This is a genomic window from Sphingomonas sp., from assembly GCF_965200135.1.
GTDB lineage: Bacteria > Pseudomonadota > Alphaproteobacteria > Sphingomonadales > Sphingomonadaceae > Sphingomonas.
This window is the reverse complement of the sequence record NZ_CBDATK010000007.1, coordinates 530,001-574,734: the sequence shown is the minus strand read 5'-3', so window position 1 is coordinate 574,734 and position 44,734 is coordinate 530,001. Positions and strand designations below refer to the sequence as shown.

The following is a 44,734-nucleotide window of genomic DNA, read 5'->3' as shown; positions in this document are numbered from 1 at the left end:
CGCGCGCACCGCGGCACCCGAGCCGACCGCGAGCGCGCGCTCGGCCAGCGTCGCCGCACCCGCCAGCGTCGTCGCGCGCACCGCCGCCTTGACCGCCGGCACCGCGGCGGGGACGGCGGAGAGTTCGGTGACGCCGAGCCCGATCAGCAGCGCCGTCGCGCGCGGGTCGGACGCGAGACCGCCGCACACCCCCAGCCACCGCCTATGCCGCGCCGCGCCCTCGGCGGCGAGGCGGATCAGGCGCAGCACGGCGGGGTGGAACGCATCGAGCATCGCCGAGACGCCCGCGTTGCCGCGATCGGCGGCGAGCGTGTATTGCGTCAGGTCGTTGGTGCCGACCGACAGGAAGTCGACGTGTTCGGCCAGTCGCTCGGCGATCAGCGCCGCCGCCGGCGTCTCGATCATCACGCCGAGCGCCACCGGCTCGGTCCGCCCGACCGCCGCCATCGCCGCATCGAGGGCGGTGCGTGCCGCGAGCAGCTCGGCCACGTCGGCGACCATCGGCAGCATGATCCGGCACTGCGCCCCCGGCACCGCCGCGACGATCGCACGTAGCTGCGTCGAAAGCAGATCCGGCCGCGCCAGCGACAGGCGGATGCCGCGCCGTCCCAGCGCCGGATTCGCCTCCGCCGGTTGCGGCAGATAGGGCACCGGCTTGTCGCCGCCGATGTCGAGCGTGCGGAAGATCAGCGGCCGATCGCCCAGCGTCGCGGCGATGCGGCCATAGAGCGCGCGCTGCTCCGCCTCGTCGGGCGCGGTGTCGCGATCGAGGAACAGGAACTCGGTGCGGAGCAGCCCGCACCCTTCCGCCCCGGCGCGCACGGCGGCGGCGGCGTCCTCGACCGAGCCGAGATTGGCGAACACCTCGATCCGCCGCCCGTCGGCGGTGGCCGCGGGCGTCGCCGCATCGCGCAGCGCCGCCGCCCGCGCGGTACGCCGCCCGGCGATGCGCGCGCTCGCCTCCGCCAGCGCCGCCGCGTCGGGATCGGCATGGAGCAGCACCGCGTCGGCGTCGAGGATCGCGGTGGTGCCGTCGACGAGGTCGAGCACCCCCCGCCCGGCCGCGACGATCATCGGCACCCCCGCCGCCGCCGCCAGAATCGCGACATGCGCGGTCGGCCCGCCGGCGGCGGTGCAAATGCCCGCCAGCCGCTCTGGGTCGAGCAGGAGGAACTGCGACGGCAGCAGGTCGTCGGCGATCAGGATCGTGTCGGGCGGCAGCACCGGCATCGTCGGGGCCGCACCGGTCAGCGCCAGCAGCACCTGCCCCTCCAGATCGCGCAAGTCGGCGACCCGCTCCGCCAGCCGCGCGTCGCCGGTCGCCTCCAGCGCGGCACTAGCCTCGCGCAACGCCGCCCGCCAGCCCGCACCGGCGCTGCGGCCGTCGACGATCGCCGCTTGCGCGCTTGCCCGGAGCGCCGGATCGTCGAGCATCGCGCGGTGGGCGTCGGCAAGATCGCCTCTCCCCAGCGCCGCTCCGACCGCCCGCAACGCGGCGTCGAGCGCCGCCGTCTCGTGCGCCACGCCCGCGCCGTCCGCTGCCACCGCGACCTCGCCCGGCCGTAACTGCATGACGCGCCCGATCGCCAGCCCCGGCGAGGCGCACACGCCGCCCGGACCACGCGTCACCGCCACGATTTCGGTCCGGACCGAGTCACCGAACCGCTCGCCGGCGAATCGCTCCAGCGCATCCAGCGCGGCCTCGGCGTCCGGTCCCTGCGCCCGCGCCTCCAGCGCATCGCCCAGCGCCGCGCCGAGCGCCAGCAGCGCCACGGTACTGCGCGCATCGGCGCTCCGCTCACCCCGGTGGACCGTCACCGTCGCGGCGAACGGCCTGAGCAACGCCACCACCCGCGCCGCCGGTCGCGCGTGCAGCCCATCGGGCGCCGCGACGACGATCCGCCGCGTCGCCGCCGGCCCGGACGCGCTCGCCCGCGTCGATGAGGACCCGCTTACCCACGCCACCGGCTCGCCCACCGCGACCAGCCGCCCCGGCCGGTCGATCCGTACCGTCACGCCGTCGCCCGGCGCCACCACCGGCGTCACCAGATCCTTCGCCGCCCGCCCGACCGCGTCGAGATCGACCGACAACAGCAGCTCGCCCGCGCGCACCGCCTGGCCTTCGCGCACGGCCGCGTCGAACCCGGCCCCGCCGAGCGCGACCGTGTCGAGCCCGACATGGAGCAACAGCTCGGTCCCGTCGCCCAGCCGCAGCGTCACCGCGTGGGCGGTCGCCGCGACGTGCGCGACGATCGCGTCGACGGGCGCGCGCAGCTCGCCCGCAATCGGGTCGATCGCGAACCCGTCGCCCATCATCCGCTCGCCGAACACCGGGTCGGCGACCTCGTCGAGCGTGCTGAGCCAGCCGGCGATCGGTGCCAAGAGCCGCGTCTCGTTCACGGCAGCAGCTCGACACGGTCGATCGCCCACAACGGATCGACGCCGCGCGCGGTGTAGGTGATGCACAGGTCGCGTGACGGCAGGGAGGGGGGCAGCGCCGCCTCCAGCCGCGTCACGCCGGGATTGCCGGCGGCGGGCGCGAGCGGCAGCGTCGCCACGACCGGCCCTTCACACCCGGCGCGCACCTCGAACTCGCCCGCCGCCGTCGCAGGGGGGCGGAAGCGGACCTTGTCGCGGTCGGGGCCGACCTGAAAGTTGAACGGCACCTGCCCGACCCGGATCGCGATGCGCCGCGCCTCGGGGGCCGCGTCCCAGCGCCAGCATGGCCCGAAGATGTCGATCAGGAAATGCGCGCGCTCGCCGGTCGCCGGCCAGTCGTCCTCCAGGTCGAGCAGCACGGCGCTGGTGCACGGCGTCAGCTCGCGGCTGGTTCGCGTCAGCGCCGCCGCGCGGTCGAGCACCCGGTCGTAACTCCCCACCAGCGCTTGGCCGTCGAGGAACGTCGCGGCGCGCAGCCGCTGCCCCGCCGTGACGGTCAGCGGCAGGGTGTAACGCGCGCTCGCCGACGTCGGCGCGCTGCCGTCGATCGTGTAGCGGATCGGCAGCCCCGACTGGCCGCTCAGCGTCGCGACGACGCCGGTCGCGGCCGGCACCAGCCGCGCCGTCACCGCCCAGGCGCTGTCCGCCGCGGTCAGCCCGAGCGGCCGCAGCCGGTCGAGCTGCGGCACCAGCGCGCGGGCGAAAACGGACAGATCGCGCGTCGCGGCCGGTGCCCAGCCGATCTCCGCCACCGCCGCCGCGCGTGGAAAGGTCATCCACGCCGCGCGCGCCTCCGTGCGGACATGCTCGGTCCACAGATTGCCCTGCAACCCCAGGATGTGGCGCTGCTCGGTCGGCGACAGCCCCGCCGGCACCGGCTCGAACGCCAGCACGTCGGCCAGCGTCACGAGATTGCCGCGCCCCGGCGGCTCCTCCGGCCCGGTGCCCTGCCGGTTGTCGAGATACAGCACCGGCGCCGGGCTCAGGATCGCGTCGTGCCCGCGCCGCGCCGCCGTCTGCGCGCCCTCGACGCCGCGCCACGAGGTGATCGTCGCGTCGGGCGGCACGTCGGCGTCGAGGATCTCGTCCCAGCCGATCATCCGTCGCCCGTGCGCCGCCACATAGCGTCCCAGCCGCGCCATGAACCAACCCTGCAGCGCGTTCTCGTCCTTCAGCCCGAGACGCTTGATCTGCGCCTGAATCGCCGGGCTGGCGCGCCATTGTTCCTTGGTGGCCTCGTCGCCGCCGAGATGGACCCAGCGTGACGGGAACAGCCGCATCGTTTCCGCCAGCACGTTTTCCAGAAAGCGGAACGTCGCCTCGTCGGTGTTGTAGAGCCATGGGAACACGCCCCAGTCGCTCTCCGTACCGGGTGGCAGCGCCACACCCATACCCAGCGCCGGATAGGCGCGGATCGCCGCCAGCGCGTGGCCGGGCATCTCGATCTCCGGCACCACGGTGATGCCACGCGCGCCGGCATAGGAGACGATCTCGCGGATCTGCGCCGCCGTGTAGAAGCCGGCGACCGGCGGCAGCGGCGGCGCGCCGGGCGCGGTGGCGGGACGACGCGACGCCGACACGTCGGTCAGCTTCGGCCAGCCCGGGATCGGCAGTCGCCAGCCCTGGTCGTCGACGAGATGCCAGTGCAGCCGGTTGAGCTTGTTGGCATACATCCAGTCGAGCAGGTGCCGGACATAGGCAGGCGACTGGAAGTGGCGCGCGCTGTCCAGCGATAGGCCCCGCCACGCGAACCGTGGCCGATCCTCTATCGTCACGCCGGGCACGACGTTGCCCCCGCCCGCGAGCTGCCACAGCGTCACCGCGCCGTACAACAGGCCCGCATCGTCGCTCGCCGTGATCGTCGCTCCCTGCGCCGAGGTAACGAGCCGATAGCTCTCCGCCGCCATTCCCCGCGCACGCACGAAGCGCACGGCGGCTCCGCGCGGCACGGCGTGCGCGACCGACACCGCCACGCCCCGGCTCCGCATCAGTTCGGCCAGCCGCGCGGCGGCGTTGCGCTCGCCCGCATCGCTCGCCACCACCGGCGTGCCCGCCGCCAGCACGAACCCCGCACCCGTCTCGCTGATCGACGCCGGCGTCGGCAGCAGCGCCGGCACCGCCGCCATCGTCGGCGTGCCGATCAGCAGGGAGGCGACGAGGAGCGGCAACCGGCGCATCGCGCCTGTCTGCCGCCCCGACGCCGCTCGCGCCAGCCCCGTCAGAACCTCACCCGCACGCCCGCGTAGAAGATGCGGCCATTGTCGTAGAGCGCCCGGAAGCGCGTCTCGGTGCCCGCATATTGGTGGATCTTGTTGTTGGTCAGGTTCACCGCGTCCGCGGTCAGCGAGATGTTCGGCGTCACCGCCAGGCTGCCCGAGAAGTCGAGCGACTCGGTCTCGTCCTGGTTCAGCGGCGATGCGCGGTCGATGTTGATGAAGAACGCGGAGCGATAATTGTACGACGTCCGCAGCGACAGCCAGTCGTTCTCGAAATAGGCGGTCGCGTTGAGCGAGTGCTTCGAATTACCCGGGATCGGATCGCCCGCATCCGACGCGGCGTCGGAATAGGTGTAGTTCAGGATCGCCCCGAACGGCCCGAACAGCTTGCGCGACAGCTGCAGCTCGACGCCGAAATTATGACCGCCGGAGCCGTTCGACCGGCGGTTGATGTCGAACAGGCAGTTGTAGAGCGGGTTGGCCGTGGTGAAGCCCGCCGCCTGCGTGCAGCGCGACAGGTTGGGGGTGGAGGTCTGGACCGGATAGACCTGCTGCACCGTCCGGTTGACGATATAGCTGGCGATGTTCTTGTAATAGACCGCGCCCGCGATGATCGTCTGGCGGTCGGGATACCATTCCAGGCTGGTGTTGATGTCGTCGGATTCATAGCGGTTGACGCTGGGATCGCCGCCGTCACCGGTCAGCGAGCCGGGGTTCAGGCTGACGCGCGGCACGATGTCGGTATAGTCGGGCCGCGCGATCGTCCGCCCCGCACCGAAGCGCAGCACGACCTGCTGCGTCAGGTCGAACCACACGTTGATGGCGGGCAGGATGTCGGTGTAGGTGCGCTTGCTGGTCAGCGGCGCATAGACGCCGAACGGATTGTCCGTGACCGCGCCCGGTGTCGACGCCGGGACACCGATCTGGTTGCCCGTCGACCGCTGTTCCGTGCGAACCACGCGCAGGCCGATATTGGCATGGTAAGGCGTGACGTTCGCCTCGCCGACCGTGGCCATGATGTAGCCGCCATAGGTCTTCTCGTTGATCGAGTAGTTCTCCGGCGGGTTGAGCACGCGCGCCCGCGCGCTCGCCGGCTGGCTGAACAGGATCTGCTCCAGCTTGGCGCGATCGACGTTGAAATAATTGGTGAGCGTCCCCGGCTCGGCGATGTTGTTCAGGTAATCGCTCGGGAGCGATCCGCCTGCAAAATCGGCCGAGGTGCAGGCACGGTTGCCGCATCCGGTCGGCCCCACCAGATTGAGGTAGAACGCGCCATAGGTGGTCGCCTGGAAATACGCGTTGCGATCGTGATCGGTGTATTTGGCACCGACCTTGATCGACGCCAGCGGCCCGCCCAGCGGCTGCTCAAAATCGATATAGCCATAACGCTCCTCGTCGGTATTGCCGACCTTGTGGAGCGACGCGAAGTCGAAGACGAGGCTGTTCGGGTTGGTCGGATTGATGCCGGTGAAGCTCACCTGCGGCACGCGGCCGGTCAGGTCGAAGGTGAAGCCGCCCGGCGCGCCGCCCTCGTAGAAGGGCTGGTTGTCGGTGACGCCGCGGGCGCGGGTATAGCCGCCCTTGAGGTGCAGCACGCCGCCGCCGTCGAAGCGGTAGCTGACGTCGAGGTCGCCCGAATAGGTCTCCGCGAACGCCTGCCGGTCGATGGCGTCATAGACTACCGCGCGACCCGTGGTGCCGCCGCCCGACGACGTGACGGTGCCGCGCACGAACGTGCCGTCCTGCACCGTCGCATTCGACAGCGTGCCGCCGCCGCCCAGCGCGTTCGACGTCCAGGCGAGGTAGTTCTGATTGATGTTGTCGGCGTTGAACCGCGCGTACAGCCCGGTCGCGACGACCTCCAGATTGTCCGTCTTGAACTGTAGCTCCAGATTGCCGCCGTAGCGCTCGCGCTCCTGCTGGAACAGCGCGGACCCGATCAGCGACGGCACCTGCGCCGTCTGCCCGGTGGTCGACGTCGCGGTCTGATACCCCAGCACCTCGACGCCGTCGCGGCGGATGTTGCGACGCTGATAGACGCCGCCGATCAGCACGCCGAACGTGCCGGCGTCGTTCTTCCAGCTCAGCAGCCCCGACCCCTGCGGGTCGAAGCGGTCGGAACGCTCCGAATAGACGCCCTGCGCCGACGCGTTCAGCGACCAGCGCGGCAGATCGAGCGGGTGACGGGTGTGCACGTTGATCGTGCCGCCGATGCCGCCCTCCTCGACGTCCGCCTGGCTCGACTTGTAGACCTCCAGCTGCCCGACGATCTCGGCCGGCAGCGTCAGATAGTTGAACGAGCGCGTCGCCGACAGCTGCTCCAGGATGAACCAGTCGGCGGTGGCGATGTTGTGGCCGTTGACCAGCGTGCGGGTCAGGTTGGGCGCGGTGCCGCGGAGGCTGACGCGCTCGCCCTCGCCGAACTCGCGGTTGATGACGATGCCGGGCACGCGCTGCAGCGCCTCGGCGACGTTCTTGTCGGGGAACTTGCCGATATCCTCCGCCGAGATGATGTCGGCGATCACGCTCGACTGCCGCTTGGCGTCGATCGAGGCGCGCTGTGCGGCGCGGATGCCGGTGACCACGACGTCGTCGGTGGCGGCAGGGTCCTGCGACCCGGCATTGTCGCTCGGCGCGGGCTGGACTGCGCCGGAGGGAGAGGAGTTGGTCGGCGACGAATCCTGCGCCTGCGCCGCCGTGGCGGCGAGGAGCGCGGCAAGGCTGACGGAGCTCGCCAGAACGAAACGCTTGATCATGTCCCTTCCCCCTGTTCAATTCCGCCGGCCGACTTGATGTGCGTACCAGTAGCGGACCAATAGGCATACCATCCGCCAGCAAACCGGCTGCGTCAAGCGGGTTTGTTGCGGCTGGGTGACGGTTCGGGATGGTTAGTTGTTGCAAGTGGTATTTGACTGGTTATGTTGATGCGGAAGGGGGATGGATGACCGAACTCGCAGCCCAGATCGGCCCGCTCGACGGCCAGGCGCGCGGCTCGTTGTACGAGCGGCTCGCCCGTGGCTTGCGCGATGCGATCGAGCGCGGTGTCGTCAAGCCGGCGGAGGCGCTGCCCGCCGAACGCGACCTCGCCACCGACTTCGCCGTATCGCGCATCACCGTTCGCAAGGCACTGGACACGCTGGTCGCCGAGGGGCTGCTCATTCGTCGCCACGGTGCCGGGACCTTCGTCGCGGGGCGCGTCGAGAAGCAGTTCGCCAAACTGTCCTCGTTCACCGAAGACATGGCCGCGCGGGGACGGACGGTGCGTACCGAGTGGCTGTTGCGCGGGGAGGGCACCGTGACGCCCGACGAGTCGCTGATGCTGGGACTCAGCCCCGGCGCGGCGGTCTATCGCTTCCGCCGTATCCGTTTCGCCGACGACCTGCCGATGGCGATCGAGCACAGCGCCATTCCCGGTTTCGCGCTGGCCGGTGCCGGGTCGGTCGGCGAGTCGCTCTATGCGGCGCTCGAGGCGACCGACAACCGCCCCGTTCGTGCGTTGCAGCGGCTCCGCGCGGTGTTGTTCACGACCGATCAGGCCAAGCTGCTCGGGATCGAAAAGGGCGCGCCGGGCTTGTATATCGAACGTCGCGGCTTTCTGGAGGACGGCCGCGCGATCGAGGCGACGCAGAGCTGGTATCGCGGCGACGCCTATGACTTCGTCGCCGAGCTGAGCACGCGATGACGAGCCGGATGTTCCTCGAGGCGGCGGCGGCGGCGAGTGTCGTCGCGCGCCAGCTTGCCGCGAACCGCGCGGCGACCGATGCGTTCGCCGCTAAGCTGCGCGCCGATCCGCCACATGTTGTCGCGACCTGCGCGCGGGGCAGTTCGGATCACGCCGCGACCTATCTCAAGCATCTGGTCGAGACGCGCGCGGGCGTGCTGGTCACCTCCGCTTCGCCATCGGTGTCCTCGGTTTACCACGCCGCCCCGGCGATGGTGGGCGCGCTCGCGATCGGCCTGTCGCAATCGGGCAAGAGCCCCGACCTGCTCGCGACGATGACGTCGGCGAAGGCGGCCGGCGCGCGCACGCTGGCGCTGGTCAACGTCGCCGACTCGCCGCTCGCCGCCCTCGCCGACACGACGCTGCCGCTCCACGCCGGAGCGGAGACCAGCGTCGCCGCGACCAAGTCGTTCATCGCGCTGCTCGCTGCCGCCGCCGCGTTGGTCGCGGCCTGGACGCAGGATTCGCGCCTTTCCGCCGATCTCGACGGTCTGCCGGACCTGCTCGGCCGCGCCTGGACGAGCGACTGGACACCGTTGGTCGACGCGCTCGCCGACGCGCGCGGGCTGTACGTGATCGGGCGCGGCCCCGGCTTCGGTATCGCGCAGGAGGCGGCGCTCAAGCTTAAGGAGACCTGCGGGTTGCACGCGGAGGCGTTCAGCGCCGCCGAGGTCCGCCATGGACCGATGGCGCTGGTCGGCCCCGAGCTGCCGCTGCTGGTGTTTCGTCAGGACGACGCATCGGCCGCCGGCATCGACGCGCTGGTCGCCGACGCGCTGGCGAACGGCGCGCGCGTGCTGGTTGCGGGCGACCGGCCGCTGCCCGGTGCCGACCATCTTTTCGTGCCGTCGGCGGAACCGATACTGGCGCCGATCGCTGCGATCCAGGCATTCTATCGCGCGGCGGACGCACTCGCGCACCGGCGTGGGCTCGATCCGGATCGGCCGCCGCATCTCAACAAGGTGACCGAGACCGTCTGATGCTGGCCCTCGTCAATGCCCGCGTCCTGATCGACGGCTCATTCGCGCCGGACGCCGCCGTGCTCGTCGAGGGCGCTCGAATCGCCGCCGTCGTGCCGTGCGCCGGCGTCCCTGCCGACGCCGAGCGCATCGATCTGGACGATGCGATGCTCGTACCCGGCTTCGTCGACACACAGGTCAACGGCGGCGGCGACGCGCTGTTCAACGATGCGCCGACGGTCGCGACGATCCGCCGCATCGGCGCGGCGCACGCGCGGTTCGGCACGACCGGCTTCCTGCCGACGCTGATCTCCGACGACCTCGACGTGATCCGCGAGGGCATCGCCGCGGTCGACGCCGCGATCGAGGCGGGGGTGCCGGGCGTGCTCGGGATCCATGTCGAGGGACCGTTCATCAACGTCGCGCGCAAGGGCATCCACGCCGCCGACAAGATCCGCCCGATCGACGACGCCGACATCGCCGTCCTCACGTCGCTCCGGCATGGCCGGACGCTGGTGACGCTGGCGCCCGAAATGGTCGGTCCCGACGCGATCCGCCGGCTGGCGGGGAGCGGCGTGATCGTGTCCGCCGGCCACACCGCCGGCACGTATGCGGAGATCGCCGAAGCGATGGCGGCGGGCGTCACCGGCGCGACCCACCTGTTCAACGCGATGTCGCCGCTCGGCAACCGCGAACCGGGCGCGGTCGGCGCGGCGCTGGCGCACGACGACGTCTGGTGTGCGCTGATCGTCGACGGCATCCACGTCAGCCCGGTCACGCTGGGGCTCGCGCTGCGGTGCAAGCCCTCGGCCAAGTTCATGCTCGTCAGCGATGCGATGCCGACCACCGGCGGCGCGGCGCGGAGCTTCATGTTGAACGGGCGCGAGATCAGCGCGGAAGGCGGGCGCCTCGTCGACGGGGAGGGCACGCTGGCGGGCGCGGACCTCGACATGCTCGCCGCCGTGGTCAACGCGCAGCGACTGCTCGGCGTGTCGGCCGAGACGGCGCTCGCGATGGCGTCGGCCAACCCGGCCGACTTCCTGCGGCTGAGCGGGCAGGTCGGCCGCATCGCCGCCGGCCGCGTCGCCTCGATGCTGGCGATTGACCGTGATTGGTCGATCCGGCAGCGATGGATCGCCGGTGTCGCGAGTTGATCGTCGGCTGACTTGCCTTGGCGCTCGCTTGCCTAATTGTCCCGGAAGGCGCGGGCGAACTGGTCGCGTAGCGGCTTGGTGAGGTAGCTCAGCATCGAGCGGCTGCCGGTCTGGATGAAGATTTCCGCCGGCATTCCCGGCCGCAGCTTCAGCTCGGGCCAGCGCGCGAGGTCGCGCTGGTCGACCTCGACCCGGACCGAGTAGAAGCTCTGGCGCGTATCGGGATCGTTGGTCCGCTCGGCGGCCACTACCGTCACGCGGCCGGCGATCTCGGGCGTCGCGGTCGAGTTGAACGCGGTGAAGCGGATGCGCGCCTGCTGACCGGTCGTCACCTGATCGATGTCGCCCGGTGAGATCATCGCCTCGACGAGTAGCCGGTCGCGGTCCGGCACGATCTCCATGATCGGTTCCGCCGGCTTTACGACGTCGCCGTTCGACGCGAAGGCGAGCTTGTCGACGACGCCCGAATAGGGCGCGCGGATGACGTTGCGCTCGTGCTGGTCGGTGGCGCCGACGCTGCGGATCTGTTCCTGGTTCAAGGTGCCGTTGAGCGTCGCCAGCTGGCTGCCGGCATCGGCGCGGCGGGTCTCGCCCAGCTGCAGCAGCTGTTCGTTGGTCTCGGTGATCCGCGCCTGGGTCTGCGCGATCTGCGCCTGGAGCGAGGCGATCGAGCCGTCCAGGTCGGCGCTGGTGCGCTCGATCTGGTTGACCCGGCTCAGCGTGACGAGCTTGCGCTCCCACAACTCCTTCATGCTCTGCCGTTCCGGCTCGATGAGCGCGGTCTGGCGCTTGAGCGCGACGATCTGCGCCTCGAAGCCGCCGATCTGGCGACGGTACTGGACGACGCGGGCGGCGAGCTGCGCGCGCATGTTGCCCTGCTCGCCGCGACGGACGCCGAACAGCCGCCGCTCGTCCTCCATCGCCTTGACCGCGGCGGCATCGGTGCGCGACCGCAGCGCGGCGGGGAAGGTGACGTCGGGCGCACCGACGCGCTCGGCCTCCAGTCGTGCCTGCTGCGCGGTCAGCTGATCGACCGTTAATGAGGAGAGCGCCGACTGCGCGCCGGAGACGTCGTCGTCCAATTCGATCAGGACGTCGCCCTTGTTGACGTGGTCGCCGTTCTGGACGCGGATGCGGCGGATGATGCCGCCGGTCGGATGCGCGATGCGCTTGACGCGCGAGGCGACGCCGATCTGGCCCCCGCCGACCACCGCGCCGCCGATCGGCACGAGCACGGCGAACAGGATGAAGCCGACGATCAGCCCTGCCAGCGCCATCGCCGCGACGCGCGCGGTGCGGCGCATCCGCGCTTCGGGATCGTCGACCTCGGTGTGCCACTCGGGCGAGGCGAACCGGGCGGGAAGGGCGCTGGCCATCAATTCTGTCCTCCGGCGGAGCGGCGCCGGGCCGCATCGATCGTGACGGGCTTGTTGACGATCTTGGCCAGCACCTCGTCGCGCGGGCCGAACGCCTCCTGCCGACCGTCGCGCATGAAGAGGACGTGGCTGACGCGTGCCAGGGCGGAGGGCCGGTGCGCGATCACCACGGCGATGCCGCCGCGCTCGCGGACGCCGCCGATCGCGCCTTCCAGCGCCTCTTCGCCGGCCGCGTCGAGGTTGGAATTGGGCTCGTCGAGCAGCACCAGGAAGGGGTCGCCATAAAGCGCGCGGGCGAGGCCGACCCGCTGACGCTGCCCGGCGGACAGCTGCTGCCCGTCGGCGCCAACGGGCGTGTCGTAGCCTTGCGGCAGCGCCACGATCATCTCATGCACCCCGGCCGCGCGGGCGGCGGCGATCACCGTGTCGGACGGCGCGTCGGGAACGAAGCGGGCGATGTTCTCCGCCACCGATCCGTCGAGCAGCTCGACGGTCTGGGGCAGGTAACCCAGCGCCGCGCCCAGCCGTTCGCGATCCCACTGGTCGGGGGTGGCGCCGTCGAACCGGACGGTGCCGCGCACCGCCGGCCAGGAGCCGATCAGCGCGCGCGCCAGGCTGGTCTTGCCGGCCGCGGACGGCCCGATGATGGCGAGCGCCTCACCCGCGGCCAAGCGGAACTCGGCGCCCTGGACGGTGACGCGCTGCGTGCTCGGCGGGGCCACGACCAGGCCTTGTACCGCGACCTCTGCCTTGGGGAGCGGCAGCTCGACCATCACGTCGGTGGCGGCCGGCACCCGGTCGAACAGGTCGTTGAGGCGCCGCCAGCCCGCGCGGGCGCCGGCGAACCCGCGCCAGTTGGCGATGGCGGTATCGATCGGTGCCAGCGCCCGGCCCGCGAGGATCGAGGAGGCGAAGATCACGCCGCCGCTCGCCTTGCCGGAAATGACCAGCAGCGCGCCGACGGTCAGGATGCCCGACTGCAGAAACATGCGGAATATACGACTGCTGCCGCCCAGCGTCCCGACGCTGCGCGCGAGCTGATTCTGGGCGGCGAGGTAGACGTCGTTGACGCGCAGCCAGCGGTCGCGCATCCGACCCTGCATCCCCAGCGCGGTCAGCACCTCGGTATGGCGCAGGTTGCTCTCCGCCAGCCCCGAGCGATAGCCGGTGATCTGCGCCAGCCGCTGCGTCGGCTCGCGGGTCGCCCGATCGGTGAGAATCGTCAGCCCGACCATCACCAGCGCGCCGACCAGCGTCGCGACGCCCAGCCAGATATGGAGCAGCGACAGGATGACCAGGAAAAAGACGATCCAGGGCAGGTCGATCAGCGTCCCAGGCCCCGTGCTCGCCAAGAAGCCGCGCACCTGATCGAGATCGCGCATCGGGCTCAGCCCGTCGCCGCCGCTTGCGGCGCCGCTCCTCGACAGATCGGAGATCGCCTGCTGAACTCGGGGTGCCATCTCGCGATCCAGCGCGCTGCCGACGTCGTTCAGGATGCGGCCGCGCATGATGTCGAACGCGGCCTGAAAGACATAGACGCCCGCCAGCATCGCCAGCAGGCTGAACAAGGTCGGCAGGCTGTGACTCGGCAGCACCGAGTCGTAGACCATCATCATGTAGAGCGAGCCGGCGAGCAGCAGCACGTTGAGCACCGCGCTGAGCGCCGCGACGGTCCAGAACGCGGCGCGATAACGCTCCAGCGCCTGACGCAGCGCATTGCGCCGTTCCATGCCGTTTGCCACGATGAACCCCGTTCCTTGCCGGCCGATCGCTCCCGCCACTGATCGGGAGAGTATTCGGAGAGCGCTCATTAACCTTACTCGGCAGGGATGATGCAAGCGGCTTAACAATGGGTTAGGATAGCGGCGCTTGTGCCGCGGCGGTCGCATCTGTAGCGGCCCCGCGATGACGGGGGTAGATCAGGTCGATACGGGCGCGGCGCCGGAGCTGACGGTGATCGTCGTCAGCTACAACACGCGCGCGCTGACGCTCGCCTGCCTCGACACGCTGTTCGCCAATACGCACCGGACGCAGATGCGGGTCGTGGTGCTGGACAACGCCTCGGCGGACGGCTCGGCCGAGGCGGTGCGCGCGCGTTTCCCGCAGGTCGAGTGCATCGCCAGCGCCGAGAATCTGGGCTTCGCCCGCGCCAACAATCAGGTCGCCGCCGCCGCGCAGACGCCCTGGCTGCTGCTGCTCAATCCCGACACCGAGACGCATCCGGACGCGATCGACAACCTCCTCGCCTTTGCCAAGGCGCATCCGCGCGCCGGAATCGTCGGCGGGCGCACCGTCTTTCCCGACGGATCGCTCAATCCGGCATCGTGCTGGCGGCGGATCGGGGTGTGGAGCCTGCTGACGCAGATCACCGGCCTGTCGCGACGCTTTCCGAACTCCGGCCTGTTCAACTACGAAGGCATCGGCGGCTGGCGGCGCGATTCGGTGCGCGAGGTCGACATCGTCGTCGGCTGCTTCCTGATGATCTCGACCGCGCTGTGGCGGCGGCTGGGCGGGTTCGACCTGCGCTATTTCATGTACGGCGAGGACGCAGATTTATGCCTGCGCGCGCGGGCATTGGGTTGAGCGAGGGGGTGAAATTGGCGAAGTTGTCGGCAGGCATGGGGGATCGTCCTTTCGGTGGAGGCGAGTCGCCGTGGGAAAGGACGCCCGCCTATGCGCGGTTACGGTTTGTAGGACAGTGGTATTTTAGCCGAATGGGTAAAAATTGGGCCGGAGCGCGGTGATTGCCTAAAGCCTCTCCGATCCGGTAAGCGCCGCTGGTCCGGTCGACGGACGGAAAAGAAAGCACCGATGCCGACCGTCCAGCTCATCAGGCCCAAGCGTCACGGCGACTCGCGCGGCTGGTTTACCGAGACCTACAATCGCGCGACCTTCGCCGCGGCCGGGATCGACACCACCTTTATCCAGGACAACCACTCGTGGTCCGCCGCGCCGTTCACGCTGCGCGGCCTGCATTTCCAGACGCCGCCGGACGCGCAGGCCAAGCTGGTGCGCTGCGTGCGCGGCCGCATCTGGGACGTCGCGGTCGATGTTCGGCGCGGATCCCCGACCTGGGGCAAGTCGGTCGGCGCGGAGCTGTCGGCGGAGAACGGCGACCAGATGTTCGTCCCTGCCGGCTTCGCGCACGGGTTCCTGACGCTCGAACCCGATTGCGAAGTGATCTATAAATGTTCGGCGTTGTATGCGCCCGCCAGCGACGGCGGCATCCAGTGGGACGATCCGGACATCGGCGTCGCTTGGCCGCTGCCGTCCGGCACGATGCCCGAACTCAGTGCGAAGGACATGGTACTGCCCCCGCTCGCCACGTTCGACAGCCCGTTCGCCTATGACGGCGATCCGCTCGCGCCGTTGACCTGAAGGACCGATCGATGCGTATTCTCGTCACCGGCGGTGCCGGCTTCATCGGCTCGGCGCTGGTCCGCCATCTGATCGAGCAAACCGATCACGAGGTGCTCAATTTCGACAAGCTGACCTATGCCGGCACGCTCAGCGCCGTCGCGCCCGTCGCCGGGAGCGACCGCTATCGCTTCGTTCAGGGCGATATCTGCGACGCCGGGGCGGTCCGCGCCGCGCTTGCGGACTTCCGGCCGCAGGTCGTCACGCATCTCGCCGCCGAGAGCCATGTCGATCGGTCGATCGACGGCCCGGGCGCCTTCGTCCAGACCAACGTCGTCGGCACCTTCGTGATGCTGTCGGAGGTGCGCGGTTACTGGCAGGGCCTCGCCGACGATGCGAAGGCGGCGTTCCGTTTCCATCACATCTCGACCGACGAGGTTTACGGATCGCTCGGCGACACCGGGCTGTTCACCGAGGATACGCCGTACGACCCGCGCTCGCCCTATTCGGCGTCGAAGGCGGGCTCCGACCATCTCGTCTCGGCCTGGGGGCACACCTATGGCCTGCCCGTGCTCATCACCAACTGCTCGAACAATTACGGGCCGTATCACTTCCCCGAAAAGCTGATCCCGCTGATGATCGTCAAGGCGCTCGCGGGCGAGCCGCTGCCCGTCTACGGCGCGGGCGATCAGGTGCGCGACTGGCTGTTCGTCGAGGATCATGTCCGCGCGTTGCAGGCGGTGTTCGAGCGTGGCGCGGTCGGCCGGACCTACAATGTCGGTGGCCACAACGAAAAACGAAACATCGAGGTGGTCCGCACCGTCTGCGCCATCCTCGACCGGCTGCGGCCGCGTGCCGACGGTCAGCCCTATGCCGAGCAGATCACCTCGGTCGCCGACCGGCCCGGCCACGACAAGCGCTATGCGATCGACGCAACGCGGATCGGAGACGAGCTCGGCTGGACCCCGGCGGAGACGTTCGAGACCGGGATGGAAAAGACCGTTCGCTGGTATCTGGACAACGAGGCGTGGTGGCGTCCGCTGGTCGCGGCCAAGGCGGCGGAGCGGCGCGGGATCGCATGAGGCAGGTGCTCGTCACCGGCGCGGGCGGGCAGCTCGGGACGGCGCTCGGCGCGCATACCTGGCCGGAGGGGTGGGAACTGGTCGGCTTCGACCGCGCCGCGCTCGACCTGTGTGAGCCCGCCGCGATCGCCGCCATCGTTGCCGAGCGCCCCTGGGCCGCCGTCATCAACGCCGCCGCCTACACTGCCGTCGACAAGGCGGAGGACGATCAGGTCGCCGCCTGGACCGTCAACGCACTCGCCCCCGCCGCGTTGGGGCAGGCGTGCGCCGCCGCGGGCATCCCGCTGGTCCACGTCTCGACCGATTATGTCTTCGCCGGCGACAAGCAGGGGGCGTGGCAGGTCGACGACCCGGTCGGCCCGCTGGGCGTCTATGGTGCGTCCAAACTAGGCGGCGAACTGGCGGTCCGCACCAGCGGCGCCCGCCACGCGATCGTCCGCACGGCGTGGGTGGTGAGTGCGGGCGGTGCGAACTTCGTCCGGACGATGCTGCGCCTCGCCGCCGATCGCCCGGCGTTGCGCGTCGTCGCCGATCAGCGCGGCAGCCCGACCGCCGCCGCCGATCTCGCCGCCGCGCTCGCCACGATCGCGGTGCGGCTGGCCGAAGACGCGGCCGCGCCAACCGGCACCTTTCACTTGGCCAATGCGGGCGCGACCGATTGGGCGGCGTTCGCGACCGAGCTATTCCGCCAGTCGGCCGCACGGGGCGGCCCGACCGCGCGCGTGGAGGGTATCGCCACTGCCGATTACCCGACCCGCGCGCGGCGCCCCGCCAATTCGCTGCTCGATCTTGCCGCCATCGGCCAAGCTTACGGCATCGCGCCGCGCCCGTGGCAGGACGCACTGGGCGACATCCTCGACGAACTGATCGGACCGATAAAATGAAGGGCATCATCCTCGCCGGCGGCTCTGGTAGCCGGCTCCATCCGGCGACGCTGGCGGTGAACAAGCAGCTGCTGCCCGTCTACGACAAGCCGATGATCTATTATCCGCTGTCGGTGCTGATGCTCGCCGACATCCGCGAGATCCTCATCATTTCCTCACCCGAGTATATCGGCAACTACCGCCGCCTGTTCGGCGACGGCTCAGCGCTGGGTCTGTCGATAGAGTATGCGGAACAGCCCCGGCCTGAGGGGCTGGCGCAGGCGTTCACGATCGGCGCGCCGTTCCTCAACGGTGAGCGTGGGGCGCTGGTGTTGGGGGACAACATCTATTTCGGCGCGCACCTGACCGACCTGCTCCGCTCGGCGGTCGCGCGCACGCACGGGGCGACGGTGTTCGCCTACCGCGTCGAGGACCCCGAGCGGTACGGCGTCGTCGAGCTGGGCGCCGACGGCCGGGCGCTGTCGCTCGAAGAGAAGCCCGCCGTGCCGAAGTCCAACTACGCGGTCACCGGCCTGTACTTCTACGACGAGCGCGTCGTCGAGTTCGCGCGGGCGCTCAAGCCCTCGCCACGCGGCGAGCTGGAGATCACCGACCTCAACCGCATCTACATGGAGTTGGGTGAACTTCACGTCGAACAGATGGGTCGCGGCTACGCCTGGCTCGACACCGGCACCCACGATTCGCTGCTGGAGGCGTCCGAGTTCGTCCGCAGCATCCAGCACCGCCAAGGCATCCAGATCGCCTGTCTGGAGGAGATCGCGTTCCAGCAGGGCTGGATCACCGCCGATCAGGCGCTCGAGCAGGGACGGGCACTCGCCAAGACCGCCTATGGCCGGGCGATCATCGAGGCGGTGGAGACCGGTCCGCGAATCACGCGCCGATCGGGCGATCGGCGAAGCGGGCCGCTCGACAGGCGCGAAAGTGACGCGCTAAGCTGATCTTCGGCCCGCAAAGGGCGAACGGGGTACGCTGAAGGTGCAAGGTCATGGGTGAGCCGGTTGCTATAGTGCGCGACAGATGGACGCGTCCCCGTCGGCTGGCGACGGCCTGGGTGCTCGCGGCGGCGTGCCTGTTCCTGTGGTGGGCAGCGCATTACAGCTCGTTGATCGAGGATCTCGGCGAGTGGCAGTTCGACCGGTTCGGCCTGTACCGCCCGACGCTGACGCTGGCGCTACTGGTCGGGCTCATCACCATCCCGGTGGCGATCATCCTGTGGCGCCGTGCGCGTCGGGCCGCGCATGCTCAACGCGAGCGGCTGGTCGATGCGGGGCTGGATCCGGCGGCGGCCATGGTGACCCGCGCCCGCGCCGGCACCGTCCGGGCCCGGCTGTTCGCCGGCGCGATCGCGATCGCCGCGGCGGTGCTGGCGGTCGCTGTCGCGATCTCGACCGTCTACCTGCCCACGGGCGACGGCATTCCCACCGCGATCAAGGCCGGGGCGACGCTGACCGAAGGGCCGGCGCATCTGGAGGGCCGCTACCGGGTCGGCCGCGTCGCGCGGCTGACCGAAAACGTCGTCTTCGCTTGGCGTTCTACCTACGTCGCACCCGTGCAGCTCATAGGCGATCGGGCAGGTGCGACGCAGCTCGTCACGACCGTGCTGCTCCGTCCCGAGGGCGGCTTCGCTCCGATCACTTCGGGCGTGCTGGTGCACAAGGGCACGCCGCGCGAGCTTCGCAACCTGTATGCCCAGGTCGGCACGCCGGTGGCCGAAGATGGCTATATGTTGATGCGGGACGAGGATCAGGTCAGCTGGCGCAGTTGGGTGCTCGCGGTGCAGATCGCGATCGTCGCGCTGATGGCGGCGATCGCCTGGCTGCTGTCGCGGCGCCGCGATCGACGCCTGCTCGCGATGACGGCCGATCCCGTCACGTCGTAGTGCCCTCCGGGTAACGCGGTGAGCGCCGCGTTAACCAGGCATGGCAGACCGGCCTTTACGGCAACTCCGGCAAGAACTTGCCGATGCCGCGATATGTCGTCCCTCTGATTGCCGCTGCGCTGATCGCCACGCCCGTGGTCCCCGCCCCGATGCGAGCACCGGTCCCGGCGGAACCGGTTGCCTCGTCGGCCTATTTGGCGGTCAAGGCGACGGATGGGCTGTTTCGGCTCGGCGCGACGCGGGCCGGACAGTCGATCGAGCTGGTGGTCGACACCGGTGCGACCGGCACGATCCTGACCGCCGCCGACGCTCAGGCACTCGGCGTCGGCACGCGGGGCGGCGAGGAGATCGAGCTGCTCACCGCCAACGGCATCGCGACGATGCGGCGGGTGGAGCTGAGCGGCTTGGTCGTGGCCGGTCGGCATTTGCCCACACTCCGCGTCGCGATCGCGCCGGCAGGGCTGGCGCATTCGCTGCTCGGTCAGGACGCGCTTTCTCGGCTCGGGCGGATCACGATCGACCATGACCGCCTGGAGATCGGCAGCCTAAAGCACTGACAATGCCGGATCGCCGCCCGGTGCTCGTGCCAAGCCTATAGCGATGCGAGCCCTCAAGGTCGCTCGACGCAAGTGAAACCCGCCAAGCGATGGTATCACGGCCGGAGCGGCTGCTCACAGCCAGGTCGGGTCGTTGCCGCCATGCAGCGCCGGACGTCTCGTCCCGAGCCGCAATCTCGCCGCTTCAGCAGTGCGTGAACCGCTCCCTTACGAGTGAGAGCCGGCCGTTCGCCCATAGCTGCTATCATGTGGGCCGTCGCCGCCTAGTCCCCGGTGCAGCGTGTCGCGAGGGTAAAGCGGGACGGGAGTTCAGGCTGTCGCATCGCGAGCCCGGCTGAACGAAAGGGTAAGGCGAGCAGGCCGCCCTAAAGATCCGTTGCGATCGACCCCGATGGACGGCGCCGACGCAGGCCGGCACCGATTGCGCCGAAGCCGAGCAGCATCAAGGCCCATGTTGCGGGCTCCGGGACACCCGGCACCGGGTTGTCGACCGGGGGCGGGTTGACCGGCGGTGGCACGACCGTCGGGCTGGGCTCGGGTGTCGGGGTCGCCGTCGGCACCGCAGTCGGCGTCGGGCTCGGCTCCACGATCGGCACCGTGGGTGTCGGCGTCGCGCTGGGCTGCGGAATCGGGGTCGCGCTCGGCACCGGAGTCGGCGTGGAGCTTGCCGTCGGCGTCGGCGTCGGCGTACCGGTCGGAGCGGGCGTGGGGACCGGGGTAGGCGTCACGACCGGCGCCTCGCCGATCGGTGTACCGCCACCGCCACCGCCGCCGCCTCCACCACCGGGGATGCCGCCCAACCCGCCGCCGCCCACCAAGGGTCCGGGCGTGTTGAAGCCGCCACCACCGCCAGCGCCGTTGCCGCCGCCGCCAAACGCGAAGGGCGCGGCAGGGACACCGGGCGCTACCCCCCCGACGAACGGCACCGGACCCGCGACGGCGACAGGCGCACCCGGCAGGAGACCGGCGGGCCCGGCCGGCTGCTGCCCCGCATAATTGACTGTGGGGATACGCCGAACGCCGCCGCCAAGGGGAAGGTATCGTCCACCGCCCGCTCCGGTCCCGGCCGAAACGACCCCGACCGACGCCGGCGGGACCGGCGCCTGTGCCAAGGCGACGAAGCCTGTACCCGGTTGACCGGCGGGAAACAGCACCCGCTCGTTATGAGTGAGCAGGCTGGCCACGCCCGCTATCGTCGCCAGCAGCGTCATCTGCAGCCGCTGATTCCGCATCTCTCGGGCGGCAATATTTTCGGCGTCGCTCATTCAGCACGGCCTATCGCATGTCGCGACGAATAGCTATGGCTTCCGACAAGCCTGACAGCGCCGGTGCCACGGTGGGACAGGTCGCGGCGACGTTCAGGAATGCGGCCAGCTCAATATGCTTTGGGATGGACGATCACCCGCAACGTATTGAAGATGATGATGATGTCCCGCCACAGCTGCCAGCCCTCGATATATTCGAGATCGGCCTGCAGGCGATGTTCCAGGTCCGACTGCTCGTGGGTGGCACCGCGAAAGCCGCGCACCTGCGCCAAGCCGGTGATGCCGGGTTTGAGCTTGTGCCGGAGCCAGTATTTCTGACTGACCTCCCAGAACAGTTTGTCCCCGGCCAGCGATCCCAGGGCGTGCGGGCGCGGACCTACGATGCTCATGTCGCCCTTCAGCACGTTGAACAGCTGCGGCAGCTCATCAAGGCTCGTGGCCCGGATGAAGCGGCCCACGCGGGTGATACGGTCGTCGTCGCGAGACGTCGAGCGCGCGCCGGTCGGGTCGGTCGCCTGCACCTTCATCGACCGGAATTTCAGGATCTTGAACTGTTTGTTGCCGCGCCCGAGACGCACCTGAGCGAAGAATATCGGCCCCGTGCTGTCGAGCTTGATCGCGGCGGCGGTCAGCAACAGGACCGGCGCCGCCAATATCAGCGCGACCGTCGCGACCGCGAGATCCATCGTCCGCTTCTTGATCTGGTCGACGAGCGAGAGCTGGCCGCCCGACACCACCACGGTATCGCTGCCGTGGTAGCGTGAGACGTCGATCGCGCCGAGCGGACTGCCCTGATCGAGGACGATCTCGCCCGTGACGTTGTATGCCTTCAGCAGCATGGCCCAGCTGTGCCGCCGCGACTCGACGCTGGTCACGACGACCCGATCATAGGGTTCGACCAGCACCGCCAGGTTCGACAGCATCTGCGGATCGTTGAGATCGGGGACGAAATGCGCCTTTTCCGCATCGAAGACGTGAAAGGCGCCGGCGCGCGGCGGCACGCCGTCGACGATCAGCAATTCGCTCATCAGGCCGCCGCGGATCGGGGCGATGAAGCAGATGGAGAAGATCAGTCGGAACAGGATGATGAATCCGATCGCGCTCACGATCGACACGCCGAAAGCGACGCGTGAGACCAGCTCGCCGGCATATTGGAAGAATACCAGCGTCATGGTCGCGCCGGTCGCGACGATGAATGCGGATACCGAGCGGCGGATGGATTCGGAACGACGGCGCAGGGCTTCGCTGGAGATGGCACCGTTTCTTAGCGTCAGCAGGATGTACAGCGGGAGGATCAGCCATCCCAGCTCGACCCCGTTGGGGGCAAGCCAGTGCCAGCCGCGCACCTTGAGCCCGACCGAGAAGCCGGCGCGGATCGCGGCCACGTCGCACATGATAAGACCGAAGAAGAGCAGGACGCGGACGTCACGCTTGTTCATCGCCAGCCGGGGACGCGCGACCGCACCACGCCGACCATGTTCGATGCCGATCTCGCTCAAGCCTCCACCCGCCCTAAAAGGTTGCTGCGCCATATCGCCGATCGTCGAGGCGTCCGTGACGCGGTAATGTCAGACCCGGCCATAGGTCCGATCCCTTACGATCGAGTTGCGCGGGTGCATGCGGCAGCCCGATGTCGGCTCCCTAGTGTCGGCGTAGCAGCCGGGCAAGGCTTGCCGGTCCCGCCGCATCTGTTTGCGATAGGCCGAGCAAACGACAGGATAGACCCCGCCGCAGGCCACGCTTACCCCCAAATGCGGTCAGGAGGGGAGGTCGGGTGAGTTCGTTGCGGTGGAGTCGGGTGCGCTGGAGTGCCGTCCTGCTGACGGCTCTTGCCGGCCTGACGTTGGCAGGCTGGCGCAACAGCCGGGCCGAGCCGGTCGTGCGGACGGCCACGATCGCGCTGGCGGACTGGCCCACTGGCGCGTCGCCGCTGCGGGTACTGCTGCTTGCCGACCTGCATCTTGGCAACGGCAGCACCGACGCGGCCCGGCTGGCGCGCGTCGTCGATCAGGTCGACGGTCTGCGTCCCGACCTGATCCTGCTCGCGGGCGACCTGGTCGCCGGCTACGGCGCGCAGGCGGCGGCAAGCCAGGCGGGCATCCTGCGCGCGCAACTCGGGCGGTTGCACCCACCGCTCGGGATCGTGGCGGTGATGGGCAATCACGACAACGAGACCGACCCGGCGCTGCTGGCGCGGACGCTGCGCGACGCGGGCGCGACGGTGGTGGAGAACGGCGCGGTGCGGCGCGGGCCGTTGTTGATCGGCGGGTCGGGCGATACGGTGTCGGGCCACGCCAAGCTGGGGGGCACGCTCAACGCGCTGCGCCGCCTGACCAGCGCCGCGCCGGGCGCGCGGATATATCTGTCGCATTCGCCCGACATCGTTCGGTGGCTAACGCCGGGACCGTCGCTGTTGCTGGCGGGACATACCCATTGCGGGCAGGTGGTGGTGCCGTTGCTGGAGCGGCTGATGCCGGTGTCCACCGTCAACGGCAATCGCTATCGGTGCGGACTGATCCGCGACGGTGCGAGGACCGTGATCGTCACGGCGGGAATCGGCACCAGCAACGTGCCGCTGCGCTTCGGCGCGCCGCCGGACATGTGGCTGCTGACGCTCGGACCCGTCAGAGCGCCAGATACACCGCGCCGGCCGCAATCCACGGCAGCAGCACCGCGCCGCTGACGATCGCCAGCCGGGTCCGCGCCGACAGTTCTCGTGCGGCCGAGGGCGCGGGCTCGAAGCTCTCGATCAGCCGCTGATGCAGCAGGCGGGCGGGCGAATCGACCGGACCGGCGCCGTCACCCCATCGGGCGATCACCGCGCCTGTCATGGGCAGCTCGACGAACTCGCCGTCGAACGTCTCTTCGTGTTTGCGGGCAAGCTGAGCCATGAAGACCTCCGATCGGCAGGCATGGCGGCTCCGCCTTAGCAAAAGGTAAAGAGCGCGAGGGGTGACGGGGGACACTAATGGGCTTAGGGCGGTGATCCCGTGCCTGCGCTCCATGCCCTCGCCAATCCCGCCCGCTTCCTGAAGATCGCCCGGCCGCTGACGCCGGTGCTGGTCTGGACGGGGCTGGCGCTGATCGCGATCGGCTGCTGGGCGGGGCTGACGCAGACGCCGCCCGACTATCTGCAGGGTGAGACGGTCCGCATCCTCTATCTGCACGTCCCCTGCGCGTGGCTAGGCATGGCGGGGTGGAGCGGGGTCGCCGCGTCGAGCATCGCGCTGTTCGTCTGGCGCCATCCGCTGGCGGCGATCGCGGCGCGGGCGTGCGCGGTGCCGGGCATGGTGTTCGCGGGGCTGTGCCTTTTGACCGGGTCGATCTGGGGCCGGCCGACCTGGGGTACGTGGTGGCAGTGGGACGGGCGGCTGACGTCGATGCTGCTGCTGTTCTTCGTCTATGCCGGTTACCTCGCGCTGGCGCGGGCCGACTCCGAACGGGGCGGCGATGGCCGTGTTCCGGCGGTGTTCGGCGTCGCGGGCACGGTGCTGTTGCCGATCATCCGCTATTCGGTGGTGTGGTGGAACACGCTGCATCAGGGGCAGAGCATCGGCCTGACCGGCTCGACAATCGACCGGGCGTTGCTGTGGCCGCTACCGCTGACGTTGATCGGGTTTACGTTGTTGTTCGCGGGCGTGGTGCTGATGCGGATGCGGGCGTTGCTGGCGCGAGCGAAGGTCGACGCGCGGCTGCGGCGGATGGCGCGGCCATGAGGATGGCGCTGTGACGCAGTGGTGGTTCGTGACGGCGGCCTATGTGGTGACGCTGGGCGGGACGGCGGCGCTGGTCGGGATCAGCTTCGTCGCGATGCGCCGCGCCGAGCGCAAGTGATGGCCCGATGACGGCGAAGAACCAGCGGCTGACGCTGGCGGCGCTGGCGGTGGTGGCGGTAATCGCCGCCGGGCTGCTGGCGCTGTCGGCGTTGAAGGATCAGGCGGCGTATTTCTACTCGCCGTCGGACCTGGCCAAGGCGGGTGACATGGCCGGACGGCCGATCCGGCTGGGCGGCATGGTCGCGCGTGGGTCGGTAGCGCGTGCCGCCGACGGAGTGACGACGCGCTTCGTCGTGACCGACAACGTCCGCACGGTCGGCGTGTCGTTTCGCGGCGTGCTGCCCGACCTGTTCCGCGAGGGCAGCGGCGTGGTCGCGGAAGGCGAGCTGTCGCGGACCGGGCTGTTCGTCGCCAGCAACATCCTCGCCAAGCATGACGAGCGCTATATGCCGCCGCAGGTCGCGGGTGCGATGCACGAAACCAAGACGCTGAAGTGATGGCGGAGGCGGGTCTCGCCGCGCTGTGGCTGGCGGCTGCGCTGGCGGCGTTGCAGCTGTTGGTGGCGGTGCTCTCGCTTCGTCATCCCCGCGATAGCGGCGAGCCGTCGCCGGTGGATGGGTTGACCGAGGAGAGCAGCCTTGCCGGCCAACTCTTCGCCGCCATCCGTCCCGTCGCCATCGTTCAGGGCGTGTGCGCCGCCATCGCCATGGCGCTGTTGATCGGGGTGTTCACGAACAGCGACATGAGCGTCAAGCTGGTGGCGGAGAACAGCCATTCGGCCAAGCCGCTGCTCTACAAGGTGGCCGGCGCGTGGGGGAACCACGAGGGCTCGATGCTGCTGTGGGTCACGATCCTGGGGCTGGCGGGCGGCGCGGTGGCGCTGATCGAGCGGCGGCTGCACGAGGCGACGCTGGTCGCGACGCTGGGCGCGCAGGCGGCGATCGCGCTGGGTTTCTATGCGTTCCTGCTGTTCTCCTCCAATCCGTTCGCGCGGCTGAGCCCGGCACCGGCGGACGGGCAGGGGCTGAATCCGCTGCTTCAGGACCCCGGCCTCGCCTTCCACCCGCCGACGCTCTACGCCGGCTATGTCGGGCTGTCGGTCGCGTTCTCCTTCGCGGTCGGCGCGCTGGTGACGCGCGACGTCGGCCCGGCCTTTGCCCGCGCGATGCGGCCGTGGGTGCTGGGTGCCTGGGTGTTCCTGACGCTGGGGATCACGGCGGGGAGTTACTGGGCCTATTACGAGCTGGGCTGGGGCGGCTGGTGGTTCTGGGACCCGGTCGAGAACGCCAGCCTGATGCCGTGGCTGGCGGCGACGGCGCTGCTCCATTCGGTGACGGTGCTGGCGACGCGCGACGGGTTGCGGGCGTGGACGGTGATGCTGGCCGTCGTCGCCTTTTCGATGTCGATGGTCGGCACCTTCCTGGTGCGGTCGGGCATCCTGACCAGCGTCCATTCATTCGCGGTCGACCCACGGCGCGGCGCATTCATCCTGGTGCTGCTGGCGATCTATATCGGGGGCGCGCTGGTGCTGTTCGCCGCACGGGCCGGGACGGTACGGGCGGGATCGACGTTCGAGCCGGTGAGCCGCGAGGGGGCGCTGGTGGTCAACAACCTGCTGCTCTCCGTCATCCTGGGCGTCGTGCTGATCGGCACGCTGTATCCGATCGTGGCGAGCGGGTTCGGGGTGCAGCTGTCGGTCGGGCCGCCCTTCTTTAACAAGGCGATCGGGCCGGTGGCGTTGCTGCTCGTCTCGGCGATGGCGGTCGGGCCGCTGCTGCGCTGGCGCAAGGACAGCGCGCGGGCGGCGCTGGCGCGGGTGACGTGGCCGCTGGCGGCGGCGTGCCTCGCGGCGGCGCTGCTGGTCGCGGGCACCCGGATGGGCTGGCTGCCGCTCGCCGGGCTGGCGCTGGCGATCGGCGTGGCGGGGGCGAGCGTGGCGCCGTTGTGGGGCCGCAGCCTGCGGCGGACGCCGCTGTTCACCTGGGGCATGGTGGTCGCGCATCTGGGGATCGCGGTCAGCCTGGCGGGAATGGCGTGCGACAGCGCCTTTACCGTCGAGCGGCTGGTCGCGGTCGGGGTGGACGAGCCGGTGAGGGTGGGGCCGTACACCGTGACGCTGCGCGGCATCTCGCCGGTGATCGGCGAGAACTGGTCGGCGTTGCAGGCGCGGCTGGACGTGGTGCGCGGTGGTGACACGACGGCGCTGTTTCCGCAGCAGCGCTTCTTTTCCGAGCCGCCGACCGCGACCAGCGAGAGCGCGATCCTGACGGTGGCGGACGGGCAGCTCTATACCGTGCTCGGCGCGGCGGGAGAGGACGGGCGCTGGCAGCTGCGGCTGTGGTGGAAGCCGCTGGTGACGCTGATCTGGTTCGGCGGCGTGCTGGTGGCGCTGGGCGGGGCGATGTCGCTGGTCGGGCGGTGGCGGCGCGAGCGACGGCCGAAAGCGGAGGTCTGGGCATGAGCCGGCCGCTGCTGTGGGTTCCGCTGATCGCGTTCGTGACGGTGCTCGGCGTCGTGGCGTGGGCGCTCTACACACCCGCCGATCGGACGGTCCGCTCGGCGCTGGTGGGCAAGCCGATGCCGGCGGTGGCGCTGCCGGCGATGGTCGCGGGCAAGCCGGGGGTGCAGGGCGGGTTCGGCGGCGGGCGGCGGCGGCTGGTCAACGTCTTCGCCAGCTGGTGCGTGCCGTGCGTCGCGGAGGTACCGCAGCTGATGCGGTTGAAGGCATTGGGCGTGCCGATCGACGGCGTCGCGATCCGCGACACGCCCGGCGCGATCGGCGACTTCCTCGCCCGCAACGGCGACCCCTACAGCCGGATCGGCGACGACCGGCGGGGGCAGGTGCAGCTGTCGCTCGGCTCGTCGGGGGTGCCGGAGACCTTCGTCGTCGACGGCGACGGGCGCATCCTGGAGCAACACATCGGCGACATCCGGGCGGAGGAGGTCGACGACCTCGCGACGCGGGTGCTGGCGCGGTGAGACGCGCGGCGCCGCTGCTGCTGCTGATCGCGACCGCCAGCAGCGCGCCACCGTCGCCGCTCGCCTATACCCAGTTGCGCGACGCCGGGCAGGAAGAGCAGGCGCGGGCGCTGATGGCGACGCTGCGCTGTCTGGTGTGTCAGGGCCAGTCGATCGCCGACTCCGACGCCGATATGGCGGGCGACATGCGCGCGCTGGTCCGCGAGCGGATCGCGCGGGGCGAACGGCCGGCGGCGATCCGGCACTGGCTGATCGCGCGCTATGGCGACTACGTCACCTATGACCCGCCGCTGTCGGCGGCGACCTGGCCGCTATGGGCGGCACCGCTGGTGCTGCTCGCGATCGGTGGCTTTGTGGCGCGATCGAGCTTCAGGCGACGCCAAAGGTAACCAAAGGTTACACCAAAACGCGTTCCCGATTCGCGCTAAGGTATTGTTTTGATTGGTGTTGTCCGATCAGGGTTTAGCCACCTTCCAGCGTGTAGGACAGCGCCGTTTCAGCGTGTCGCGACTTGCAGCGCGGCGCGGTTGGCGGCGGCGGTTTCCCCTGCCTCGGGGTCAAAGGGGGCGGCGTCGGGGATCGCGTCGATCTGACCGTCGGCGCCGATTACCGTCACCTCCGTGCCCATCGACGTGACGCCGTAGAGCTTTTTGGCGAAGGCGAGCGGCACGCGAATGCAGCCGTGGCTGGCGGGAAAGCCGGGATTGCGACCGGCATGGATCGCGATGCCGTCCCATGTCAGCCGCTGCATGAACGGCATGGCGGCGCTGTTGTACAGGTTGGAGTGGTGGTCGATGTTCTTCTGAAGGATGGTGAAGACACCCGACGGCGTGTCCTTGCCATCCTTCCCGGTCGACACGGCGGTCGCCGCGATCAGCGCCTCGCCGCGATAGACATAGGCGCGCTGCTCGCCGATGTTGATGACCACCCGTACCGGATCGGCGGTCTCGACGTCGCGCCAGACGAACTGGTTGGGCGCCAGCGTCGCGGCGGCCGCGCTCGACCTCGACGCCCGCCGCGTTGGCGGCGAGTGCGGGCGTGGCGACCGCCATCGCCAGCGCCGACATGATCGCGAATCCCAACTGACGGCCCGACATCGACGATACTCCCTTACGGCAACCCAAACGCGCGATGACGGTCGGGGTTCATCGCCGGGTTGCGCCGAATCGTTCGCCGTGAGCGCCGAACGGAAGCCCGGCGCGCGCAACCCATCGGAATCGCTACAGAAAAGCCGTATTCGGTCCGCTATATCGCGGGCCAGCGAGACGGGGATGCGACGAACGATGCGGGACATGCTGGACGCGGCGCACAGCCGCCGCGCGGTGGTCAAGAACGGGCTGCTCCTGGCGGGCGTGCTGGCGGTGCCGGGCGCGGTGTCGGCGGCGGTGCAGCGGCTGTCGCAATCGGCGCTGACGCCGGTCGCGCAGCCGCCGGTCCCCGGCTTTCCGGTGCCCGTGGCGCGTCCGGTGACGTCGGCAAACGTTGTTCGTCCGGCCTTGCTGCGGCGCGCGCTGGCCGCGCTCGACGCGCAGGGCGGGCGGGTCAAGCGGGACAGGATCGCGATCGCCGACTTCGCCGCGCCGTCCGCGCAGGCCCGCTTTCACCTGCTCGACCTGGCGAACGGCACCAGCAAGTCCTTTCTGGTCGCGCACGGCAGCGGATCGGACCCGTCGCACACCGGCTGGCTACAGCGCTTTTCCAACGACCCCGGCTCCAACGCCTCGTCGCAGGGCGCGTTCGTGACCGCCGATTACTATGTCGGCAAGCATGGCCGATCGCAGCGGCTGATCGGGCTGGACCCGACCAACAACCGCGCGCTGGAGCGGGCGATCGTGGTGCATGCGGCATGGTATGCCAATTCCGACATGCTGCGGACGCACGGGATGCTGGGGCGCAGCCAGGGCTGTTTCGCGGTCGGCGACGGCGACCTGGATCAGGTGTTCGCGCGGCTGGGTGAAGGCCGGATGATCTACGCCGCCAAGGTCTGAAGGGCGACATCCCGGTCTCGTGCGTTAGTGCCGCTCAGGCCAACGGGAGTCCGCCATGCGTTTCGTCCAGATCGAGATCCTGCCCGAGGGCAAGGCGCTGATCGACATCGACAAACTGAGCCACGCCGTCCCGCAGGAGGGCGGCAGCCGGCTGTTCCTGGGCAACGAGAAGCTGGACGTGCCGCATACGCTGGACGAGCTGGAGAACGTGCTCGCCGGGCGCGAGCGGGCGGACGGCGGCGAGCGGAGCCGGGCGGGGTTCGGGGCGGGGTAGCCCGGTTCAGCTGGCCGGGTCGTACATGAACTCGCGGACTTCCTGCGCGCAGCGGCAGGCGACCGCTATCTTTCGCGCCCACTCGACGGCTTCCGCGCGCGTCGGCACCTCGAGCACGGTGAAGCCGCCGTCGAGGCGACTGCCGGGATACGTATCCGACGACACCGATCCGTCCCCGGCGACCAGCACGGGCGCGACCCCTTCGTCGATGCCGCCGCCGAAGACGTAGACGCCGGCCGCTTTCGCTTCCTCGATGACGGCGCGCGAGTCGATGCCGGCGGCCGCGAACTCGTCGTCGGAGAGCGCCATCGCCGCGCTCGGAAACGAGATCAGGTATTTGGCCATGCTCGGTCTCCTCAGCCCCTCTGCTGCGCGAGGGTATGCGCCGCCAGCGCGTTGGCGTGCCCGTGCCCTATGGCATGATCGTTCTTCAGCATCGCGACCAGCTGCATCTGCTTGGCGGGCAAGTGGCTGCGCACGATCGCCTGCCATTCGGCGGTCAGCTTGCCGTATTTCTTCTCGATCGAGGGAAAACAGGAAGCTGGACCTTTGGTCGGTTCGTCAGTCATCGCCGTGTTTCTCCGCCGAATGTCGCGGCAGCATAGTTGCCTGACGTCGGCGTCGGCAAGCTGCTAGCCGGTCCGCCTTCCTGCCAGCGCCCCGCCCCGCCCGCCGGCCGCCGCCGACCAGCCCCGCCATCGCCAGCGTATCGGCGCCGGCATAGCCCAGCCCCAGATGCGCGGGCCTTACCGCGAGCACGTCGCCGAGCGTCAACGTGCCCGCGCGCAGGCCCGCCTGGCCCAGCCGTGCCCAGCGACGGGCGGTTTCCCAGCGGACGAGGCGGCGGGTGTCCCGGTCGGGGGTGACATCGGCGAGATAGGCGGCCTGGAGCGTGCCGAACAGCGCGCCCAGCTCGGCGAGCGTGGCGCGGTCGGGGACGGGCTCGCCGCCCATGTGGTGGGTGACCAGCAGCGTCGCGGCGCGCTCCGCTCCTTCGCCGAGCAGCGGGGCGTGGCGATCGGCGAGGACGCGGACGGCACTGGCGCGCATGGTGTCGACGAAGCGGCGCGAGACGCCGCCGTCGTGCTGGCGATAGAGGAGCAGCGGCTCGTCCAGCCGTGCCACCGCGCCGAATGCGCGAACGCGGTGGTAGAGGTCGAAATCCTCGGCGTAGAGCCGCTCGGGGCGGGTGAAGGGCGCGAGTGCGCGGGCGACCTCGCCGCGGACCATGATGCTGGACCAGGCGAGCGGGTTCTCGATGCGGAGCAGCCAGTCGATCAGCCCCGGCGTCGTCGCGGCGGCGTAGCCCGACGGGCGGATCGTGTCGCCGGCGAGGAACTCGACCTGCGTGCCGAGCAGCGCCACCTCGGGATGAAGATCGAGAAGCGCGACCTGACGCGCGAGGCGCTCGGGGCGGCAGAGATCGTCCTGGTCGAGGCCGGCGACATGGCGCCCGCGCGCCTCGGCGACGCCGCGGTTGCGGGCGCGGACGGGGCCGCCGTTCGCCGCCATCCGCACCAGCCGCACGCGCGGGTCGGGCCACGCGGCGACCAGCGCGGCGCCGTCGTCGGGGGAGCAATCGTCGACGACGACCGCCTCCCAGTCGGTCAGCGTCTGGTCGGCGAGGCTGCGGAGCGTCGCTGGCAGCAATGCCGCGCCGTTATAGGCCGGGATGATGACGCTGACGGCGGGCCCGGTCACCTCTGCCCTCACGCCGCCGCCTGTTGCGCCTGGCCGAGCAACTGGTCGACGATCATCGCGCCGACGTCGTTCTGCCACAGCCATAGTCCGTTCGCCTGGCCGCTGAAGCTCGCCTCGCCGCCGAGCGCCCCCCACGGCACGAACCCCGCCGCCAGCCCGATGCCGTAGACGCCGGGCAGCGGGGTGCCGTCGCCGGCGAGGACGCGGCAGTGGCGGTCGACCATCGGCGCACCGCGATCGGCGGCGAGATAGAGGCGGCGGCCGGTGGTGCCGGTCAGCGGCAGCGCGTGCGGGCGATAGCCCAGCGCGGCGATGACGAGGTCGGCCTCCGCGATCAGCGTGCGGGCCCGGGCATCGTCCGCGCCGATCCGGTGTGTCGCGACGCGCGGATCGGGCGCGCGGCCGTCGACGCCTAGCATGCGGAGCACCAGCTCGCGCGCCTCCAGCCGGAAGCCGGCGAGGCGATAGACGAACCCCGACACCGGGCAGATGTCGTCCGCGCCGAAGTCGTCGAGACCCTCCGCCGCCGCTGCCTCGACCGAGTGGTAGAAGGGGCGCAAGGGACGGCGGTGGAGTAGCGTGATCGCGCCCGCGCCGAGCGGCAGCGTGCCCTTGAGCAGCAGCGCGATCGTGGTCAGCGCGCTCGTCGAGCCGCCGATCACCGCGATGCGAGGCGCGCGCTTGCCGGCGAGCAGGTCGGCGACCTGCGCCTGGCCGCCGAGCGAGAGGACGCCGTCGGACTGCATCAGCCGGTCGCCGGCGAGCTCGACCAGCGGCACGCCCGCGATGCGCTGCGCGGCGAGGCGGTCGAGCGGCTGGTGGCCGCCGGTAGCGAGCACGAGCGCGCGGGTGCGCTGGTCCCGTTCGGTGCCGTCGGGTGCGCGCAAGCGTATGGTCCACAAGCCGTCGCGGCCCCGCCTGGCACCGACCGCTTCCGTGCCGGTGGCGAGCGTCGCGCCGTGGTCGCGGGCGAGATCGGCCAGCCGTGCCCCGGCGACGCGCAACAACGGCCCGACCTCGACCAGCGGCACGCCGATCGCGCCCCCGGCATGGCCCGCGACGGTGCGCGCGGCGGGGTGGTCGATCAGGTCGGCGAGGCCGGGCACGTCCTTGATCGCGGACAGGAAGGTCTCGGCGGTCGAATCGGACGTGATCGCGTAACGGCCGAGCCGACCGCCGCCGACCCCGGCGTCGCGCTCCACCAGCACCATGTCGCGCGCCATCGCGGGCAGCGCGCCGCGCCGGGCGGCGGCGGTGAGCAACGCCGTCCCCGCCGGTCCGCCGCCGACGATCACGACCGAGGCGATCGCCGGGCCGTAGCGCGCCGGAGCGGCGGGGCGACGATCCTCGGCGGCGCAGGCGCTCGCAAAGGCGGCGGCGGCGCGGTGCGCGTCGGCAGGCGTCATCGCGTCGGTGATCGGCAGCGACATCATCCGTGCCGCCAGCACATCGGCGACCGGCGTCGGCTCGATCAGCGCGGTGCGGCGGAACAGCGGCTGCTCGCCCAGATGCGGGCTGAAATAACGGCCGCTGCCGACACCGTCCTCGGCGAGCCGCGCGGCGATCGCCTCGCGCTTGGCCGCGAGGTGGGCCGGCAGGAGAACGGGCATGAACTGCATCGCGCGACGGCGGCCGTGGGCGCGCTGGCACTGGAAGCCGGGCAGCGCCTCGCGATAGGCGGCCTCGACGGCGGCGCGGGCGTCGGCGACCTGGCCGATCGTGGCGAGCTTCGCGCGGGCGGCGACGGCGAGCACCTCGGGCAGCTTGGCGTTGATGCCGGGCAGCGTCGCGCTGCGGCCGGACTCGAAGCCGAAATTGGTCATCGCGCGCAGCCGCGCGATCAGCGCCTCGTCGCCGCTATGGACGAGGCCGCCCTCGCCGACCGCGAAGGTCTTTGTGGCGTGCATCGAGCCGACGACCGCGAAGGGCGCGCCGGCGCCGAAGCCCTGGCCTTCGTCGTCGAGCGTGCCGAGCGAGGAGGCGGCGTCGACGACCACGCCGACGCCGCGACGATGCCGCCATTCCTCGTAACGGCCGAGGTCGATCGCGGTGCCGAAGGTGGCGTAGGGCAGCAGCGCGGCGACGCGGTCGCCGTGGGTGCGGAGCGCGGCTTGCTCGGCGGCGGGGTCGGCGGCCCAGTCGTCGGGGTCGACATCGACGATCAGCGGCGTCAGCCCGGCCCACAGCGCCGCCTGCGCGGTGGCGGCGAAGGTCAGCGCGGGCATGATGGCGTAGCCGCCGTCGGGGGCCGCGTCCTTGAGCGCGATCATCAGGCCGAGCGTGGCGTTGCCGACCGCCAGACACGCGCCCGTGCCGTTGTAGAGCGTGGCGGTGGCCTCGGCCTCGAACGCCTGCACCTCGGGGCCGTTGTTGGAATAGATCCCCGACGCCTCGACCCGCGCCAGTGCCTCGGTCATCTCGCTGAGGCGGGGCGGGTTGGGGGGCGATGAGGGGAAGCGGCCGCATGACGCGGGCCGTAGGTGGGGAGGGGCTAAGATCGGGTTACGGGGTTGGGGAAAGGCGGTCGCGGGCAAAGCCCGCGACTCGTCGGTCGCTTCGCGCCGGCCGATCCGCGCCGAGTCCTGTCGCAGCGACGCTGCGGCAGGCCGGCAGCGGATGGTGCCCAGGGGCGGAGTCGAACCACCGACACGACGATTTTCAGTCGTCTGCTCTACCACTGAGCTACCCGGGCATCCCGGCCGCCGGCCGGAAGGGCGCCTTTACGGGCGGCCCCGCAGGCTGTCTAGCCTGCATCTCACCCGCGCGGGCTCTCCAGCCGGTCGTCCCGGCTAATCCTCCGGCTCTTCGTGCGCGGGCACGGGGATGCTGTAGCCCTGATCGAGCCACTTCAGCAGGTCGCGGTCGCGGCACCCCTGCGAGCAGAAGGGCTTGGTCGCCGCCGAGGCGGGCTTGTCGCAGACGGGGCAGGTGGGGGCGGGCATCAGGCGGTTTCCAGCTGGGGAGGGTGGCCGGTGCGGCGCGCCAGCTCGGCGAGCCAGCCGGGCTGGGCGTGCAGGCGGGCGAGCACGGCGGCGGGGAGGCGGTGCGGGCGCGACGGGCCGGGCTCTCGCTCCAACCGGCGCAGCGCGGCGCGGGCGGCGGCGCCGATCGGGTCGGCGCGGAGCAGCTCGGGGAGGGACATGCGGGGGCGGGGGCGGACGATCTGGAGGAAGCCGAAGCCGTTGACGGTGGTGCGCTCGAACGGGGGCAGGAGGTGCGCGTCGAGGGCGGCGGCGACCGCCTGGCGCGGTGCCTTGCCGGGCAGGGTCGGGAAATCGATGCCGATCGAGCCGCCGATCGCGTGGCGGCGGATGGCCTCGGCGACCGCCTTTGCCGCTGTAATCGCCAGGTTTTCCAAGGGCGGGCCGCCGTCGACGTCGAACAGCGTCATCGCCGGCGTCGGGGTCATGTCGAGCGCGCCGCCGGGGAAGGCGATGGTGCCGGTGGTGGCCTCTTCGAGCAGTTCGGACCAGCCGGCGGCCTCCAACTCATCATCACATTGGTGACTCCGAAGTTGGCGTAGGGGAACGCCGGTGGCGGTCAGCCGCGCGACAAGGTCGGGGCCGGACGCGGGCGGCGCGTCCGTCATGGTCGCGCGGGGGAGTTTGAGGCGGCCGGGCTCGCGGATCGCCTCGCGGACGATCGCGACGGTGATCGTGCCGCCTTCGGGGACGCCGGCGGCGCCGTTGAGCAGCGCTTCATCGCCCGAGTCGAGGCGGACGCGGCCGGTGGCGCGGTCGATCAGCCGGGCGCGGGCGACGTGGCCGACGCGCGACCCGCCGTCGTCCAGCTCGATCGCGGCCTCGACGATGCGGCCGTCCGCGATCAGCGCGGCGCGGGTTTCACCGATGCCGGTTTCCCAAACCCACTCAGGCAAGGAAGCGCCATTCAGGCAAGCGGCAGGCCCGCCGCCTTGAGGAGCGCGCGCGTCTCGAACAGCGGCAGGCCGATCACGCCGGAGTGCGAGCCGGCGAGGAAGCGGACCCACGCCTCGGCATAGCCCTGCACCGCATAGCCGCCCGCCTTGCCCAGCCCCTCGCCCGAGGCGATGTAGGCGTCGATCTCCTGCGCCGAGAGCGGCTTGAACGCGACGATCGTGTCGGCGAGGCGGGTGCGGGCGGTGCCGGCGGCGTCGATCACGCAGACGGCGGAGAGGACGTGGTGGCGGCGGCCCGACAGCCTGCCGAGCAGGTCGCGCTGGACCGCCTCCGTCTCGGCGGGGGGCAGGATGCGACGGCCGAGCGCGATCGCGGTGTCGCCGGCGAGGACGACCTCGTTCGCGCCGCGGTCGACGGCGTGGGCCTTGGCGAGCGCGAGGCGGAGGGCATAGTCGCGGGGGACCTCGGCCTTGCGCGGGGACTCGTCGATCGCGGGGGCGCAGACGCGCGTCGGGGTGACGCCGAGGCGTTTCAGCAGGTCGAGGCGGCGGGGGGAGGAGGAGGCGAGGACGAGGTTCATGCGTTCCCGCCGGTGGTAGCCGTGTTCCTGCGAAGGCAGGAACCTAGAGCGTCAAGCGACCCGCCCGTGCCCCTGGGCTCCTGCCTTCGCAGGAGCACATGATCCTAGGAGGGTCCGGGACCGCCGCGACCGGGCATGAAGCGGTAGGTGATGCGGCCCTTGGTCAGGTCGTAGGGCGTGAGTTCGACCAGCACCTCGTCGCCGGTAAGCACGCGGATGCGGTTCTTGCGCATCTTGCCCGCCGTATGGCCGAGGATCTCGTGATTGTTCTCGAGTTGTACGCGGAACATCGCATTGGGGAGCAATTCCACCACGCGGCCGCGCATCTCGAGCAGTTCTTCTTTCGCCAAGCAAACCTCTGGGTTAGGAGCGCGCGGCCCTTAGCGCGGGCGCGCGGAAAAAGGAAGCTTGGCTCCCCCGCCCCACCATTATGGCGCGTCGGAAGCGTTGCCGCAAGGCGACGGCTCGCTTACAGCCACGCGCCACATGGCACAGACCCCCCCTCGCGCGCCGCGCGTGCAGACCCCGGGCCGCGTGCGCGGTACGCAGGACATCTTCGGCGAGGAACAGCGCCGCTTCGCGCATGTGCTGGCGACGTTCGAGCGGGTGCGCGCGCTGTACTGTTTCCAGCGCGTCGACGTGCCGGTGTTCGAGGCGACGGAGGTGTTCGCGCGCTCGATCGGCGAGACCACGGACGTGGTGTCGAAGGAGATGTACACCTTTCCCGATCGCGGCGGGGACTCGCTGACGCTGCGGCCCGAGTTCACCGCCGGGATCGCGCGGGCGTATCTGACCGAGGGGTGGCAGCAATATGCGCCGCTGAAGCTGGCGACGTCCGGGCCGGTGTTCCGCTACGAACGGCCGCAGAAGGGGCGGTTCCGGCAGTTCCATCAGATCGACGCGGAGGTGATCGGCGCGGCGGAGCCGGCGGCGGACGTCGAGCTGCTGGCACTGGCGGATCAGTTGTTGAGCGAGCTTGGGATCGAGGGCGTGACGCTACAGCTCAACACGCTGGGCGATGCCGAGACGCGCGATGCGTGGCGGGCGGCGCTGGTCGCGCATTTCGAAACGCATCGCGGCGACCTGTCACCGGAGAGCGTCGAGCGGCTGGCGAAGAACCCGCTGCGGATTCTGGACTCGAAGGACCCGCGGGATCGGCCGGTCGCGGACGCGGCGCCGGGGATCGACGGCTATCTGTCGAGCGCGGCGGGGGCGTTTTTCGAGTCCGTGCAGGCGGGGTTGCAGGCGGCGGGCGTGGCGTTCCAGCGCAACGAGCGGCTGGTGCGGGGGCTGGATTACTATCGGCATACCGCGTTCGAGTTCGTCACCGACCGGCTGGGGGCGCAGGGGACGGTGTTGGCCGGGGGGCGGTATGACGGGTTGATCGGGAGTTTGGGCGGGCCGGAGACGCCGGGGGTGGGCTGGGCCGCTGGGGTGGAGCGGTTGGCGATGTTGGTGGGGGAGCCGGAGGCGATGCTTCGGTTCGAGGTCATTCCAGATACGCCCGAGTTGATACTTGAAGCGCAATCGGCCGCTGCCAAGCTGAGGGCCGCAAATATCATTGCAAACGTCTCCTTTCGTGGCTCGGCGAAAGATCGTTCTACTCGAGCCCGGAAGCGACCGGATACCTTACTGCTTTATGTCAGCGCCGACGGACGAATGAACATCAACATCGGCTCGGTAAAACTGACCGAAATATCGCTGCTTTTGAAGGCGACCGAGATTCTCGGCAGCGAGAGATTTCCGCGAGGCATCATCGCACCTCCGGCCAGTACCACCGTACAATGACTACCATCTTTCCTGAAACCCAGGCGCATCGTTTTCCATTCCTCCCCGGCACGGGGAGGGGGACCGCTCGCGCAGCGAGTGGTGGAGGGGGCTCACCGCGAGCGACCCGCTCGTGGCCCGCCCCCTCCGTCACGCGCTGCGCGCGCGCCACCTCCCCGTGCCGGGGAGGATTTGGGGTATGACCACTATCTCTCCGGATCGGATTCGGCAGATCGAGGCGCGGCTGGACGAGTTGCAGGCGTTGATGGCGACGGGTGACCTCGCGGGCGAGCGGTTCGTGCAGGTATCGAAGGAATATGCCGAGCTGGAGCCGGTCGCCGCCGCCGCCGCCGAGGTGCGCCGCCTGCGGCAGGAGGCGGACAGCCTCGCCTATATGGCCGAGGATGCCGACGACGACGAGCTGCGCGCGATGGCGGCGGACGAGCTGCACGAGAACAAGGCGAAGCTGGACGTCGCGGACCGGACGCTGGCGCTGGCGCTGTTGCCGCGCGATGCGGCGGACGAGCGGGCGGCGATGCTGGAGATCCGCGCGGGCACCGGTGGCGACGAGGCGGCATTGTTCGCGGGCGACCTGTTCCGGATGTATCAGCGCTATGCCGAGGGACAGGGCTGGCGGGTCGAGCTGATCTCCTCGTCCACGTCCGACTCGGGCGGGTTCAAGGAGGCGGTCGCCAGCGTCGAGGGCAAGGGCGTGTTCGCGCGGCTCAAGTTCGAGAGCGGCGTCCATCGCGTCCAGCGCGTGCCCGCGACGGAGAATCAGGGGCGTATCCACACTTCCGCCGCGACGGTGGCGGTGCTGCCCGAGGCGGAGGAGGTCGACGTCCAGATCGACGAGGCGAAGGACCTGCGGATCGACGTCTATCGCTCGTCGGGGCCGGGCGGTCAGTCGGTCAACACCACCGATTCGGCGGTGCGGATCACGCATCTGCCGACCGGGCTGGTGGTGATCCAGCAGGACGAGAAGTCGCAGCACAAGAACAAGGCCAAGGCGCTGAAGGTGCTGCGGACGCGGTTGTACGAGGCCGAGCGCGAGCGACTGCATCAGGCGCGGGCGGGCGCGCGCAAGTCGATGGTCGGCTCGGGCGATCGATCGGAGCGGATCAGGACATATAATTTTCCGCAGGGGCGGGTGACGGACCATCGCATCAACCTGACGCTGCATCGACTGCCGGAGATACTGGAGGGCGACATGGGGGAGCTGGTCGGCGCGCTGATCGCGGAGGACGAGGCGGAGCGGCTTGCGAGTCTGGATGGGTGACTCCTTCCCGTCTGGCGGGGAGGGGGACCGCTCGGCGCAGCCGGGTGGTGGAGGGGGCTCACCGCAAGCGTTGTGGCCGGTGAGTGCGTCCATCCCCATGGCTGGTAGCGCGCGGCAGGCGCTGATCGACGCCACCGCCCGGTTCACGTTCTCGGCGACGGCGCGGCTGGATGCGGAGCTGCTGCTCGCGCATGCGCTGGGGATCGAGCGGCAGGCGTTTCTGCTCGACCTCGATCGCGCCGTGCCGCCGGGGTTCGCCGCGCTGGTCGAGCGGCGCGCGGCGGAGGAGCCGGTCGCCTATCTCACCGGCACGCGCGGGTTCTGGACGATCGAGCTGGCGGTCGACCCCCGCGTGCTGATCCCCCGCGCGGACAGCGAGACGTTGCTGGAGGCGGCGGTGGCGCATTTCGCGGGCACGGCCGGGCCGGCGGCGGTGCTCGATCTGGGCACCGGGTCGGGGGCGTTGCTGCTGGCGGCGCTCGACCAGTGGCCGGCGGCGACGGGGGTCGGCGTCGATGCGTCGGCGGGCGCGGTGGCGGTGGCGCAGGCGAACGCGCGCCGGCTGGGGCTCGACGCGCGGGCGACGATCGAGGTCGGCGGGTGGGGAGCGGCGGCGCTGCCGGTGCGGGCGGGCGGCTTCGACCTGTTGCTGTGCAACCCGCCCTATGTCGCCGACGACGCGGTGCTGTCGCGCGAGGTCGCGGGCTATGAGCCGGCGAGCGCGCTGTATGCCGGGAGCGACGGGCTGGACGACCTGCGCGTGCTGGCGGACGGGTTGCGTGGGCTGGTCGCGCCGGGCGGGGTCGCGTGCCTTGAGATCGGGCACGACCAGGGCGCGGCGGCGGGCGCGCTGTTTCGGGCGCGCGGCTTCGGCGTCGCGCTGCGGCAGGATCTGGGCGGGCGCGATCGCTGTCTGGTGGTCACGCCCTGACGGCGGCGGATTGAACAAACCGGACGGCCAGCCCATATTTCGCTTGTCGGGTGGGCATGCCCGCCGCTATTGCACCGGCACGGGCCGATGTTTTCCGACGCCATTCCGCTCCAGCGGGGGTGTCGGATCGGGGGAAAGGCCCGCACCTTCGTATCACCGCCGCACCCTGTTTCGCGGCCGTGGCGATCACGCGATCGGGCCGCTGGTGGCCGTCGCTTGGAGGGTTTGCACCGCTTGGTTTCGGAGCAGCACCAGTTTTGATTTCGGCTACAAGGACGAAACAGCTTGATCAATAATCGGCAGGCGGGTCGCCGTCGCGGCCGCGGTGGCGGCAACAACAACAGCAACGGTGGCGGTGGCGGTGGCGGTGGACCGCGTCAGGGCGGGCAGGGTAACGGCAGCCGCATCGACAATCGCGCGCGCGGCAACGCCACCCAGCTCCACGAGAAATACAAGAACATGGCCGCCGACGCGCAACGCGCGGGCGATCGGGTCAATACCGAATATTACCTTCAGTTCGCGGATCACTATTTCCGCGTGCTGAGCGAGCAGCGCGGGCGCTTCGAGGACCAGCAGCAGCCGCGCCGTGGCCGCGACGAGTTCGACGAGGATGGCGACGGCGAGTTCAGCGGCGGGGGCGAGTTCGGCGACGAGGGCGAGCCGATCCGCGCCAACGACCAGAGCGGCGAGCGGGGCAACGATCGCGATGGCGAGCAGGGCCGTGACGACCGTGGCCCGCGTGAGGACCGCTTTCGCGACGGCAACGGCGACGGCCGGCCCCGCGAGGATCGTCAGGATCGTCAGCGCGTCGAGCGGCCCCGTGAGGAGCGCGCCCGTGACGACCGGCCCCGCGCCGAGCGCGACGGCAACCGTGATGCCGGCCGCGATGGGGGGCAGCGCGACGTCCGCCGCGACGGTAACGGCGATGGCGGCAACCGGCCGCGCAACGACGGCGAGTGGCAGGATCGCGAGCCGCGCCGTGAGCGCCAGCCGCAGCCGGTCGCCGCGCGGCCGATGCAGGAGCGTCCCGTCGAGGTCGCCGGCCAGCGCCGTGCCGATCCGGTCGGGCCGACCGAGTCGCTGGAGCATCGCGCCGAGGACGTGCTGGAAGCGGATCGTCCGCTGGAGGCGCCCGCGCGCCGCCGTGGCCGGCCCCGGCGTGACGCCGTCCAGGTCGCGACGGCGTCCGAGACCGTTGCGTCCGAGGATGCCGGGTCCGAGAATGCTGGGATCGCCGCCGATCGGTTGCCGCCGTCGCTGTCGGCCTCGCTGACCGTCGCCGCCAACGACGAGGCACCCGAGGCGAAACCGCGCCGCCGCCGCGCGCGGCCGGCGGAGGATACCCCGACCGCCGCCGAGTGATACGGCGCCACCGATGACGAACGGGCCGGTGCCGCCACGCGCGTCGCCGGCCTTTTCATGTCCGCCTTTGCTTCCGATCGCGATTGGTGAGAGACTGCCGGCGCGGGGAGTGCGGTTCGGGAGAGGCCCATGACGATCGCGGCGATACTCAAGAGCAAGGGCGCGCGCGTCGTCGGCGTGCCGCCCACGGCGACGGTGCGCGAGGTGGTGGCGATGCTCGCCGCCGAGCGGATCGGCGCGGTGCCGGTGCTGGACGACCACGGCGCGGTGGTGGGCATCTTCTCCGAACGCGACGTGATCGGCTGTATCCACGCGCGGGGCGCGGCGGCGCTGAACGGGCCGGTCGCCGAGGCGATGACCGCGCCCGCGATCACCGTCGCGCCCGACCAGCCGGTGATCGCCGCGCTGTCACTGATGACGCGGCGGCGCATCCGGCATCTGCCCGTCGTGGCGGACGGCGCGCTGGTCGGCTTCATCTCGATCGGCGATCTGGTGAAGTACCGCATCGACCGGATCGAGGCCGACGCCGACGCGATGCGCGCCTATATCCAGTCGGCCTGACCGCCGCGACCGGTTGCGTTGACGGCCGGTCGCGAGCCGGCCGCCAGTGGCTAATCCGCTCGATCGATCCAGAAGAGCCGATCGACACCTTGTCCCAACGCCTCGGCGAGTTTCAGCGAGAGCAGGGTCGACGGGATGAATACCCCGTTTTCAACGGTGTTGATCGTCTTTCTGCTGACGCCGACCTTCTCGGCGAGCGCGGCCTGGGTGAGGTTCAGCCGGTCACGTTCCGCCTTGATCGAGTTCAGCAGCCGTTCCCTCACCGCGCCGCCCTCAATTCCTGCGTGGCGAACGATATCAAGGCGGCTGCGAGCATGGCCGTGACCACGATGCGAAGCGACATCGGCGCCGTGAGCGGCAGCACCGACCCGACGACCATGAGCATCACGGCCGAGGCGAGCGCCGCCCAGAAGCCCGCGGCGAAGCTGGTACGGCGATGATCCTGCGTCGTGTCGTCGTTGAGCAGATCCCGCATGCGATGGTGCTTCAGGTGTGCCGCCAGGGGGGTCAGATTGAGCGCGGTCAGGCATATCATGAACAGCCATGCGGCCAAGCGCGCCGCGCCGCCACCCGACCGATCGTCCACCGCCAGCACGGCACTGAGGATGAGGACCGTGGCGAGCAGGTAGAAAATGATGGCGGTCCGCCGCGAGGTCCGCTCGGCCATCTGTATGTCATCCATGTCGACCCTCCATACGTAACCTCTAGGTTACTAGTAACCTAGAGGTTACAGCCGGTCAAGATGGTCGGCCCGCCGTCGGGCGATCGTCCATCGGTGCTCGCCACCGAAGGAGGAGGCCGTTGGTAAGAGGCATCGTCGTCGGTCCCGCAGAGGGGTGTTCGAGTGTCGTCCCAGCCCCGTGTCGGGTATGATCGTCGCGGTCCGCGCCGGCACCCGGTGTTAACGCCCCTCGGCCTAAGCGCGTCGGCATGTCGACCTTCGCCGAGCATCTGGTGTTTCGCTGGAAGCAGGCGCGTCATGGCTGGCGCACGCGTGGCGTTCTCGCGACGCCGCCGTTGCGGCCGCGTGACGACGGCGTCGTCATCTTTTCGCTGATCGGGACGCGCGTGTTGTTGTCCTATCTGGTCGCGGTGAAATCCTTCCACCGCCATCTCGGGCGCGGGCGGGTGGTGGTGATGGACGACGGGTCGCTGACCGCCGCCGACCGCCTGGTTCTTGCGCGGCATCTGGGCGATCCTGAGATTCTGGCCTTGCGCGATGTCGACACCGGCCCGGCGCCGCGCGGGGGGACGTGGGAGCGGTTGCTGACGATTCTGGACGCGCGCGCGGACGATTACGTCATCCAGCTCGACTCGGACACGATCACGCGCGCGCCGATGCCGGAGGTGACGGCGGCGATCGACGCCGGGCGGAGCTTCACGCTGCGCGGCGAGGCGGACGCCGCGTTGATGCCTGCGGACGCCTTCGTCGCGACGCTGCCCGCGATCGACGGGCGGATGCATATCCAGAAGGCGACGGAGCGGCTGCTCGATCGGCTGGACCTGCCGGGCCTGCCGGTGCCGCGCTATGTCCGGGGGTGTTCGGGGTTCGCGGGCTTTGCGCCCGGCGACGGAGGCCGGCTGCTTGCCGATGCGTTCTCGCAAGCGTGCGAGGCGCGACTGGGGGCGGATCGCTGGCGTGAGTGGGGGACGGAGCAGGTGACGTCGAACTTCGTCATCGCCAACGAGGCGGACGCGCTGCTGCTGCCGTACGATCGGTACCTGAACTATTGGGGACAGGACGTGCCCGCCGCCGCGCCGTTCGTCCATTATCTGGGCATGTGCCGGTATCGGGGGCGCGCGTATCGCGATGCGACGCGCGCCGCGATCGCCGAACTCAGGGCCGCCTGACCAGCGTCACCAGTGCGGTCACCGTCGGGCGTGCGAAGGCGAGCAGCCAGCCGGCGTAGATCGCCGCGCCCACGCTACCCAGCAGCGCCAGCGCGAGCCCCGGCGTGAGCGGCGGCAGCGCGCGGCCGAGCAGCACCACCGTCAGCGCCATCGCCACCGCCGCCCGCACCGATGGCGCGACCGCTGCCGCCAGCGCGCGCGCGGTGACTTCGATCGCGGGCAGCGCGCGCCCGCCGAGGATCAGCAGCATGATCGGCCAGGCGACCAGCCACGCCGCCGCCAGCCCCGCTGCACCGCCGGCGGCGATTCCGACGAGATACGCGATCGGCAGCACGACGGCGCCGATCATGGAGACGCGGACGCCGATCCCCGGTCGCCCGATCGCGTCGCTGGCGGGCGGCATCAGCACATAGAGCGTCATGAACGGCATCGCGCAGGCGAGCAGCCGTACCAGCGGCGCGGCGTCGACCCAGTGGCTGCCGAGCGCGAACCGCACCATCGGCTCGGCGACCGCCGCCATGCCGAGATAGATCGGCATCGCCGCCGCCATGATCGCCCCCGCCGAGCGCAGGAAGGCGCTGCCGATCGCGCCCGGCTCGTCCTGCAATCGGGCATAGGCGCTGAACGCGACCTCGTTGAGCGGGGGCACGACCTTGTTCTGGAAGATCTGGGTCAGGAACAGCGCGGTGGTATAGAGCCCGACCGCGTGCGCGTCGAACCAGCGCCCGGCGATCACGACGTCGGCCTGCGCCTGCGCGAACCAGAAGAACTGGCCGAGCGTCAGCACGCCACCATAGCGCGCCAGCGCTCCCGCGCCGCCGAAGCGGAAGCTTGGCCAGACCAGCGACCGCGCCGCCAGCGTCATCCCCACCGCGCGTACCGCGAACAGCGCGACCGGCGCCCACACCAGCGTCCACA

44 protein-coding genes and 1 tRNA gene (1 of these 45 running past the window's edge) are annotated in these 44,734 nt (G+C 70.5%); 24 read left to right on the top strand and 21 right to left on the bottom strand.

Going from position 1 to position 44,734, the window contains the following annotated elements; genetic code table 11:
* The 3 genes from ptsP to ACOFKS_RS11010 all read right to left on the bottom strand — a co-directional run.
* Positions 1 to 2,382 (bottom strand): phosphoenolpyruvate--protein phosphotransferase (gene ptsP, locus ACOFKS_RS11020; protein ID WP_419809271.1); only part of this gene is annotated, 2,382 nt, incomplete at its 3' end.
* A gap of 14 nt (positions 2,383 to 2,396) precedes the next feature.
* Positions 2,397 to 4,616, bottom strand: coding sequence for a beta-N-acetylhexosaminidase (locus ACOFKS_RS11015; protein WP_419809270.1), 2,220 nt, complete (start codon positions 4,614 to 4,616; stop codon positions 2,397 to 2,399).
* Positions 4,617 to 4,657: 41 nt separating this feature from the next.
* A complete protein-coding gene (locus ACOFKS_RS11010; RefSeq protein ID WP_419809269.1) occupies positions 4,658 to 7,411 on the bottom strand; it encodes a TonB-dependent receptor in 2,754 nt (917 codons plus the stop codon).
* Between the two features lie 185 nt (positions 7,412 to 7,596).
* Here ACOFKS_RS11010 and ACOFKS_RS11005 point away from each other — a divergent pair, with 185 nt between their 5' ends.
* Genes ACOFKS_RS11005 through nagA form a run of 3 tightly spaced genes read left to right on the top strand, consistent with a single transcriptional unit; the run spans position 7,597 to position 10,489 of the window.
* On the top strand, positions 7,597 to 8,337 hold the full coding sequence (locus tag ACOFKS_RS11005) for a GntR family transcriptional regulator (RefSeq protein WP_419809268.1): 741 nt from the start codon (positions 7,597 to 7,599) through the stop codon (positions 8,335 to 8,337).
* A complete protein-coding gene (locus tag ACOFKS_RS11000; protein WP_419809267.1) occupies positions 8,334 to 9,356 on the top strand; it encodes an SIS domain-containing protein in 1,023 nt (340 codons plus the stop codon). Before ACOFKS_RS11005 ends, ACOFKS_RS11000 begins: the two co-directional genes overlap by 4 nt.
* Entirely contained in the window at positions 9,356 to 10,489 is a 1,134-nt protein-coding gene (gene nagA / locus ACOFKS_RS10995; RefSeq protein WP_419809266.1) for an N-acetylglucosamine-6-phosphate deacetylase, read from the top strand. The genes ACOFKS_RS11000 and nagA overlap by 1 nt, the downstream gene beginning before the upstream one ends.
* A 32-nt stretch (positions 10,490 to 10,521) precedes the next feature.
* Here nagA and ACOFKS_RS10990 read toward each other — a convergent pair whose 3' ends face one another.
* Positions 10,522 to 11,865 (bottom strand): HlyD family type I secretion periplasmic adaptor subunit, encoded by a 1,344-nt coding sequence (locus ACOFKS_RS10990; RefSeq protein WP_419809265.1) that lies wholly within the window; start codon positions 11,863 to 11,865, stop codon positions 10,522 to 10,524.
* The gene (locus ACOFKS_RS10985) at positions 11,865 to 13,607 is read right to left on the bottom strand and encodes a type I secretion system permease/ATPase (RefSeq protein ID WP_419809264.1); all 1,743 of its coding nucleotides are present in this window, start codon (positions 13,605 to 13,607) and stop codon (positions 11,865 to 11,867) included. The genes ACOFKS_RS10990 and ACOFKS_RS10985 overlap by 1 nt, the downstream gene beginning before the upstream one ends.
* A gap of 163 nt (positions 13,608 to 13,770) precedes the next feature.
* Between ACOFKS_RS10985 and ACOFKS_RS10980 the strand changes: the two genes are divergently transcribed.
* The 7 genes from ACOFKS_RS10980 to ACOFKS_RS10950 all read left to right on the top strand — a co-directional run bounded on the left by ACOFKS_RS10980 (position 13,771) and on the right by ACOFKS_RS10950 (position 19,624).
* On the top strand, positions 13,771 to 14,448 hold the full coding sequence (locus tag ACOFKS_RS10980) for a glycosyltransferase family 2 protein (RefSeq protein ID WP_419809263.1): 678 nt from the start codon (positions 13,771 to 13,773) through the stop codon (positions 14,446 to 14,448).
* Between the two features lie 228 nt (positions 14,449 to 14,676).
* The gene (rfbC, locus tag ACOFKS_RS10975; protein WP_419809262.1) at positions 14,677 to 15,243 is read left to right on the top strand and encodes a dTDP-4-dehydrorhamnose 3,5-epimerase; all 567 of its coding nucleotides are present in this window, start codon (positions 14,677 to 14,679) and stop codon (positions 15,241 to 15,243) included.
* Between the two features lie 11 nt (positions 15,244 to 15,254).
* On the top strand, positions 15,255 to 16,304 hold the full coding sequence (gene rfbB, locus ACOFKS_RS10970; protein ID WP_419809261.1) for a dTDP-glucose 4,6-dehydratase: 1,050 nt from the start codon (positions 15,255 to 15,257) through the stop codon (positions 16,302 to 16,304).
* Positions 16,301 to 17,188: a dTDP-4-dehydrorhamnose reductase gene (rfbD, locus tag ACOFKS_RS10965; RefSeq protein WP_419809260.1), complete on the top strand. Its 888-nt coding sequence runs from the start codon at positions 16,301 to 16,303 to the stop codon at positions 17,186 to 17,188. Before rfbB ends, rfbD begins: the two co-directional genes overlap by 4 nt.
* Positions 17,185 to 18,126 carry a glucose-1-phosphate thymidylyltransferase RfbA gene (gene rfbA / locus ACOFKS_RS10960; RefSeq protein ID WP_419809259.1) on the top strand — a complete coding sequence of 314 codons (942 nt, stop codon included), beginning with the start codon at positions 17,185 to 17,187 and terminating at the stop codon, positions 18,124 to 18,126. Before rfbD ends, rfbA begins: the two co-directional genes overlap by 4 nt.
* A gap of 47 nt (positions 18,127 to 18,173) precedes the next feature.
* Complete coding sequence (locus ACOFKS_RS10955; RefSeq protein ID WP_419809258.1) at positions 18,174 to 19,067, top strand: hypothetical protein; 894 nt, start codon at positions 18,174 to 18,176, stop codon at positions 19,065 to 19,067.
* Between the two features lie 149 nt (positions 19,068 to 19,216).
* Positions 19,217 to 19,624, top strand: coding sequence for a retropepsin-like aspartic protease family protein (locus ACOFKS_RS10950; RefSeq protein ID WP_419809257.1), 408 nt, complete (start codon positions 19,217 to 19,219; stop codon positions 19,622 to 19,624).
* A 365-nt stretch (positions 19,625 to 19,989) separates the two neighbouring features.
* Here ACOFKS_RS10950 and ACOFKS_RS10945 read toward each other — a convergent pair whose 3' ends face one another.
* Complete coding sequence (locus ACOFKS_RS10945) at positions 19,990 to 20,889, bottom strand: PEPxxWA-CTERM sorting domain-containing protein (protein ID WP_419809256.1); 900 nt, start codon at positions 20,887 to 20,889, stop codon at positions 19,990 to 19,992.
* A 110-nt stretch (positions 20,890 to 20,999) separates the two neighbouring features.
* On the bottom strand, positions 21,000 to 22,388 hold the full coding sequence (locus ACOFKS_RS10940; protein WP_419809255.1) for an exopolysaccharide biosynthesis polyprenyl glycosylphosphotransferase: 1,389 nt from the start codon (positions 22,386 to 22,388) through the stop codon (positions 21,000 to 21,002).
* Between the two features lie 299 nt (positions 22,389 to 22,687).
* Between ACOFKS_RS10940 and ACOFKS_RS10935 the strand changes: the two genes are divergently transcribed.
* Positions 22,688 to 23,572: a metallophosphoesterase gene (locus ACOFKS_RS10935; protein WP_419809254.1), complete on the top strand. Its 885-nt coding sequence runs from the start codon at positions 22,688 to 22,690 to the stop codon at positions 23,570 to 23,572.
* On the opposite strand, the gene ACOFKS_RS10930 is transcribed toward ACOFKS_RS10935, so the two are convergent.
* Positions 23,514 to 23,780, bottom strand: coding sequence for a hypothetical protein (locus tag ACOFKS_RS10930; protein WP_419809253.1), 267 nt, complete (start codon positions 23,778 to 23,780; stop codon positions 23,514 to 23,516). The two genes, ACOFKS_RS10935 and ACOFKS_RS10930, sit on opposite strands and share 59 nt — an antisense overlap.
* A gap of 99 nt (positions 23,781 to 23,879) precedes the next feature.
* On the opposite strand from ACOFKS_RS10930, the gene ccmC reads away from it, so the two are divergent.
* From ccmC to ACOFKS_RS10905, 5 genes are all read left to right on the top strand, one after another.
* Positions 23,880 to 24,605, top strand: coding sequence for a heme ABC transporter permease CcmC (ccmC, locus tag ACOFKS_RS10925; protein ID WP_419809252.1), 726 nt, complete (start codon positions 23,880 to 23,882; stop codon positions 24,603 to 24,605).
* Between the two features lie 125 nt (positions 24,606 to 24,730).
* A complete protein-coding gene (gene ccmE / locus ACOFKS_RS10920) occupies positions 24,731 to 25,162 on the top strand; it encodes a cytochrome c maturation protein CcmE (RefSeq protein WP_419809251.1) in 432 nt (143 codons plus the stop codon).
* The gene (locus ACOFKS_RS10915) at positions 25,159 to 27,126 is read left to right on the top strand and encodes a heme lyase CcmF/NrfE family subunit (RefSeq protein WP_419809250.1); all 1,968 of its coding nucleotides are present in this window, start codon (positions 25,159 to 25,161) and stop codon (positions 27,124 to 27,126) included. The genes ccmE and ACOFKS_RS10915 overlap by 4 nt, the downstream gene beginning before the upstream one ends.
* On the top strand, positions 27,123 to 27,644 hold the full coding sequence (locus ACOFKS_RS10910; protein ID WP_419809249.1) for a redoxin family protein: 522 nt from the start codon (positions 27,123 to 27,125) through the stop codon (positions 27,642 to 27,644). The genes ACOFKS_RS10915 and ACOFKS_RS10910 overlap by 4 nt, the downstream gene beginning before the upstream one ends.
* Positions 27,641 to 28,033 (top strand): cytochrome c-type biogenesis protein, encoded by a 393-nt coding sequence (locus tag ACOFKS_RS10905; protein WP_419809248.1) that lies wholly within the window; start codon positions 27,641 to 27,643, stop codon positions 28,031 to 28,033. The genes ACOFKS_RS10910 and ACOFKS_RS10905 overlap by 4 nt, the downstream gene beginning before the upstream one ends.
* A gap of 107 nt (positions 28,034 to 28,140) precedes the next feature.
* Here the strand turns inward: ACOFKS_RS10905 and ACOFKS_RS10900 are convergent, their stop codons facing one another.
* Positions 28,141 to 28,938 carry a L,D-transpeptidase family protein gene (locus ACOFKS_RS10900; RefSeq protein WP_419809247.1) on the bottom strand — a complete coding sequence of 266 codons (798 nt, stop codon included), beginning with the start codon at positions 28,936 to 28,938 and terminating at the stop codon, positions 28,141 to 28,143.
* On the opposite strand from ACOFKS_RS10900, the gene ACOFKS_RS10895 reads away from it, so the two are divergent.
* Positions 28,928 to 29,632 carry a murein L,D-transpeptidase catalytic domain family protein gene (locus tag ACOFKS_RS10895; protein WP_419809246.1) on the top strand — a complete coding sequence of 235 codons (705 nt, stop codon included), beginning with the start codon at positions 28,928 to 28,930 and terminating at the stop codon, positions 29,630 to 29,632. The two genes, ACOFKS_RS10900 and ACOFKS_RS10895, sit on opposite strands and share 11 nt — an antisense overlap.
* Positions 29,633 to 29,687: 55 nt before the next feature.
* Positions 29,688 to 29,906: a hypothetical protein gene (locus tag ACOFKS_RS10890; RefSeq protein WP_419809245.1), complete on the top strand. Its 219-nt coding sequence runs from the start codon at positions 29,688 to 29,690 to the stop codon at positions 29,904 to 29,906.
* A gap of 6 nt (positions 29,907 to 29,912) precedes the next feature.
* On the opposite strand, the gene ACOFKS_RS10885 is transcribed toward ACOFKS_RS10890, so the two are convergent.
* From ACOFKS_RS10885 to infA, 9 genes are all read right to left on the bottom strand, one after another.
* Positions 29,913 to 30,251: a YciI family protein gene (locus ACOFKS_RS10885; protein WP_419809244.1), complete on the bottom strand. Its 339-nt coding sequence runs from the start codon at positions 30,249 to 30,251 to the stop codon at positions 29,913 to 29,915.
* An 11-nt stretch (positions 30,252 to 30,262) separates the two neighbouring features.
* Positions 30,263 to 30,475 (bottom strand): DUF4287 domain-containing protein, encoded by a 213-nt coding sequence (locus ACOFKS_RS10880; RefSeq protein WP_419809243.1) that lies wholly within the window; start codon positions 30,473 to 30,475, stop codon positions 30,263 to 30,265.
* Positions 30,468 to 31,607 carry a glycosyltransferase family 2 protein gene (locus ACOFKS_RS10875; RefSeq protein WP_419809242.1) on the bottom strand — a complete coding sequence of 380 codons (1,140 nt, stop codon included), beginning with the start codon at positions 31,605 to 31,607 and terminating at the stop codon, positions 30,468 to 30,470. Before ACOFKS_RS10875 ends, ACOFKS_RS10880 begins: the two co-directional genes overlap by 8 nt.
* Positions 31,608 to 31,615: 8 nt before the next feature.
* The gene (locus tag ACOFKS_RS10870) at positions 31,616 to 34,024 is read right to left on the bottom strand and encodes a DegT/DnrJ/EryC1/StrS family aminotransferase (RefSeq protein WP_419809241.1); all 2,409 of its coding nucleotides are present in this window, start codon (positions 34,022 to 34,024) and stop codon (positions 31,616 to 31,618) included.
* Between the two features lie 200 nt (positions 34,025 to 34,224).
* Positions 34,225 to 34,299, bottom strand: a tRNA-Phe gene (locus tag ACOFKS_RS10865).
* Positions 34,300 to 34,396: 97 nt separating this feature from the next.
* Positions 34,397 to 34,549 (bottom strand): DNA gyrase inhibitor YacG, encoded by a 153-nt coding sequence (locus ACOFKS_RS10860; protein WP_419809240.1) that lies wholly within the window; start codon positions 34,547 to 34,549, stop codon positions 34,397 to 34,399.
* Positions 34,549 to 35,484: a ribonuclease gene (locus tag ACOFKS_RS10855; protein WP_419809239.1), complete on the bottom strand. Its 936-nt coding sequence runs from the start codon at positions 35,482 to 35,484 to the stop codon at positions 34,549 to 34,551. Before ACOFKS_RS10855 ends, ACOFKS_RS10860 begins: the two co-directional genes overlap by 1 nt.
* A gap of 11 nt (positions 35,485 to 35,495) precedes the next feature.
* Positions 35,496 to 36,065, bottom strand: coding sequence for a Maf family protein (locus ACOFKS_RS10850; protein ID WP_419809238.1), 570 nt, complete (start codon positions 36,063 to 36,065; stop codon positions 35,496 to 35,498).
* 104 nt (positions 36,066 to 36,169) lie between these two features.
* A complete protein-coding gene (infA, locus tag ACOFKS_RS10845; RefSeq protein WP_419809237.1) occupies positions 36,170 to 36,415 on the bottom strand; it encodes a translation initiation factor IF-1 in 246 nt (81 codons plus the stop codon).
* 136 nt (positions 36,416 to 36,551) lie between these two features.
* On the opposite strand from infA, the gene hisS reads away from it, so the two are divergent.
* The 5 genes from hisS to ACOFKS_RS10820 all read left to right on the top strand — a co-directional run bounded on the left by hisS (position 36,552) and on the right by ACOFKS_RS10820 (position 41,965).
* Complete coding sequence (hisS, locus tag ACOFKS_RS10840) at positions 36,552 to 37,853, top strand: histidine--tRNA ligase (RefSeq protein ID WP_419809236.1); 1,302 nt, start codon at positions 36,552 to 36,554, stop codon at positions 37,851 to 37,853.
* 178 nt (positions 37,854 to 38,031) lie between these two features.
* The gene (gene prfA / locus ACOFKS_RS10835; protein ID WP_419809235.1) at positions 38,032 to 39,111 is read left to right on the top strand and encodes a peptide chain release factor 1; all 1,080 of its coding nucleotides are present in this window, start codon (positions 38,032 to 38,034) and stop codon (positions 39,109 to 39,111) included.
* Between the two features lie 97 nt (positions 39,112 to 39,208).
* Entirely contained in the window at positions 39,209 to 40,042 is an 834-nt protein-coding gene (gene prmC, locus ACOFKS_RS10830; protein ID WP_419809234.1) for a peptide chain release factor N(5)-glutamine methyltransferase, read from the top strand.
* A 285-nt stretch (positions 40,043 to 40,327) separates the two neighbouring features.
* The gene (locus ACOFKS_RS10825) at positions 40,328 to 41,404 is read left to right on the top strand and encodes a DUF4167 domain-containing protein (protein ID WP_419809233.1); all 1,077 of its coding nucleotides are present in this window, start codon (positions 40,328 to 40,330) and stop codon (positions 41,402 to 41,404) included.
* Between the two features lie 129 nt (positions 41,405 to 41,533).
* Entirely contained in the window at positions 41,534 to 41,965 is a 432-nt protein-coding gene (locus ACOFKS_RS10820) for a CBS domain-containing protein (protein WP_419809232.1), read from the top strand.
* A 50-nt stretch (positions 41,966 to 42,015) separates the two neighbouring features.
* Here ACOFKS_RS10820 and ACOFKS_RS10815 read toward each other — a convergent pair whose 3' ends face one another.
* The gene (locus tag ACOFKS_RS10815; protein ID WP_419809231.1) at positions 42,016 to 42,228 is read right to left on the bottom strand and encodes a helix-turn-helix transcriptional regulator; all 213 of its coding nucleotides are present in this window, start codon (positions 42,226 to 42,228) and stop codon (positions 42,016 to 42,018) included.
* On the bottom strand, positions 42,225 to 42,632 hold the full coding sequence (locus ACOFKS_RS10810; protein WP_419809230.1) for a hypothetical protein: 408 nt from the start codon (positions 42,630 to 42,632) through the stop codon (positions 42,225 to 42,227). Before ACOFKS_RS10810 ends, ACOFKS_RS10815 begins: the two co-directional genes overlap by 4 nt.
* 263 nt (positions 42,633 to 42,895) lie before the next feature.
* Here ACOFKS_RS10810 and ACOFKS_RS10805 point away from each other — a divergent pair, with 263 nt between their 5' ends.
* A complete protein-coding gene (locus tag ACOFKS_RS10805) occupies positions 42,896 to 43,816 on the top strand; it encodes a hypothetical protein (RefSeq protein WP_419809229.1) in 921 nt (306 codons plus the stop codon).
* Here the strand turns inward: ACOFKS_RS10805 and ACOFKS_RS10800 are convergent.
* A protein-coding gene (locus ACOFKS_RS10800; RefSeq protein WP_419809228.1) for an oligosaccharide flippase family protein crosses the window boundary here: on the bottom strand, positions 43,803 to 44,734 show its 3' portion. The gene runs 541 nt beyond the window's last position; only the last 932 of its 1,473 coding nucleotides appear in the window; its start codon lies beyond the right edge, outside the window — the gene reads right to left on this strand; the stop codon is at positions 43,803 to 43,805. The two genes, ACOFKS_RS10805 and ACOFKS_RS10800, sit on opposite strands and share 14 nt — an antisense overlap.

Coding starts and splice junctions, on each gene's coding strand:
- ACOFKS_RS11015 (WP_419809270.1), bottom strand. CDS start 4,616: ATGCGCCGGTTGCCGCTCCTCGTCGCCTCCCTGCTGATCGGCACGCCG.
- ACOFKS_RS11010 (WP_419809269.1), bottom strand. CDS start 7,411: ATGATCAAGCGTTTCGTTCTGGCGAGCTCCGTCAGCCTTGCCGCGCTC.
- ACOFKS_RS11005 (WP_419809268.1), top strand. CDS start 7,597: ATGACCGAACTCGCAGCCCAGATCGGCCCGCTCGACGGCCAGGCGCGC.
- ACOFKS_RS11000 (WP_419809267.1), top strand. CDS start 8,334: ATGACGAGCCGGATGTTCCTCGAGGCGGCGGCGGCGGCGAGTGTCGTC.
- nagA (WP_419809266.1), top strand. CDS start 9,356: ATGCTGGCCCTCGTCAATGCCCGCGTCCTGATCGACGGCTCATTCGCG.
- ACOFKS_RS10990 (WP_419809265.1), bottom strand. CDS start 11,865: ATGGCCAGCGCCCTTCCCGCCCGGTTCGCCTCGCCCGAGTGGCACACC.
- ACOFKS_RS10980 (WP_419809263.1), top strand. CDS start 13,771: ATGACGGGGGTAGATCAGGTCGATACGGGCGCGGCGCCGGAGCTGACG.
- rfbC (WP_419809262.1), top strand. CDS start 14,677: ATGCCGACCGTCCAGCTCATCAGGCCCAAGCGTCACGGCGACTCGCGC.
- rfbB (WP_419809261.1), top strand. CDS start 15,255: ATGCGTATTCTCGTCACCGGCGGTGCCGGCTTCATCGGCTCGGCGCTG.
- rfbD (WP_419809260.1), top strand. CDS start 16,301: ATGAGGCAGGTGCTCGTCACCGGCGCGGGCGGGCAGCTCGGGACGGCG.
- rfbA (WP_419809259.1), top strand. CDS start 17,185: ATGAAGGGCATCATCCTCGCCGGCGGCTCTGGTAGCCGGCTCCATCCG.
- ACOFKS_RS10955 (WP_419809258.1), top strand. CDS start 18,174: ATGGGTGAGCCGGTTGCTATAGTGCGCGACAGATGGACGCGTCCCCGT.
- ACOFKS_RS10950 (WP_419809257.1), top strand. CDS start 19,217: ATGCGAGCACCGGTCCCGGCGGAACCGGTTGCCTCGTCGGCCTATTTG.
- ACOFKS_RS10945 (WP_419809256.1), bottom strand. CDS start 20,889: ATGAGCGACGCCGAAAATATTGCCGCCCGAGAGATGCGGAATCAGCGG.
- ACOFKS_RS10930 (WP_419809253.1), bottom strand. CDS start 23,780: ATGGCTCAGCTTGCCCGCAAACACGAAGAGACGTTCGACGGCGAGTTC.
- ccmE (WP_419809251.1), top strand. CDS start 24,731: ATGACGGCGAAGAACCAGCGGCTGACGCTGGCGGCGCTGGCGGTGGTG.
- ACOFKS_RS10910 (WP_419809249.1), top strand. CDS start 27,123: ATGAGCCGGCCGCTGCTGTGGGTTCCGCTGATCGCGTTCGTGACGGTG.
- ACOFKS_RS10895 (WP_419809246.1), top strand. CDS start 28,928: ATGCGGGACATGCTGGACGCGGCGCACAGCCGCCGCGCGGTGGTCAAG.
- ACOFKS_RS10900 (WP_419809247.1), bottom strand. CDS start 28,938: ATGTCCCGCATCGTTCGTCGCATCCCCGTCTCGCTGGCCCGCGATATA.
- ACOFKS_RS10890 (WP_419809245.1), top strand. CDS start 29,688: ATGCGTTTCGTCCAGATCGAGATCCTGCCCGAGGGCAAGGCGCTGATC.
- ACOFKS_RS10885 (WP_419809244.1), bottom strand. CDS start 30,251: ATGGCCAAATACCTGATCTCGTTTCCGAGCGCGGCGATGGCGCTCTCC.
- ACOFKS_RS10880 (WP_419809243.1), bottom strand. CDS start 30,475: ATGACTGACGAACCGACCAAAGGTCCAGCTTCCTGTTTTCCCTCGATC.
- ACOFKS_RS10870 (WP_419809241.1), bottom strand. CDS start 34,024: ATGACCGAGGCACTGGCGCGGGTCGAGGCGTCGGGGATCTATTCCAAC.
- ACOFKS_RS10860 (WP_419809240.1), bottom strand. CDS start 34,549: ATGCCCGCCCCCACCTGCCCCGTCTGCGACAAGCCCGCCTCGGCGGCG.
- ACOFKS_RS10850 (WP_419809238.1), bottom strand. CDS start 36,065: ATGAACCTCGTCCTCGCCTCCTCCTCCCCCCGCCGCCTCGACCTGCTG.
- hisS (WP_419809236.1), top strand. CDS start 36,552: ATGGCACAGACCCCCCCTCGCGCGCCGCGCGTGCAGACCCCGGGCCGC.
- prfA (WP_419809235.1), top strand. CDS start 38,032: ATGACCACTATCTCTCCGGATCGGATTCGGCAGATCGAGGCGCGGCTG.
- prmC (WP_419809234.1), top strand. CDS start 39,209: ATGGCTGGTAGCGCGCGGCAGGCGCTGATCGACGCCACCGCCCGGTTC.
- ACOFKS_RS10820 (WP_419809232.1), top strand. CDS start 41,534: ATGACGATCGCGGCGATACTCAAGAGCAAGGGCGCGCGCGTCGTCGGC.
- ACOFKS_RS10810 (WP_419809230.1), bottom strand. CDS start 42,632: ATGGCCGAGCGGACCTCGCGGCGGACCGCCATCATTTTCTACCTGCTC.
- ACOFKS_RS10805 (WP_419809229.1), top strand. CDS start 42,896: ATGTCGACCTTCGCCGAGCATCTGGTGTTTCGCTGGAAGCAGGCGCGT.